We start from the raw sequence: 55704 nt of genomic DNA on the forward strand, positions 1-55704 counted from the left end.
GCCGCCTCGTCAAAGACTATGAGCGATATGCACAGACACTGGCCGGACTGCATGTCGTCGCCTTCGCCTGCCTCATGATGAAACAGGCCGCCGCAATCGCTACAGGTTCATAACAACCTCTAGGCTGCTCTTTTCCCGGAAGACTAGACGCCTGCGGTCTTGCGCGCCCAGGAGATAATCGTCGCGGGAGGTATCGCCCCGCTGTGCCGGCCCAGCTCCCGCCCATGGAAGAACAGGATCAGCGTCGGTATCGACTGAACCGAATAACGATGGGCGATGGTCTGCTCGGCTTCGGTGTCGAGCTTGCCGAGGCGCATCGCCGGCTCCAGCGTTTGCGCAGCTGACGCGAATGCCGGTCCCATCACACGGCAGGGACCGCACCATGTCGCCCAGAAGTCGACCAGCAACGGGATATCGCTCCTGGCGGCATGCGCGTCGAAATTCGCGGCGGTCAGCACGATCGGTTCATGCTTGAAGAGCGGCGATCCGCACTTTCCGCACTTGCCTTCGGTCATGGCGCGTTCGAGCGGAATGCGGTTGCCGGTCGCGCAGACCGGGCACCGAATGATCTTTGCCGCATCCGTCGTCATCTGTCCCTGCCTTTCCAGTTCGTCCCTTTGCCGCCGACCGCCGCTGCACCCTGACACTCAACCCTTGACGGGGTCGATAAGGAATTTCTCGCCGGTCGCCTTGCGTACATAGGCGCTCACGACATCGGGTCGGAGCGCCTCAGCCAGGCCGATGATCCTCGTATAGTGGCTCGCAAAGGTCGTCTGCAGCTCCTCCACGATGCGCTGGCGCAGGCGTGCCGCCACCTCCGGTCCTGCCTTGCGCAGGAAGGGAAAAAGGAGCCAACCGGAAACGCTCCACAGGAACCCTAGGGCAGGCCGATTCAACGTCGTCGCCGCCAGATCGAGCGCGCCATAGATGTAGAGCTGCTTGAACGTCTCTGACCCGTAGCGATTATATTCGGTCATGCTCTCCACGGCGACCCGCTCCATGGCCTGGAGCACCTCGTCTCCAAGGTCCCCGCCGCCGATCGCGTCAAAGGCGATCGTGGCGCCCGTCTCCCGCAGCGCCTGGGCCAGCTCGTCCAGAAACCCCTCTGCCTTGCTGTTCAGAACATGCGTCGCACCAAGACCTCGCAGCAGGTCGACCTGTTCCTGGGACCGCACGATATTGACGAGCGGAATGCCGTCCTTGAGACAGACCTTGAGAAGCATCTGGCCGAGGTTCGACGCCGCGGCGGTGTGGACGATCGCGTGATGTCCATCCCGCTTCATGGTTTCCACGAAGCCGAGCGCCGTCAGCGGATTTACGAACATGGAGGCGCCATTCGCTGCGGTCGCGCCGTCGGGAAGGACCACGACGTCCTTGGCGGCGATCTTGCGGTAGTCGGCAAACATCGCGCCTCCCACCATCCCGACCCGCTTGCCCATGAGGGTGGCCACGTTCCTTCCTGCCGCGACGACAACGCCGGCCCCTTCATTGCCAACCGGCATCGTGATCCCGAGCCTGCCTCCAACTCCTGCTAGCCTCGCGGGAGGAATTTTGCCCGAGAGGGTCGGGTATTCGGCGCTTCCACCGGGGGTCAGGGTCGCGACGTCGGCCGGCCCAAGTAGCAGGAAAAGATCACTGGGATTGATCGGGGTCGCCTCCACCCGGACGACAATCTCGTCATCGCCCGGATCCGCAACGGAGACCTCTCTCACCGCTATTGTGATTGTGCCATCTTCGTCGATGGTTGACCCGATCTCTCGTCCAGTGAGCGACATGGTTCTCTCCAGAGATGCAGTGAGGACGCCGGTGGCCACGTCAATGCTGTGTCCGTCTCGGCTTCGCATGTATGAAATGAACGGCAGCAATAGACGTGCCAATCGGGAAACCGGCCAAATGCTGAGGTCTGCCGGAGGCGAGTGGGGATCGCACCGACAGCTTGTCCGTCCCGGAGCGGACACAATGTCCTACGCCTGTATCGCCGTGGAAAAGGCATCCGTCACTTCGGGCGACGCCATAGCGATGCGAGAGTGCGGTGGCTGACGCGCGCCACGATCCCGAGCGCGAGTGCCACGCCCAGCACGATCGCCACCGCATAAAGCGCGGCATGCCCGATTTCGCGGAAGAGACCGGAGAATGCTTGCCCGAACACATAGCCGATGAGAGTGAATGCGGTCCCCCAAAGAAGCGCAGCACAGGCATTGAGAGGAACGAACGTCCTGACCGGGACGTGGCTGGCCCCGATCGCGATCGGACTGATCATCCTCAGGCCGTAGGCGAAGCGAAAGCCGAATATGAAGGCCCTCGGGTGCCGCTCGAGAAGTGCGGTGGCCCGTTCGAATGTGGGCCGCCGCATAGCCTTCTGCACCCAGGCATAATGCTGGCAATGCCGCCCGAGGAAGAACCAGGCCTGATCAATGATGAAGGAGCCGGCGGAGGCGGCCGCCACGGCTTCCCATAGCGGGATGAGATGGCGATGCGCCAGTATCCCTCCGGCAACGACGGTTGCTTCACCCTCGAGCCCTGCTCCCAGAAGGATGGCGATCACCCCGTAGCGCACGAACAGCAGCTCGATCGACATGCACGTTTCTGCCCTCAAATATTGAAAAAAGCGGCGAAATCCCACGGCGTCTCAGATGCGGATTTCCGTTCCGAGTTCGACAAGGCTCTCCGAAGGGATACCGAACGAAGCCCCCGTCGGGGTCACGTTGCGCTGCATCCAGACGAAGATGGACTCGCGCAGCTTGGCCATGCCGCGCACCTTCTGGTCGGCGATGACCGTCTCGTGCCCGATATAGTAGGTCGCATCCGCCAGATCGGCAGCCGATGCGCAGGTTCTGGCGCAGCGCAGCCCGGCGGGGATATCCGGGCTCTCCATGAAACCGAACCGAAGGATCACGCGCTCGAAGCCGGCGCTCAGCACATGCACTTCGGCGCGATTTTCCGGATCCACCACCGGCACTTCTTCGGTCACCACCGAGACCAGCAGCACGGTGTCCTGCAAGGCCTTGTTGTGCCTAAGGTGCGTCGCGAGCGAGAGCGGAATTCCGCTGCGCACGGCCGAAAGGAACGCTGCGGTGCCGCTGATCCGGATCACCGATTTCGCTTCGAGCGCCGCGATGAATTGGGCCTCCTCGATCCGGCGCTGCGCCCTTGCAATATCGACGAGCTGAACACCCCGGCGCCAGGTCAGCATGAGGAAGGCGATCACGCCCGCGATCGTCAGGGGATACCAGCCACCCTCGAAAAGCTTCACCGCATTGGCGCCGAAGAAGAACAGGTCCACCGCCATGAAGAGACCGTTGACCGCGAGGACCACGAGCAGCGGGAATCCCCATTTGCGCGCGACCAGAGCCGCGAGGAAAGTGGAGATGGCCATCAGACCGGAAACCGCGATGCCATAGGCTCCCGCGAGGGCATCGGACGTCTCGAATATCAGCACGGCCGCAATTGTCGCGGCGGCGAGCAGCCAGTTGACCGTCGGCACGTAGATTTGCCCGCGTTCATCGCGCGTGGTGTGGAAGATCGCCAGCCGCGGCAGAAAGCCGAGCTGGACCGACTGGTGCGTCAGGGAGAACGCGCCCGAGATGATCGCCTGCGAAGCGATAATGGTGGCGACTGTCGCGAAGGCCACCAGGGGATAATGCGCCCAGGACGGGGCGAGGCTGTAGAACGGGCTGGAAGTCGCGCCGGGATCGCTGGCGACGGACGCAGCCTGCCCAAGATAGTTCAGGACCAGCGCGGGAAGCGCGACCACGAACCAGGCGGCCCGGATCGCGCCTCGACCGAAATGGCCCATGTCGGCGTACATTGCCTCGCCGCCCGTCACGGCCAGAAACACCGCGCCCATGACGCCGAAGCTCACCTCGATCGGCGCGCCGATCAAAAACCCGACCGCGTGCGTCGGCAGCACTGCCGTCAATATCGCGGGATGGCGCGCGATCGCGGCTACGCCCAAGACCGCGATCGCGACGAACCAGCAGAGCATGACCGGGCCGAAGATCCTGCCGATGAACCCCGTGCCCTTCGACTGGACAAAGAAGAGCGCGAGCAGGATTACCAGCGTCAGGGGAACGACGGCGTGGCCGAGCATGGGCGCATCGACCTTCAGCCCCTCGACCGCGCTCAGCACCGATATGGCGGGGGTGATCGCGCCGTCTCCATAGAGCAGAGCGGCACCGACGAGGCCCAGCACGAGTAAGGCGGCGCCGCGCCTGTTTGGCGTGCCGGACGTGATGCCGAGGAGCGCCAGCATAGCGACGACGCCCCCTTCCCCCCGATTGTCCGCGCGCAGGATCAGGAGCGCATATTTGATCGAGACGATGACGACGAGCGACCAGATGATGAGCGAGGCGATACCGGCCGCTGCATGAGCGGGGCCAAGACCGGATTTCACGCCGGCGGCGAGCGCGACCTTGAATGCATAAAGCGGGCTGGTCCCGATATCGCCGTAAACAACGCCCAAGGCGGTCAGCGCCAGGAGAGGCAGGGCACGCTTTCCCGACGAACTGCCCGTTACCGGCGGGACCGGGGGACTGACGGTCTCAGGCGAGGCCACCTCCAGGCCCGGCTCAAGGCTTCAGGACGAGGCGAATGACCCCGGCCACGATGCCCAGGGCCAGAACGCTGCCCGCCCAGATCGCAACCATCCAGGCCAATCGCTTGATGAAGGGGGCCTCATCGCCCATCAGTGATAGCCGTGGGTACCGGCCTTGCCTCGGAAGACCCAATAGGCCCAGCCCGTATAGGCGATGATGGTCGGAATGATCACCACCGAGCCCACGAGCATGAAGAGCTGGCTCTGATAGGGCGCGGCCGCATCCCAGATCGTCACCGCGCGCGGCACGGCATAGGGGAAAATGCTGATCCCCAGCCCGATGAAGCCGAGAAGGAAAAGGGCGAGCGCCATGAGGAAAGGCAGACGTTCATATCCGCGTTTCAGACCCCAGAAGAACGCCGCCGAGCAGATAAGCACCAGCAGCGGCACCTGCGCCGTCAGCAGGACGCCCGGCATCGTGAACCAGCGCCGCCAATAGTCATAGGCGAGAAAGGGCGTGGCCAGGCTCACGGCGGCGAGCGCCAGCAGCGTGGCGACACCGAGCGGCAGGGCCAGATGGCGCGCGCGTTGCTGGCTTCGATATTCGGTCCGCCAGATCAGCCATGTCGCGCCGAGCAGCGCATAGCCGATCACGACCGCCACGCCGGTGAGGAGACTGAACGGGCTCAGCCAGTCCAGCCATCCGCCCGCATAAGCGTCATTCTGGACATGAATGCCCTGCAGGATCGCGCCGAGCGTGATTCCCTGCGCAAGCGCGGCGACCACCGACCCGAGCGAAAAGGCCATATCCCAGAAGGGCCGATGCCGCGGATCGCGCCACCGGAACTCGAATGCCACGCCGCGGAACACGAGCCCCAGGAGCATCGCGATCATGAGGGGATAGGTTGCCGGCAGGATGATGGCGTATGCCAGCGGAAAGGCGGCGAACAGCCCTCCCCCGCCCAGCACCAGCCAGGTCTCGTTGCCGTCCCATACCGGCGCGATCGAATTCATGGCCTGGTCGCGCTCCTCTCCGACCGAATAGATCGGAAACAGGATGCCGATGCCGAGATCGAAGCCGTCCATCACCACATAGGCGCAGACCGCGAAGCCGATGATGCCCGCCCAGACGATGGTGAGGTCGATATGCTCCATCGCTATGCTCTCCGCTGAGGGGCAGCGGCGACCCCGGCCGCGGGGGTGATGCCTGCCGCCCGCTGCGGGACCTTTGCCGGCTCAGGCTCGTCCGCGCTTGGCGGCTTTGCCATCATTTTGAGAACATACATCGTGCCCGCACCAAAGGCGCCGAAATAGACGACGATGAAGGCGAGCAGCGAGGCCGCAACCGCAGGGGCAGCCAAGGGAGAGTGCGATTCAGCCGTTCGCAGGAGACCATAGACGGTGAAGGGTTGCCGTCCGACCTCTGTCGTCACCCAGCCCGCGATGACCGCGACGAAACCGGCAGGGCCCATCGCCACGGCCGCCCGATGCAGCCAGGTCCAGTCGTAGAGCTTCTTGCGCACTCTCGCGAGCAGGCTCCACAATCCCAGCCCGAGCATCGCAAAGCCCAGCCCCACCATGATCCGGAAGGACCAGAAAACGATCGGGGTCGGCGGCCATCGGTCCTTCGGATAGTCCTTGAGGCCCGGAAGCGGGGCATTCGGATCATGCTTGAGGATCAGTGAGCCCAGACGCGGTACGGCCAGCTCGTAGTGGACACGCTCATCTTCATTGCTCGGCAGGCCGAACAGGATGAGCGAGGCGCCTTCAGGGCTGGCCTCGTAATGGCCTTCCATGGCCAGCACCTTGACCGGCTGATGCTCGAGCGTGTTGAGACCATGTGCGTCGCCAGCGAAAATCTGGATGGGAGTCACGATCGCCGCCATCCACATCGCCATGGAGAACATGGTCCGTGCGCCCAGATTCTGCCGGTTCTTCAGCAGGTGCCAGGCGCCGACCGCGCCGACCACGAGGGCCGTCGTCAAGTAGGCCGCGATGACCGTGTGGACGAGCCGAAAGGGGAAGCTCGGATTGAAGATGATGTCGAGCCAGGAACCCGCCGGTACAAATTGCCCCTTCGCGTTGATCGCATAGCCCGTCGGCGTCTGCATCCAGCTGTTGACCGAGATGATCCATGTGGCGGAGATCATCGTGCCGAGCGCCACCATGCAAGTCGCGAAGAAATGCAGGCCCTTGCCCACCTTGTTGATGCCGAACAGCATGACGCCGAGGAATCCGGCCTCCAGGAAGAAGGCGGTCAGCACCTCATAGGCCATGAGCGGACCGATGACAGGCCCCGCCTTTGTCGAGAAGACCGACCAGTTGGTGCCGAACTGGTAGGACATGACGACACCGGAGACGACGCCCATGCCGAAAGCGACCGCGAAGATCTTCAGCCAGTAGCGATAGAGATTGGCGTAGACGCCCTTTCCCGTCCTCAGCCACAGGCCCTCGAGCACCATGAGATAGCTCGCCAGTCCGATCGAGAAGGCCGGAAAGATGAAGTGGAAGGAGACCGTGAACGCGAACTGCGCCCGGGCAAGGATCACTGGGTCAAGATCCGCGAACACTCTGCCTCCCCCTGTTTTCGTCTCAGACTATGCGATGGCGGCGCTTTGCTGGCTCACGCCGCCACGACCCGGACCGGGATCGACTTGGCGGCCGGCGTGCCGCTGATGCGATCATAATAGTCGAGCGGTAGAAGCGGATTTAGTTCCGGATAATAGCCCGCGATCGCGCCGCGCGGCATCGGATAGTCGATCACCGTGAGCGCATCGACGCGCCGCTTGATACCGTCGGTGCTGATCGTCTCCAGCGCGACGGTCGCTCGGGGTTCGAGGCCGCGTGCGATACGGTCATCCTCGTTCATGAAGAGGACCATCCGGTCATTGTAGACGCCCCGATAACGGTCGTTGTAGCTGTAGATCGTCGTGTTGAACTGGTCATGCGAGCGGACGGTCGCGAGGCGCAACATGGTCGGATCGTCGATCGGCGTGTTGACGTCGAGACCGGGCAGCACCAGGAAATTGGCCTTGCCCGTGGGCGTGAGCCAGACCAGGCGCCGCGGCGCGACATCGAGATGGAAGCCCTTGGGATCCTTGATCCGCTCCGAGAAATCCGCGTAGATCTCGGGATAGACTGCGGCGATCTTGTCGCGGATCAGGCTGTAGTCGTGAATGTAGGATTCCCAGGGTATCTTGCTCTCGGGAAGCGCGGCCATCGCCATGCGGCAGACGATCTCGACCTCGGGCATGCAATGCTCGCTCGCCGGCGTCAGGACGCCGCGCGACGCGGTCACGTTCGACATGGAGTCCTCGATGGTGACGAACTGTTCGCCGGCCGAGGTCTCGATCCGCTCGGAGCGCGCGACCACGGGCAGGATGAGCGCATCCTTGCCATGGACCAGGTGGCCGCGATTGAGCTTGGTGGCGATGCCGACGGTCAGGTTGAGCTTGCGCATCGCCGAATAGGCGATGTCGGTGTCGGGCACGGCTCGGACGAAATTGCCGCCCATGCCGATGAACACTTTGGCGGTGCCATGCAGCATCGCTTCGACGGACTCGACCGTGTGATGGCCATGCTCGCGCGGCGGCTCGAAACCGAAAACGTCGCGGACCCGGTCGAGATAGACCTGGGTCGGCTTCTCGTCGATGCCGACCGTGCGGTCGCCCTGGACGTTTGAATGGCCGCGAATGGGCGAGATGCCCGCGCCCGGCCTCCCGTAATTGCCCTTGAGCAGGAGGATATTTGCAACCTGCTGGAGGAGCTGGGACCCCAGCTGGTGCTGGGTAAGGCCCATGCCGTAGCAGATGATGGTCGCCTTCGAGCGGATATAGATTTCGGCGCAGCGCCGGATCTGCGCTTCCTCGATGCCGGAATGGGCAACGAGGTCCGCCCAGTCGAGCGTCATCACCTCGTCGCGCACGGCTTCCATGCCGAGCGTATGCTCGGCGAGGAAGGCATGATCGAGGATCTTCTCGCCCTTGGCCTCGCGCTCGAACATGACTTTCATCATGCCCTTCAGCAGCGCCAGATCGCCGCCGATCTTGATATGCACGAACTCGCTGGCGATCGGCGTCGAGCCGAAGGTCGCCATCTGAATCACATCCTGCGGTTCGGTGAACTTGATGAGCGCGCGTTCGGGCATCGGGTTGACTGCGACGATGGGGACGCCGCGCTTACGCGCTTCGACAAGGTTGGTCATCATCCGCGGGGAATTGGTGCCCGTGTTCTGGCCAATGACGAAGATCGCATCCGCATGCTCAAAGTCCTCGAGAATGACGGTGCCCTTGCCCACGCCGATTGCCGGCGGGAGCCCGCGGCTCGTCGGCTCGTGACACATGTTCGAGCAATCGGGGAAGTTGTTGGTGCCGAACTGGCGCACCAGGATAGAATAGAGGAAGGCGGCCTCGTTCGGCGTGCGGCCCGACGTGTAGAACTCGGCTTCGTGCGGGCTGTCGAGCGCTAGTAGATGCTTTCCGATCAGGGCGAAGGCTTCATCCCAGGAGCAGGGCAGATATTTGTCGCTCTTGGCGTCGTAGCGCATGGGCTCGGTGAGGCGGCCCTGCATCTCGAGCCAGTAATCCGACTTCTCCATCAGCTCGGTGACAGTATGCTGGGCGAAGAACTCGCGCGTAACCCGGAACTTGGTCGCCTCATGCGCCAGCGCCTTCGCGCCGTTCTCGCAGAATTCGAGCGTTTTCTTGCAGTCGGCATCGGGAAAGGCACAGCTCGGGCATTTGAAACCGCCCGGCTGATTCATCGCGAGAAGTGCGCGCGATCCCTTCGTGACGACGCTCTGTTCGAGGAGCACCTTGGCGGTCGCAGCGGCCGCGCCCCAACCTCCGGCAGGATGGTCATAGGGCTTGAAGCGAAGATTTTCGTCAGCCATGATGAGCTACGTCCAATAAGTCTGAAAACACCCCTGTAATTAAGCACGACGGGCCCCTGTTTTCCACGGACATTGCGTCCGTCGCCTTTGGACAAAATGTCCGCCCCACCTTGTCAAATCATCTCCAAACGGCTGATTTTGCTTTCTTCATCGATTGGCACGGCGCTTGCTCTTCAGCTTCTGTCGCCGGCTACCTGGGTGGTCCTGGCGATCGACTCGATGAAGGCGTCAATTGGTCTGCTGCTTCGATGATCGGTCAGTCTGGCTAATCGAAACGGACAGTATTTCCCGATGGGAGCAGGTGACCCAAAATATGGAGAGCTCATCTGCCTCCTCTCTACAATCAGGGACACGATGCCACCTCGCGCCGACCCAAACCGTCGGCCGCAACTAGGATAGCGCATGCACGTCACGTTCCTGTTTATCATGCACGAGGGCCTGCCCATGCTTGCCTTCCACGACAGCGTCAGCGACGCCTGGTCGGAGCTTGTGCGGTTCGTCAACGAAAGCTGGCCCAAACGCTTCGGCACGCAGAAGCCGCCCGAAGATGAGGTCAAACGCGCCCGCGCCTATTTCAGGAAAGACGAGCTCTATCTCGTCGCCGACACCGATCTGGCCGATATCGAGCAACATATCGACCGATACAGTTCCGCTGGAAGCACCGACAATCGAGAGAAAGCGCCATGACCGGAGAGAATAAGGGACACGACCAGACCGCCTCATCGCCGGCGGCACCCGACCGCCATGCCGAACCTGGCCAGACGCCCTCGCCTCATGCCGAGGGCCAGGAAGCCGCCGCGTCCGGAGCGGATGCCCCCTCACCGCAGGGCGACAATCCGGTCGCCCAGCAAGAGAGCGAGGTCGCCAGCCTGAAGGACCGGCTCCTGCGCGCGCTCGCGGAGGTCGAGAATGTCAGGCGCCGGGCCGAGCGTGACGTGAGCGACGCGCGGCAATTCGCGATCAGCAATTTCGCGCGGGACATGATTGGCGTCGCCGACAATCTCGAGCGCGCGGTCTCCAGCGTCCCTCAAGGCGCCGCCGACAGCGCGGCCGCCCTGAAGACGCTGGTCGAGGGCGTTGGCCTGACCGAGAAGGAAATGCTACGTTCGCTCGAACGTCACGGGGTCAAGAAGCTAGACCCGGTCGGCGAACGCTTCGATCCCAACTACCACGAGGCCATGTTCGAAGTGCCCGATGCCAAGACGCCCGCCGGCCACGTCACGCAAGTGATCAGTCCCGGCTATGCCATCGGCACCCGCGCGTTGCGGCCCGCCAAGGTAGGGGTGTCGAGCGGCGCCGGACCCTCTGGAGCCTGATGTTCGAATGCCTCTTTCTGGGGGATAGCCTCGCGGTTGGCACCGCTCAGTTCACCAATGCCCGCCTCGCGCGGCCATGCACGGTCGTCGCCACCGAGGGTGCGACGGCCAGGCAGATTGAGGCGTGGCGCAAGCCAGCCCGATCTTTCGGCGTCACGGTAATTGCAATCGGCTCCAACGACATGCCCGACGACGTGCTATCGGCGCGGCTCACACGCATTAGGGCATCCATCACCTCGCGGCGGGTTATCTGGCTTCTGCCCTATTCGCGCCCTCGCTTCTATGTCGTGAGCTCGGTGGCCGCCAGATTTCGGGACGAGACGCTCGATATGCTGCGGTTCCCCTCTCGCGACGGGCTTCATCCGAAGCGATATCAGGACGTGGCGAATAGCCTGTTGCGCTGAACGCGCACCAGGATCGAAAGGCAGACCCTGTCCGCCGGATCGGGGGCCACTGCGGCGACGAGAGACTATTCGTCATCCGGCTTGTCATCCTCCGGGGTTCGTCTGACGCCATAGAGTTCCAGCCGATGGTCGACGAGCCGGAAACCAAGCCGTTCGGCGATCGCGCGCTGAAGCTGCTCAAGTTCGGGGTCCACGAATTCGATGACGCGGCCGTTCTCGACGTCGATGAGATGGTCATGATGAGCGTCGGGCGCCGCCTCGTAGCGAGACCGCCCATCCCCAAACTCATGGCGGTCCAGCACGCCGGCTTCTTCGAACAAGCGAACGGTGCGGTAAACGGTGGCGATGGAAACCGAGGGGTCGATCGCCGCGACCCGCTGATGCAATGTCTCGACGTCGGGATGATCTTCGGCATCGGAAAGCACCCGCGCGACGATCCGGCGCTGCTCGGTGATCCTCAGCCCCTTCTCATGGCACAGAGCCTCTATGTCGATCTTGTGCTTCACCGATCCACCCCTCTTGTCAGGCCACGCCTCCAGCATTCCTTCCCGATTTCCCGAATGGCCTCAGCCTCGATCAGGCGATGGCCGCGTCAGGATATAAGCAGCGCAGGCGGCCATCGCGAGGCCAACAATCAGATCAATCTTGAGGCTCGGCCGAGCGCCCAGCCAGAACAGCGCGTAGCCAAGGGCGATCCCGCTGCAGGCGGCGATCTTAGCCCTGCGGCCGATTGCCCCCTCCGCGCGCCAGGCGCGGAGCGTGGGACCAAAGCGCGGATGGTTGAGGAGCCAGGCTTCAAGGCGGGGCGAGGAACGGGCGAAGCAGCCGGCCGCGAGGATGAGGAAGATGGTGGTGGGCATCAGGGGAAGAAGCGCCCCGATAAAGCCGAGCGCCACGAACACGCAGCCCAAAAGCAGCCAGACCCCCCGCGTCAGATGGTGGCGGCGAGAGCCGCGCTCAGGTCTATCTCCATCACTCATGCGCCGCCTTTCGGCCCATCGGCGGTTCGCCCAAAGCCCTCGATATCATAGTTCCCAAATCCGGTCGCCCAAATTGATAATCGTTCGCAACTGGGTTAGGCGTGCGGGGACGCTTTCGCGCCACAAAGGCTATTCCAAGTGGCGCGCTCGATCATGAAGGAGCCGGGGTGCGGATTTTACTGATATGTCTGCTCGCCTTCACAGGGCTGATGGCGGGCCCCGCCCAGGCGAAATGGCTTGAAGCCCGCTCCCCCAATTTCATCGTCTATAGCGACGGCGGGGAAGACGGCTTGCGGCGATCGGTCCAACAGCTTGAGGACTATGACCATCTCCTGCGGACGCTGACAGGGACGACCGCACCGCCTTCGGCGAACCCGCTCAAGGTCTATCTGGTCAGCTCCAACGAGAAACTGCGCCAGGTGGCGAACGTCCCGCCCGCCGTGCTCGGTTTCTATCAGGCCCGGGTCGGCGGCACCGCGGTCTTCGCGGTTCGCGGCGATCGCCCAGGGCTCGGCGGCGAGGAAGTCCTCTTCCACGAATATGCCCATCATTTCGCGGCGCGCTACTACCCGGCCTATTATCCCGCCTGGTACAGCGAAGGCTTCGCGGAATATGTCATGACCGCGCAGCTCCTCTCCGATCGGGTCGAGATCGGCCGCTACAATCCCGGCCGCGCAATCACCCTGCTTCGCGGCCAGTGGTTCCCGGTGGAGCGTATCTTCGCCGACCGTCTCAGCGGTCTCAGCCGCGAGCAGGTGGCCCAGTTCTATGCCGAGAGCTGGCTCATCGTGCATTATCTGTTCGCCGCGCCGGAGCGCCGTGAGGCGCTGACGCGCTATTTCGCGAGCCTTCACCGCGGGGGCGACGAAGCCGAGGCTTTCAAGATGGCTTTCGGCATCGATCATCAGGGATTCGAGACCGAGCTGAAGCGCTACATGAACGGGCGTATCGCCTACGGCGTGATCGCGCGCCCTGCAGGAGCGGATGTCACGGTTGCGGTGCGGTCACTGTCACCGGCCGCCGACGACCTGCTCCTCCCGCATGCCGCGCTGATGCTGGGGATAGCCGATCCGGCCCTCGAGAGCCGGACGATCGCAACGATACGGACGGCGGCCGCGCGCTATCCCGACGATCTTTATGCGCAGCGCGTGCTCGCCCGCGCCGAGATCAATTCCGGCGACCGGGCCGCAGGGGTTGTGATGATCGATCGCCTCTTGCAGGCCGCGCCCGGCGACGCCGAGCTCCTCTACTTCCGCGGCGTTGCGGACTTCTACAGCGGCCGAAAGGACGCTGCCATCCGTGACGCCCGGTTCGCGGCGGCCCGACCATGGTTTGCCCGGGCGACTGAAGCCGATCCGGCCTATTACACGGCGCTCTATCGTCTCGCACAAACCGCCCCGCCGACCGCTACCGCATCCGATGAGACCCTCGCCGACCTCATGAAGGCGCACGAACTGGCGCCGCTGGTCGGCGACATCGCGATCGATGCAGCGACGGTCTTGATTTCCCGTCACCGCTACAGAGAGGCGGAGGGGGCCTTGCTTCCCATTGCGACCAATCCTCATGGCGGCAATGTGGAGCGCGCCCGCACGCTGCTCGAGCGCGTCCGGGCCGAGCAAGCCGGGACCGGCACAACGCAACCGCCGGCCACCTGACGGGCCGCTCGCGCAAGGCCACGCTTCGATGGACTGCCAAGAGTATATTGCGCCGTCGGTCTATCCGCTCACTTCACCTTCCGGCGCGAAGGAGCGGGTCCGCCACAGGCCGGCGCCGACCAGCATCGCCGCGATGAACGCAAACGGCAGCCCATTGTCGAGCCCGTAGAGCGCTGTGCCGGCGATCGGTCCGACGATGATACCGAGGCCCTGCGCCGCTGCGACCGACCCGGCCGCCGCGCCCTGTTCGTGCGCTTCGACCGCGTTTGCGGCAAGCGCGGAGATCGAAGGATAGACCCAGCCCATGCCGAACGCCGCCACCGCATAGGCGGCCCAGAGGATCGGCGCCTGGGTGGCCAGCATGACGCTGGCAAAACCGATCGCCGAGATTACCGCGCCGATGCGGATGAGCCGCTCGGGCGGCCAACCTAGCTTGCGCAGCACGATCTGTGCGCAAACGAGCGCCACGCCGACGACGGCGAGCGCGATGCCGGCGGCATGGGCGGCATGGGCAGGATCGAGATGCAGGCGATCGAGCGCGAAGAAGCCGACCGTTATCTGCGCGACCGCCACGCTGAACGCGCCGACGAAGGCGACCGCGATCGGCCTGCGCAGCCGCTTGTCGGCAAGGCGCACCGGTTCGCTCTTGGGCGGCGTATGATGTTCGACCTTCGGTAGCACGCGCCAGAGCACAACGAGGGCGATAGCCGGCAGGGCGGCGGTGACGTAGAGCGGCAGGCTGAGGCTGATCGGCCCGACAAGCCCGGCAAAGCCGGGCCCGATGACCATGCCCGCCGCGCTCGAGGCGCCGATCGCGGCCATGGCGCTCGCACGTTTCTCGGGCGGCGTATGATCGGCGACGAGTGCCGCGCTGGTCGCCGGTACCGCGGCGTAGAACACACCGGCAATGCCTCGGCCGAGCACCAGGCCCGCAAAGGCAATGGCCGACGCCATCGCGGTGCGCAGCGCGAGGTCGATGAACAGGGACAACAGGAAATAGCTGACTGCGAAACCCGTGAGCCCCAGGAGGATGATCGGCCGCCGCCCGCGCCGATCGCTGAGGCCGCCCCAGAAGCGCGCCATGATCATCCAGGCGATGCCCGAGGCGGTCATCGCCGCGCCGACCTGCCATGGCTCGAGGCCAAGCACGCGCGCGATGGGCCCCGCGAGCGCCACGAACGACATCATCGCCATCGAGCAGACGAAGGTCTCGAACATCAGCGGCTTCATGCTGAAAACGCCCGATGCTTCCTCCCCCGCTTGTTCGTCGCGCGTCTCTGTCGCAGCTTCGGTCATGCTGTTTCGTCCCGTGACGCGACCGGCGATCGCCCGCCATTCCAGAGCAGCGCCGTCGAGACGGCATAGACGACGAGCCAACCGAGGTTGAACGCGGCGCCGTCGAGCCATGTGTGCGTCGGCTCGGGCAGGATGCGCGCGATCAGCATGCCGATCGCGACCAGCGAGACGGGATTGGCCAGCGCCGCGAACCAGCGTGGCCAGGCGGTACGGCCCAGCGCGATGACGATCCCGAGGAGCAGCAGCGCCAGACCCAGCGTCACGATGGGCATCAGCCAGGCGATGAGCAGGACATGGTAGAAGTGCTGGCCGAGATCGAGCAGCGCGCCATGAGCCGCGGCCGGCGTTTCGAGGATCGTCTTGTAGGCCATGCCGACATAGTAGAAGCCCGCATGGCCGAGCGGCGACCAGGCGTTGCCGGCGACCAGCAGGGCGAAGGTCGGCCAGCGCCACCAGCCCGTCGCCGGACGCAGGCCTTCGAGCAGATGCCAGCAGCCGGCGAGATAGAAGACGATCCCGGCGTCCGCCACCAGCGCGCCGGCAGCAAGCCGCGCCTCGGAGGATGGAAGCATGAGCGCGACACCGTCAAACTGAATGCGATCGGCATAGGTCTTCAGGAGCAGCGGATAATCGTCGGGGCTTGCCCTGGCCCCGATGATCAGGGCGTCGCCGAGCGTCCAGAGGATCGCGCCGATCACGCCCGCGATACCGCAGAGACGAACAAGCCGGAGCCGCTGGATATCCGTCATAGGCTTGTCCTTGCTTCGATGCGCGATCGATCGACGAGACGCATGATTTCCTGGGCGATCAGCTCGGGCTCGCTGAACGGAACCATGTGACCCGAATGGGCGGCGACGACATGGCGCCCATTCGTCGACAGGGCCGCGCGACGCGCGTGCGCGGCATTGGCTTCAGCCCGGATCTTTTGCGACATGCCCATGTCCGCGAGCGCGCCGGAGATGACCGTCACCGGCATGTCGTGGGGTTCGTCGGGCTTCCCGCGCAACACGTTCATCTCGCCGACCATGCCCGTCAGCTCGGCGCCGCGCGTGCGCATGACGCCCATGGTGAATCCTTCCTTGCGGAAATCGGCCTGACTGTCCGGCGGCAGGTGCAGGAGGAAGCCGTTGTAGAGCCGCTCGAGCAGACCGACTCTCGCGAGCGCGACGCTGACATGGTGGGCGAAGCGCTCGAAGCGGCGGAAGGCCTTTGAAAACACCGCCTCGCAGCCCTCATCGGTCGGATCGACCAGCACCAACCCGGCGATCCGCTCGGGGTGTCGCTTCGCGGCTTCCCGGGAGACGAGCGCGCCGCCGCTGGTCGCGACGAGAATGAACGGACCTGACCCAAGCGTATCGAGAAGGTCATCGAAATCATCGACCATGCGGGCGACGGTCCTGGGCTGCGGGTCGGGATCGCTGCGGCCGAGGCCAGCGCGATCATAGGCGACGCTATGGACCCCGTCCGGCAGAGCGGGCTGCACGAGGCCCCAGGACGAGCGCGGCGCCGCCATGCCGGCTTCGAAGATGACCGTCGGCTCGCCTTCCCTGGCCGCTCCCTTCTCCATGAGGAACAGGGAGCGCCCATCCCGGATGTGAACGGTGCGGCCGACGCCTTGGGTATGAGCTGTATCCATGGTCGATGGTCCCGGCCTGTTCCTGGAATCTGCGGCTATCGCGCGGACCACCCTCGCCAGGCGGCGACGATGACGATGAGGGTGAGGCCCAGGGTCACCCACGAGACGAGGTCGTACCAGCCGTCGCCCACGAGCGCGGCCACCAGCCCAATGGCGTTGGCCAGCGCCATGAGGAGCGGCCAGCGGAAGATCTGCCAGCCTGTCTGGCTGTTGCCCTTGCGCGCCGTCATTCGGCCGGCTCCGGGACGGCTTGCGTCTCCGCAACACCCCCCGACTGGAGCTCCGCCAACCGCTTCTCGATCGGCACGCGTCTGCGGCCGAGCCAGAGATAGAGGCCGCTCACCAGCACGACGATCGCCGCGATATCGAGCAATGCCCAGATGATCTTGAGCGGCAGGCCGCCATAGTCGCCGAAGTGCAGCGGGGCCGAGAGGAAGAGCGTCTTCACATACCAGGGCATCTCGCGCACGTCGGTGAGCCGCCCGGTTTCCGCATCGACCATGGCGGGGTTGATCAGCCGCTCGGTCAGCGGCGTGTTGCCCGCGAGCGCGACCATATAGTGGTGTTTGGTGCTGAACTGGCTGCCCGGCCAGGCGACGATGCTCACCTTACCGTCGGGGACTGCGGCCCTGACGGTGGCCACGGCCGCATTCACCGATGTGAGCTTCGTCGGAGGCTTCGCATCCTTGTAGGGCGCCGCCATCTCGGCGAGCTCGTCCATCTGCCAGATCATGGTGATCGGCAGCGTCATCGTGATGATGAAGCCGGTGAGTCCCACGACGCTGACCCAGCCCAGCGTGACGATCCCGATCATGTTGTGCGTGTCGAGCCACTTCACCCTTTTGCTGCGGTCCTTGCGCACCGTGCCGAAAGGCAGCTTGCGCATGAAAGGCGCGTAGACGACCACGCCCGAGACGACTGCGACCAGGAAGACCACGCCGATCAGTCCCAGGAAAAGCTGACCGGGAATGCCCAGCAGCAGTTCCGAATGGAGTTCGAGCAGGAAGGCCATGACGCCTTCGTCGAGCGGCGGCGCGTCCAGGCGTTCGCCGTTACGCGCGTCATACTGGATGATCTCGACCTGATCGTTGGGCGCATCGACCTTCGGACCGACGATCGCATAGATGATCGGCTTCTCGGGATCCCAGGAGAGGAACATCATCGTCCATCCCGGATGCTTCGAGAGCGCCTGCCGGCCGAGCGCATCCAGATTGACCGGCCGCTCCGCGACCTGTCCTGCCATGGCCGGAGCGCGGGTCATCTCGTCGATCTCGTGATGGAAGATCAGCGGCAGCCCGGTGATGCAGAACATCAGCAGGAATGCCGTGCAGACGATGCTGGTCCACTTGTGGACCAGATACCATCGCCGGATGCCCGTCTGCGAAAGCGCCATCGCTCGCGGCCCCCTAGAAGCGCAGCTCGACGCCGGCGCTGATCTTGCGCGGCGGCAGCACCACGGCATAGTCGAACGCCGGAACGCCCGGGACGAGAATCCCGACCTGCGTGGTCTTGAAGCTGTTCAACAGGTTCCGAACGCTGAAGAAGAGGCGCGCCGGCCCGATATTGTAGGCGATACGGCCGTTGACCACCGCATAGGGGCTGATCCGCGCGCCCGGATCGTTCAGCACGTCGGACTCGTAGGAACTCGTATAACGGACGTCCGCGCCCAGCTCGAACTTGCCGTCAGGCGAGACGTTGAACCCTGCCGCGAGGCTGAATGCGGGCGCGCGAGGCAGCTTGTTGCCCTCCGCGCCCGAGGCGGGATAGCGGTTGATCTTGCTGTCCAGCAGGCCGACGTTCGCAAACAGCTCGTTCTTCGGTGATGGGCGCCAGGCAAGCCCCATCTCTGCGCCGTAGGTGGTCACCCGATCCGCGTTGCGGATCTCGACCGACAGCGCCGAGAGGTAATAGGGGAGCTGCATGTCCTTGTAGCGGCTGTAGAAGACGTTGCCGGTGAAGGAGATGTCGTGGCCTAGCCCTGCGCGGACGAACCCCTCGTAGGTCCAGACATATTCGGGCTTGTAGGTGTAGGCGGTGAACGGAAATGCCAGGGTGACGCTGGAGCTGCCGGCATTGTAGCCGCGGCCAGCCGTCACGCCGATCGTCACCTGAGGCGCGACGTCGAGCGATACGGTCGCCTTGGGCAGGAACTCCTTGAAGGTCTTCTGGTAGTTGGTGACGATCGGCCCGGTCGCACCGACACGGTCGCGCTTTTCCTCCTCGTAGCGGGCGCCGAGGATGATCGAGAGCGCGTCGGTAGGCTTGACCGTCACCTCGCCGAACACCGCGGCGGTATCGGTCTTGTCGCGATAGGCGCCGCCGCCGAACAAGTCGTTGCTCTCGTTTTGGCGCGCGCGGAAGACATAGGCCGCGATGAAGCCGGAGAGGCGCTTGTCGGGCGAGGTGTAGCGCAGGAGCGGCTGCGCTACATATTCGGTACCGTCGATCCGCGAGATGCCCTGCGTCGCCGGCGCATAGCGGTCCACGCGGAAGTCGGTCGCGGAGAGGAGAAGCTGCAGACTGAGCGTGTCGCTGAGCTCGAAGGTCGTATCCGAGATGCCGGTGGTGGTCCTCTCGCGGAACACGGGTTGCTGCAGACCGCCATCGAAGGAAATCATGTCTTCGAACGGGCGCTTCACCCAGTTCGACTGCGGTGCCCGGCCATCCTGATAAGAGACCGTCAGCAGCGAGTGGATCGCGCTCGAGGGCGTGAACAGCAGCTTGCCGCGAAAGGTCTTTGTATCGTAGCGACCCGGATTATCGGTGCCAGGATAGGGCGCGAAAGCGACGAAATCCTGGCTCTTCTGCCAGTCGGCGCTCAGGCGGAATGCGAGCACGTCGCTGGCGATCGGGCCGCCGATCGCGCCCGACAACTGCACCTCGTCCCGGTTGCCGACGATAGCGCGCGCCGCGCCGTGCCAGTCGAACGTGGGCTCGGCCGACTTGATCGCGACGACGCCGGCGATGGCGTTGCGGCCGAGCAGCGTGCTCTGCGGACCGCGATAGACCTCGACCTGTTGCACATCCCAGAGGCTGGTGTCGCCGAACGTCGCCTCGTTGGCGCTCAAGGTCCGGCCATCGACCTGGAAACTGAGCCGTGGGCGGGCACCGGCGAAGAAGGCCGTTGCGCCGCCGCCAGGCCCCGTGCCATCGACACCGCGCACGGCGGGAAGGTCGTTGCCCGGCTCGATCGACAGGATGTTCGGAATTCGGTCGAGCAGGTCGTTGGCCGAGTAGACGCCGGACTTGCGCTCGATGTCCTCGCGTGTCGAGACGTCGACGCTCGATGACGTTTCGCGCAGCGTGCGGTTCGCCCTTTCGGCTGTCACGACGATGTCGTCGACACTCCCCGGTGCCTGTTCGGCCTCGGCTGCCCAGGCCGCGCCCGCCTGCAGCAGGGCAAGCATGGCTGAGCCCGTTCCCAGGAGTGTCTTTGTCCGCATTCTCGTTAAGCCCCCATCTTGTGGCGCACGGCGCCGATGGGAGATCAGGCCAGTCTCTGACATTCTTCAGCCTGGGTCAGCACCCAACGAACCGCGCGCCGGTCCATCGCAGCCAGTCACATACTATTTGCGAATGACTTTTATTAGCAACGATGGTGGTGCGCGGCGACCGGGTCGGCTATCGTGAAAGCTCAAAAATCTATCGCAGAAAGTGAGTCGTCTTGGCGATCCGCCCTCCACCAGCCGAGCGCCTGGCAGCCTCCAAAGGCATGCCGGATCGTTCGCGCCTCGTTTCTCGGGGCCGTTGATGGGCTTGCATTCCCCCATCATGGAGGGCGAGTTTTCGATCTCGGATCTGGTGCGAGAGGCTGCCGAACGCTCGATCGCGGTCAATTATCTGACGGACACCTGCCCCGATATCGACCTGCCCTCGATGTCCGGCACGCTGCTTGCCGAGGAAGTGCAGCCGGGCCTGCTGATCTCCGGATTCGATCTCACTTACACGGCCGACCATCAGCTCGATGTCGAGATGGAGCGGTCGGTCGGCTGCGCCGTCCTGCTCGACGGTTGGGGGGCGCCGCTGGAAGTCGCCGGTCACGCGCCGATCGGGCATGAACTCGGCCGCGTCTCGATCGTCGGTTATGGCGAGCCCATGACCTGCATGCGCCCTTGGCGCGCCGGGCAGCGCACGCGGGCATTCGGCATATCGATAAAGCCCGAATTCCTCGATCGCTTCCAGGATGCGGTTGACGATGGTCTCGGTCCCTTGCGCAGTTTCATCGAGCCGGGGCTCCACAGCGCACTCCTTCCCAGGTCGGAGAAGATCCTCGACATCGCGGAGGCCACGCTTCACGAACCCTACGCCGGCGCGCTGCGCGCGCTCCACCGCGAGTCCCAGGCCCTACGCTTCATGGTCGAAGTGGGCTCGATGCTGCGCGCAGAAAATGACCTCATTCGATCGCTCGGCGAGCGTCAGTTCGCCCGCATCTGCCACGCACGAGAAATTCTCGATCGGTCGCTCGTCAGCCCGCCCAAGGTGCTCGATCTCGCCAGGGAGCTGGGGGTCAACGTCACGACGCTTCAGGCCAACTTCAAGGCGGCCTTCGGAACGACCATTTTCGGCTATGTCCGCCAGAGGCGTCTGGAAATGGGCCGATCGCTGATCTTCGACCACAAGCTCGCAATAGCGGAAGCGGGCTATCGTGTCGGCTTCAACAGCGCCGCGGCTTTCACGGCCGCCTATCGACGCCATTTCGGACAGCCTCCCTCGGCCGAGCGACACGATAGCTGAAGGGCATGGCCAGCGCCGTGTCGCACTCGGTCGATCCCCACCAAACTCAAGTGGTCATTCATGTCAGGAACCCATCGTCGAGGCTCGCCCGAGACAGGATGGTAGGGTGCAGGCGCTTTGCAATTCTTTCGGTTCGCCAGAAGACTGGCGGAAGAGCCTTGTTTCCCGCAATTGCCTCGTGGCAAACCTTCCCACTCAGGGATCAAGGATAAGGGCCATGACTGTTCGGCGATCGGTTCTATGCCTGCTGGTGACCGGATTGCTTCTTTCCGAGCCCGCGGCTGCAGCCTGGAAGGCCGGCAATCCAGACGTCGCGTTGGCCGTCAGGGACGATCGAATTGCCGGCGCACTGGCTGCCGTAGACGAAATCGATCGCGCCGCGGTCCGCGACGATCACGCCGCATTCATTGCGCTGCTTGCCGATGACCTGGCGGTCAACAATCCTCAGAACGGCGTCTCCGTGCGCGGGGCAACCGGGCAGCGCAGCGCCGCCGGTCAGATCAGCTACACGCGCTACGATCGGGTCATCGACTATGCCGGATTGAGAGGGGACATGGTGCTCCTGATGGGTGAGGAGATCGTCGTGCCCAAGACTGAGGACGCGGTCTCCGCGCGCGAGACGCACCGCCGCTTTACAGACCTTTGGAAGCTCGTCGACGGGCGTTGGAAACTCACGGCACGGCAAGCCACCATCATCTCGCGCCCCTGATTTGCTCCAATCGAAATGGCTGGCACGTAGCCCTGTCCCAGGAATGTCGCCGACCAGAAGGGAACATTAAGCACTTTATCAGGGAATTTAGCCCGGTCGTTTCTTCTGCTGGCCAGTCAACAGCGACAAGGTGCGCGCGTCGCGATCTCCGCCGAACCAGCGGGCGAGCGCTGCGGAGAAAAGCGGATGCTCGAGCGCCGCTTCGAACAGGGTTAGCGATGAACGCAGTTTCACCGCATCCGTCTCGCCAAAGACCGCCACCGGATCGCTGATCGACAGATCCTGAAGCGCGGTCACGCACTCGCGATAGCGCGCGCCCAGCACCGGATGATCCAGATAGGCCCGAGCTTCGTCGAGCGATCGGATGGCGAAATGTCGCGCGGTCGTACTCTGGCCCAGCCCGGCCAGTTGTGGAAAGATATACCACATCCAATGCGAGCGCTTGGCGCCACGACGAATTTCGGCGAGGGCGCCGGGATAGCCGAGCGTCTGCGCTTCGACAAAACGGTCGAGGGAGGTTTCGTCGGGCATGTCAGAACGTGCTGGCTCGCTGATCGAAGGCGCCTGCTCTCAGGCCTGGCTGGCGCATTCGATGCAAAGCGCCGCCTCAGGTTGAACCTCCAACCGCTTGGGCGCGATGTCATTTCCACAACGAACGCATTCGCCATATGTGCCGTCATCGACACGTGCCAAGGCGGCTTCGGTCGCGGCTATTTCCCTGTCGATGACCACGATCTGGCCACCGAGAGGATCATCATCCTCCAATTCGACGGCTTGTTCGGATAGGTCGGGGCTGAGCGGCTCCAGCAGGGTATCGGCCAGACCCGCCCGCCGAGACTGCAGGTCGGTAAGCTGGGCGGTAAGGCGCGTCTTTGCTGCAGCAACGTCAAGCATCACGATTCCACTCCAAACACTTCCCGGCGGAAGCTCTGAACGCATGTACATAGGTCATCGCGCACGGCGCGACTACCGAAACACTACGAAGGTCCAGAGTCGGTTCAATCGACGCGCCGAACAGGGCGGGCATGACCGGCCAAATCGGCCACTGGAACCACCAGGTGAAACCGATCATGTCGGTTTCCTACAATATCAATTCGTCTCGCCATGGTAACGACTCGTCGCGACCCGAGGGGCACAGAATGAAAGTTCGAAGCCTCCAACTTCGTCAGGGCGGCATCCAAGTGGTGTCGCCCTTTTTTGTCGCCTTCTGCATTCCTCTCCAGGTCGCACATCGCGATCATGGCGCCTGACATCAGTCCGAACCGTCCAGGGGTTCTCCCGTCGGATCTCGTCCCGTCATCATATACCATTGCTCGATTGTGCTCGGAGCTCCGATCAGCCGCTCGAGACCATCGCAGACGCAATAGGCCGCGGCGTGTTCGTCGTGCGCGTCGAGGATCGCCAACGCTCGCTGAAGAAGGCACTTTGCCTCGGCCAACTCATCGGTCAGCACGCGCTCGGTAAAATGCATCATGTCGCACCTCTATTTCCCCTGCCCGCTTCAATCCCATTGATGAGAGGTGAGAGCCGGCAAGCAGCCCGTTCTCGGCTTCCCCGCACTCAACGTCCGTATGGAGTTTGTTGAGCGGGAATCCGTCCCACCCCGGATTCCCGCTCCTCTCGTCGGCAGCTACCCGGGCGCCGGACGAGGATGCCGTATATCTACTCCCCCCTATCCCTTTCTCCAACTTCGGCGGCTTCGCGCAAAATGCCCGCCCAGCATGCGATCAGGAGACCTTGTGGATTGTCGGTCTCCGATGTCGTCGTCGCATAGATGGCCAGAATGTCCGCAAGTTCACGCATCGGAATGATGTTGGCGCGCCCAAGCACCGCGGCGATGACGGCGAATGTGCCTCCCAGCGCCAGTATCGTGGTTCGATCGAGCGACAGGCGGTCCGCGGATTTTGCCCCCTCGCTGTGCTCCTCGGCCGACGCCGGAACCGATGCTGCCGCCACATCATGCGCGCGCTGAAGATGCGCCGCAGCGACATTGAGCCCATATTGATCCAGAATCCGGAGCGCTTCCGCCATTAGTTTGATGGCATGCTCGAGAGCAGGATCCTGTTCTGTCACGCGGTCTGCTCACGGGTATTGAATGGCAGTTCCCTCGTTTGAAGCCCTTGGGCGTGCTCAGCCCACCCGATTTCGACCGCGTTCTTGCCGCCCCGCTTGGCCCGGTACATGATCTGGTCGACCGCGTTCATCAGCGAGGCCGCGTTCTGCGCGTTGTCAGGCCGGATGATCAGGGCACCCATGCTGCAGGTGACGGGATATTCTCCCGCTGCAAGGACGGCCGACACTCTTCCATGCAGTGTTCGCGCGAAGCTCTCCCCAGCCTCGGCCGGTCGGACGCGAAGGAGGAGAACGAACTCATCGCCCCCTATCCGGCCGAACGCATCATCCCGTCGCACGAGTTCTCTCGCGCCGCGGGCGAAGGTGCGAAGGACCGTATCCCCAGCGGCATGCCCGTGCTCGTTGTTGATCGCCTTGAAATCGTCGAGGTCGAGAATGGCGAGCAGCAGGGTCCCTTGGTCCTCGCGCGCCGTGCCGAGTGTCTCCTTAAGGAAGGCCTGAAAAGTTTCGCCATTGAGCGCCCCGGTCATTCGATCCCGCAGGGCGAGGTGACGCTGTCGATCGAAGGAGCGCCGGAAGCTCGCGATCGTGCCAGCGGCGAACAGGTAGGTTGCAACCCGAACGGTCACCCTGACGCCAAGAGCCAGGGGCGAAGAATCCGACAAGGGAAGATGCGGCATGATCGCCGTGACCGCGCAGACCAGCGCGACGAAGTAACCTGCGCGCTCACCCAGCGACCAGCACGCCGCGCAGATCACGGGTATGTAGAGCGGCGCGAGGCCGGCATCCGCGAACCTTCCGTTTGCCCAGGTCAGGAGAGCAGTCGTCGTCACAATGGCAAACCAGGCGCTCTCTCGCGACATGGATTCCAATGCTTGAGCAAGTCGTCCAACCGGCAAATGGCTGTTCACGTACTGTCCCTACTCGTTGCTAATCTTCCAGTTCGATGGTTGATTGGGAGATGCCCAGCCGGCGGCACGTCCCCTGTTCGGAGACGTGCCGGCCCCCGGAACCGGGTGTTGGAAACCTGAGAGTTAGTTCAGGCGCGGACGCCTTTGGGCCGGGTGGCCTTGGACATACGCGTCCGCCACCCGGTCAAGAAGCTTGACCGGCTCTAACTCTAAGAAGGTTTCCACGCCTCCGACCATGTCTCCACGGCTGGGGGCAAACTAGGCGAAATTGCTTAAGAAATGCAAGAAAGCGGCGCGCGCTTGCCATGAAAATCGATCCGTAACGGATTAACCGCGTGGATTTTGCGCATTCCTGGCCCCGCCAATTTCCGGCGCTCCACAGGGCAGCCTTCGCCGGCTCTAGCGAAGATTGAGGATCAGGCGCCTCAAATGGCGAGAGATTGCTGGACCGGCTTTCGTCTGCCGGAGCTGATTTCTTCAACGTCGAAGGTGTGTGCCGGCGGCGTGACCAGAATGTCCATCTCCGGCACTTGGCCGTCGAGCCAGTCCTTCACCTGCCGGCGAAGGATGACCGCTCCGTGCCGGTCCTGATACCGCGAGACTTCAGGATTTGCCGCAACGGTGATGATCCGGAACGCCAGCGGCCATTCGCCCATTGCCGGCTCCCAGACACCAGCGAGATAGAAGAAATTTCCATCATCCAATTTCACGCGGAAGCGTTTCTCCCCCACCGTCATCTGGAATTCGGAGGCTGGCACCAGGCATCGATGCGCCGGAAATGTCTTTCCCTCCGACCGAACGAACCGGAATTCGACGCCGTCGGTGAAGCGGGGGTTGGAACCCCAGCGCGCGTTGATCATCTCAGCCTTGCCCGGGTTGCCCGGTTTATAGCGTATGATCGGCCGCAGGCTGTCGCCCGAGGCATCGGAATCGAACGGTGTCGCGGAGACGTTCATGGTGTAGAACATACAGCGAACGGATTTGAGTCGCAAGACGAAGGAGTCGGACGGATTCCATGTGTAACGATTATCGCCTCGAGGTGGACATCGCCTCTATCATGGAAGATTTCGACGATCTCGAAATCAACATCGAGACGCCCGAAGGCGTGCCCGAGGACAACCTTCGCGCCGACATCAAGATGACCGACATCGCCCCGATCGTGCGCGCTGTCGAGCGGCCACCCGGGAATTACCGCGCGGTCGGCGAACTGGTCGATCGCCGCTGGAGCTGGCCGGGAAAGCAGGGGCCCGTCTATAATTTCAGGACCGAAGGCTTTGGCGGCAAGCCGCCCGACCTCAGCACGAACCGTTGCCTGGTGCTGTGCGACGGCTTCTACGAATTCACAGACCCGGTCGTACCACGTCCCAAGGACAAGCGGCTCGACAAGTGGCTGTTTACGATGAAGGATCACAGGTGGTTTTGCATGGCCGGGATCTGGCGTCACGATCCAAAGGTCGGCGAAGCCTTTACGCTGCTGACGATGGACGCCGGCGACGACATCAAACCCTATCATCATCGACAGATCATCCCGCTTGCCCGCGACCAATGGGCGAATTGGCTCAATCCCGAGGTGCCCGCCGAAGACGTCCTCCACTACCTTCCCGCGGGGGCGCTGACTGTCACCCAGGTCTGGCCCCCTGCAAACGAGCCGGACCAGTCAGCCTTGGCGCTCTGATGATCCCGTCATCGCAAGCCGCTTGACGAACTGGCATGACTCATCGGAACATAAAGGGAACATACGAGTCGATGCTGACACATGCCCGCACAACCATCCGCCCTGCCTCGGCCTCCGGCCGAGATGCTCGCCGCGCTTCGCGCCGAGCTGGCGGCCGCGCGCCAAACGCGCGGGCCGACGCTCGGCTTCGGCCTCGCTGCGATCGACGATCGGCTTGCTGACCATGGTCTCGATGCGGGCGCCCTCCATGAAATTGCCGCCGCCTCGGCAAGCCTGAACGATGACGCAGCGGCGACCCTTTTCGCGGCGGGAATAGCCGCCCGTTTCGCCGACGAGCCCGGCTTCAACGTATTCTGGGCGGTCACAGCGTTCGATCTCTACGCGCCTGGCCTTGAACAGGTCGGCCTGGGCCCGGGAAAGCTCCTCTACGCGCAGGGTCGCAAGGACGTGGACGTCCTCGCCATGGCCGAGGACGCGCTCCGGGACGGTTCGCTCGCCTGCGTGATCGCCGAGGTCAAGGCAGCTGATATGACCGCCACCCGCCGGCTCCAGTTGGCGGCGGCGGACGGCCAGACCCCCCTTCTCCTGTATCGCCGTCACCGGTCGCGCGAGCGCTGTCCGCTCGCAGCACCTTCATCGGCAATGACGCGCTGGCGAATAGGCTGCATCGCGTCCGAACGTCTTCCGTGGCCAGGAATCGGGAGGCCGCGCTGGCGGGTCGACCTGGTTCGGCAAAGGAACGGCGACCCATTCTCACTCGAACTGGAGGCGTGCGATGCAAAGGGTCGCCTCGCTCTTCCTGCCGCAATTGGCGATCGAACGGCTACGCCGGGGCGAACGCCAGCGCAGGAACGAGCGGTCAGTCACGCCGCCTGAAGCCACCCACACAGCCGCGTCACGCTTGTCGGGGCCGATCGACGACGATCCCGGGGCTTGCTCGGTACCGCGTGGCGGTGGCTGGCGTCCTGGCGCGCGTTGGGCTCGAGCCGGTGAAAGCGCGGGAGATCTCGCCCGTCGACCGGCGCAGTCCGATATCGACGCTTTGCCGGCGCATCAGCGGCCGACGATGCGCGAGATGGGCCGGCGCAGCGAGCCTGCCGGGCATCCATTCAAGACCCTGCGGTCGGACGACGGGCATGGCGGCGCTCTTGCCGCGGCGCCGACCTGGGCGATGCTGTGGGGAACGCCGACCGTGCTGGTCCTGCGCTATGGGCAGAAGGATGTCATCAGCGCGGCCTGTCCGCGCGCGCTCGAACTTGGCCTGCTGCCCGGAATGGCAGCGGCGCATGCGCGCGCGCTGGTCGCCGGCCTCGACGTGCGCGAGGCTGAACCGGACGCGGACAGCGTTTTCCTCGATCGGCTCGCACTCCACGCAGCGCGGCAATGGACACCGTCGGCCAGCGTCTCCGGGCCCGACGGTCTCTGGTTCGATCTCACCGGCACCACGCATCTGTTCGGCGGCGAAGAGCGATTCTGTCGCCGCTTGCTCGCATTTCTGAAACGCCTCGGGTTCACCGCCCGCATCGCCGTCGCCGGCACTCCGGGTGCAGCGCACGCGCTGGCGCGGTTCGGCCAAAATGCCGTCACGCTTATCGGAAGCGGCGAGGAGGCCCAGGCGATCGCGGAGCTCCCGCTCGCCGCCCTCCGCCTCGCACCCGAAGCCCTGGTCGCCGCAGCCCGGTTCGGCCTGGAGAGGGTCGCGGACCTCTATCCTATGCCGCGCGGCCCGCTGGCGCGCCGACTTGGCCTGAAGACCGTCGAACGGCTCGACCAGGCACGCGGGCTTGCGGGAGAGCCGCTCATTCCCGTCGTGCCGACCGAAGCGCCGAGCGTAAGCCGCCGGCTGCTCGAACCGATCGGCACGCCCGAAAGCATAGCTCAAGTGATCGGCGATCTCGTCGACGATCTCGTGCTCCTGCTGCGTAAGCGCGGGCTGGGTGCCCGCAATGTTCTGCTCTCTGCCGATCGCGTCGATGGCGAGGTGCAGCGTCTCGCAGTTGGGGCTTCGCGCGCTACGCGGGACGATCGGCACCTGAAGCGCATGTTCGGCCTCAAGATGGCCATGCTCGATCCGGGGCTCGGCATCGAGGCGATGCACCTTGCCGTTCCCTTGTCCGAGCCGCTCGGAGCACAGGAGGCGGGCGCACTGCTCGAAACCTCAAGGAAAGCGCGGGACCTCGCGCCGCTGGTCGACCAGCTCGCCACCCGTGCGGGCGCCTCGGCCCTATTTCGCATGTCGTCTCTGGAAAGCGACGTGCCCGAACGTGCGATCCGGCGCGTGCCACCTCTGGCCACGCCGAAAGGCTGGCCGGCCTGGAAACGTCCGGCGCGGTTGCTGAAACGCCCCGAACAGCTTTCCAACGTGGTCGCGCTGCTCCCCGATCATCCACCCCGGCGCTTCACCTGGCGGCGGCAGAGCTACAGCGTCGTCGCCGGCGACGGTCCTGAACGCATCCATGGCGAATGGTGGCGATCGCCGAAGGAGATGTGGGCTGTGCGCGACTATTTCCGCGTCGAGGCGGAAGGGGGCGCGCGCTTCTGGCTGTTTCGCCGCGGCGACGGGGTGGAAGCGCCGACCGGCGATCTCACCTGGTACATGCACGGTCTGTTTGGGTGAGAGCGCTCAGCTGATGGCGACCCCCATCCCGACCTACGTGGAACTTCAGGTCACGAGCCACTTCTCGTTCCTGCGCGGCGCATCATCGCCCGAAGAGCTGTTTGCGGCCGCGGCGGTGCTCGGCCACCGAGCGATGGGGCTGGCGGACTGGGGCACGGTCGCGGGCGTTGTGCGCGGATGGGATGGGCAGAAGGCGACCAATGTCCGGATGATCCCTGGCGCACGGGTTCTGCTTGCCGATGGCCGGGCATTTCTCCTCTATCCCCGCACACGGTCTGCCTGGTCGCGCCTGACACGGCTGCTTTCCCTAGGCAAGGCGCGCGGCGGCAAGGGCAAGTGTATCCTGGAATGGGCCGACGTCACCGCCCATGCCGACGACATGATCGGCATCCTCCTGCCTGACATGCCGGGCGACATCACACGCGATCATCTTCGGGACCTGCACGGGGTTTTCGGCGATCGGGGGTTTTGCGCTCTCTCGCTGCGCCGCCGGCCCGACGACGCCGAGCGCTTGCACCGGCTCGAGGCCCTGGCGCGTGCCACTGGCGTGCGCAGCGTCGCCACCGGCGATGTCCTCTATCACAGCCCGGCCCGGCGACCGCTCCAGGATCTGGTGAGCGCCATCCGCGAGAAATGTACGATCGACGAGCTCGGGTTCAGGCGGGAACGGTTCATGGACCGCAATCTCAAGTCACCGGAGGAGATGGAACGCCGCTTCGCTGCCTTTCCCGACGCGATCCAGGCCAGCGCCGACATCGCAGCGCAGTGCAGCTTCGATCTCGGCGAGATCCAATACCAGTATCCTTACGAGCAGGTGATCGAGGGCCGGACGGCGCAGGAGGCGCTCGCGTGCCTGACCGAGCAAGCCGCAGCAGCCAAGTTCCCCGCCGGCGTCCCCAAACGCTACCGCGATCAGATCGACCACGAACTGGGCCTGATCGGGCAGCTCGGCTACGCGCCCTATTTCCTGACAGTCAATTCGATCGTCGCCGAAAGCCGGCGACTCGGTATCTTGTGCCAGGGGCGCGGATCAGCGGCTAACAGCTGCGTCTGCTATCTGCTGGGCGTCACCTCGATCGACCCGATCCAGCACGAGCTGCTCTTCGAGCGGTTCGTCTCGGGCGAGCGGCGCGAGCCGCCAGACATCGATGTCGATTTCGAGCATGAGCGGCGAGAGGAGATCATTCAATGGATCTACGATACCTATGGCCGCGACCGCTCGGCCCTGACGGCTGTCGTTACCCGCTACCGCACCCGCGGCGCCGTCGCCGAGGTCGGTAAGGCACTGGGGCTCCCGCGTGACCTGACCAAGATGCTGACCGGCCTGGTGTGGGGCTGGTCGATGGACGGCATTCCGCGCGAACAGATCGAGAGCCTCAACCTCAACGCCGAGGATCATCGCCTCAAGCTCACCCTCGAGCTGGCGCGGGAGCTGATCGGCACGCCGCGGCATCTGTCGCAGCATCCCGGCGGGTTCGTGCTGACCCAGGACCGGCTCGATGATCTCGTGCCGATCGAGCCCGCCCGCATGGAAGATCGCCAGATTATCGAATGGGATAAAGACGATATCGACGCGCTCAAATTCATGAAGGTCGATGTCCTGGGGCTCGGCATGCTTGGCTGTATGAACCGCGCCTTCAATCTCCTCGAGCAGGACAAAGGCATCAAGGTCACAATGGCCGACCTGCAGGACGATGATCCCGACGTCTACAAGATGATCCAGCGCGCAGACACCCTCGGCGTGTTTCAAATCGAGAGCCGGGCGCAGATGTCGATGCTGCCGCGGATGAAGCCCAAGGAATTCTACGATCTCGTGATCGAAGTCGCGATCGTGCGTCCCGGCCCGATCCAGGGCGACATGGTGCATCCCTATCTTCGCCGCCGCGAGGGCAAGGAGAAGCCCGAATATCCCCGACCCGAATTGCGCGCCGTGCTCGAGAAGACCCTAGGCGTCCCGCTGTTCCAGGAGCAGGCCATGAAAGTGGCGATCGTCGGCGCCGGCTTCACTCCGCAAGAAGCCGACCAGCTACGCCGGGCAATGGCGACCTTCAAACTCACCGGCGGCGTCTCGCACTTCTATGACAAGCTCGTCGGTGGAATGGTCGCGCGCGGTTATCCCAAGGACTTCGCGGAACGGACGTTCAAGCAAATCGAGGGCTTCGGCTCCTACGGCTTCCCCGAGAGCCACGCCGCGTCCTTCGCGAAGATCGCCTACGCGTCGTGCTGGATGAAATATCATCATCCGGACGTCTTCTGCGCCGCCTTGCTCAACGCCCAGCCCATGGGTTTCTATGCGCCGGCGCAAATCGTCCGCGACGCCAGGGCGCACGGTGTCGAGGTCCGGCCAGTCTCGATCAATCACAGCCATTGGGACTGCACCCTCGAGAAGACGAACGGGCGCTATATGGCTGTCCGTCTCGGTTTCCGCCAAGCGCGCGGCCTAGCCAACATCCACGGTGCAGCGATCGTGGCAGCACGGGGACCGGCCCCCTATGACAGCGTCGAGGAGGTGTGGCGGCGCGCGGGCGTCCCCCGCGCTGCAATCGAGAAACTTGCCGAAGCCGATGCCTTCCAATGCATCGCGGAGGACCGCCGCCAGGGTCTGTGGAAGGTCAAGGGATTGGGCGATGCGCCGCTTCCGCTGTTCGCCGCCGCCGACGCCCGGGAAGGAGGATTCTCGCCCGAAGGAACCGAACCAGCGGTGTCTCTCTCCCGGATGACCGCGGGCCGCGAAGTGGTGGAGGATTATCGGTCCCTGCAGCTCTCGCTGCGCGGTCATCCCATGCAGTTCCTGCGCAGCCAGCTCGGCGACATGCGCATCGCCAAATGTGCGGACCTTCCCAGCATTCCAGCCGGCCGCAATGTCGAGGTCGCCGGCGTCATCCTCGTCCGACAAAAGCCGGGATCTGCGAAAGGCGTGCTGTTCATCACGATCGAGGATGAGACCGGCGTTGCGCAGGGTATCCTCTGGCCCGACCGTTTCGAGATCTACCGCCGGCAAGTGATGTCCGCGTCGATGATCGCGATGCGCGGCCGCCTGCAGAAGGAAGGCGAGGTCATCCACATCATCTGTGACCGGATCATCGATCATGACGCGATGCTGCGTTCGATCGGCCGCATGGACTTCTCGGTGGCGCCTGGGCGGGGTGACGGAGCATCGCATGGTGGCGGCCCCGACCCACGCGATCCAGCCTTTCCGCGTGGCCGCACGCTCACCTCGCCGCCCTTTGGGTCAATCCAGGAGCAAGAAGAATTAGTGCGCATCCGCAGCCATGACTTCCACTGATGCGGTCTCACGTCACACCGGGACCATTGAACGCGCGCTCAATGTCCTGCGGGAAGCAACCGCCGTTAAAGCGAAGGTCCAGACGCGGGGCGTCGCGCTCGCGCTCTGGGTGCTGCGGGACACCTGCCCTGACGACTGGCTGGTCGCCTTCTGGGAAGCCGCCGGTTCCGATCACGAGATTGGACGCAGTCAGGGTCTCCATGCCGCTTACAACGGCATCGTCCGACAGGTGCGGACCAGCGCCGGCGCAAAGCGGAAGAAAGGCCGGGCCGGCGGATGAGCCACCCCATGTGGACGCGCAGGATCGCGCCCGCAGAAGCATCGCGCTCGCCGGCCGCATTTGGTAGCCTGCCAGGAAGGGCCAGAGACATAGCGGATGCCATCAAAACCGGCGCTGGGGAGCGCTTGGGGCTGCCACGAGTTTCTGAGACAGCGGCTGACAAGAGGAGATCATCATGCCGGCGAAATCGAAGGCACAGCAAAGAGCAGCGGGCGCGGCCCTTGCCGCGAAGCGCGGAGATCAACCCAAGTCGAAACTGCGCGGCGCTTCCAAGGAAATGGAAGAGTCGATGAGCGAAAGGCAGCTCGAGGAGTTCGCCAGCACGGACCGCAAGGGCCTACCCGACAAGAAGGGTTGAGCCGGGCAAGGCGGCAACTGATCATTCGAGAAAGCCATGGCCGATCCGATCCGCATCGCTGCCTCCATCCTTTCAGCGGATTTTGCGCGGCTCGGAGAGGAAGTCCGTGCGGTCGATGCGGCGGGTGCCGACTGGATCCATATCGATGTGATGGACGGCCATTTCGTGCCAAACCTGTCGATCGGACCTGCGGTCGTCGCTGCAATTCGCCCATACACGCGCAAACCCTTCGACGTTCACCTCATGATCGCGCCGGTCGAACCCTTCCTGGCCAAGTTCGCGGAAGCCGGAGCGGATTCGATTACCGTGCACCTGGAAGCCGGACCGCATGTGCATCGCGCCGTGCAGATCATCCAGCAATTGGGCAAGCGCGCCGGCGTATCGCTCAATCCGGCCACCCCGCCTGACGCGCTCGACTATCTTCTCGACATGGTGGACCTGGTACTGGTGATGAGCGTCAATCCCGGCTTCGGAGGACAGCCGTTTATCGATTCTCAGCTCCGGAAGATCGACATCATAAGGGGCAAGCTCGAGCGAACCGGACGCAAGATCGATCTGGAAGTCGATGGAGGCATTGATCCCTCGACCGCGCCACGCGTGATCGCGGCCGGCGCCGACGTCGTGGTAGCAGGAACGGCCGTCTTCAAAGGCGGTCCAGCAGACTACGCCAAAAACATCGAGGCTCTGCGCCAGCAGGGCGCAAAGACGATCGAGCGCCTCCCAAATTAATCAGTTTTCTTCACCTCAAAACAAGCGCCCATCCATTAGGCTCGATCTGGAGACCCAGTCAGGGGTCAAGCAGACGTAGCTGGCAAAAATGATCGAAAACCAGAAATTCCGACCCGCGCAGGTCATTGGTCCCCTTGGCGAACCCCTCACGCTTGAGACGCTTCCGCCGCCGACGACAACCCGTTGGGTCATCCGCCGCAAAGGTGAGGTCGTGGCAGCCGTCAATGGCGGGCTCCTGACGATCGACGAAGCCTGCGATCGCTATCAACTGACCCTCGAGGAATTCGCCTCCTGGCAAAGGGCTGTTGACCGATCAGGTCTGCCCGGTCTGCGCGTCACCCGGGTTCAGCACTATAGAAGTCTCTACGAACGTCAGCAGCGTTTCTGAGTGATCGATCTGCCGACCAATCATGAAATGTCGAAGTGCGGGCTGCATTTCGACGATAAAATAGCGAGCAATAGGGACAGTTTATCCCTTGGCGCGCGACAAACTGTCCATGGCATTTGCCCATCCCCGAGCCTATCCTGCAGTCAGACGACGTCTCTCCTTCGAGGGGCGGGTCCACTGTTGGATTGCGAGGAGTTCAGATGCCTCTGGATTACAACCCGATCATGGCTCGCGAAATAAGCGAGGTTGCTCGTCTTGCAGCAGATCGAGCGATCGCAGATCAATGCGACATCACGGACGCCGTGCGGACGGAGCTCGATGCCCGCGACTATGAACCTTTTTCCGACATCGATGATGCGGATCGCGACGAGCTCGTGGAAGCCATCGTCACGGAGGCGCGGGAGCGCTTGAGCCCGGCAGGAAGGCGCGATGAGGAAGATGAAGCCTATATCAGGGCGTCTCGCCCGGATGCTTCCACCGCATGATCGTCACGTCACGAACGAGTGCCTCGGGGCCGCGACATTGCGCCTTTCCCCCGACAATTCGCCACCGAAACCGCCACTCATCCCGATCGATAGGAGTGATCCACGATGGCCAGCCAGCCTCCCGAATTGCCGGACGACTTCCCCGAAGATGTTCCCCCGGACGATCCCAGTCCGGCCGAGCCGGATAGTCCGGACGAATTTCCGGATGATGACCCCGAATTCGACGAGCCGGAAGACACGGTAGCTGATCTAACGGCATGAAGTATCGCGGCCGACCAATCACTTCGAACCCGATCGCAAGTTAACGTCGGCCAGTGACTTATTTCTGGCCCTAACTCATTCGACAGTTGGGCTTGAAACGCTGCCGAGCACCACATAGGCTCGGTATTCGAGAGGTGGGCTCGCAGGCGGTACTAGCCTTGTGGGTTTCTATACTATTGAGGGGTTTACAGAAAATGCGTAAAACTTCCATCGCCATCACGGCGGCGTCTGCCGCACTGTTGCTGCTTGGGGCCTGCTCGCAAAAGACCGACGACAAGGTCGACGCGGCTGCCACCTCCGCCGAAAACGACGCCAAGGCGGTCGCCTCCGATGCGGGTAATCACCTCGACAACATGGGTGCGGCAGCCAGCGATGCCGCTAGCGATACCGCTGCGGCCGCTCGGAACGCCGCGCACGATGTCAAGACGACGGCGGAAGACGCAGCGGCAGGCGCCAAGGCGGATGCCCGCCGTGCCGCAAGCGATATCCGATCCGAGGTGGACAAGCACACCGGCGACGGGAAGGCCAACTGATCCTCCCAACATCATGAACCAGGCGCGCCGGTCGGCACCGGCGCGCCCAATGCCACCGACCGTCAATCCGGGTGCGGTTGGCATGATGCTTGCTGACCATGAAACTCGAACGGGGTCACATCGATGCCGGCAAACCAGTATAAAGCGAGCTTGGTCCTGATGTCCGCACCCGAAGGTTTCCAACAATCGATCCTGAGGGGCCTGAAGCGACACTGTCCAAATTGCGACGGCAAGCACCTGTTCGAGGGCTACCTGAAGGTCCAAAAAATCTGCCCCGATTGCGGTTCAGACAATGGCCGCTTCCGCGTCGATGACGTAGCGTCCTATTTCACGATACTTTTGGTCGGGCACATAGTGATCGCGCCTTCCCTCGCAATTCCTGCGCTCTGGATGCTTCCGCTTTGGGGCTCATTTCTGCTGATGCTGATTGTTGTCCTGGTCGCAACGCTCGGCGCCCTTCCCTTCATCAAAGGCGCCGTGATCGGCGCGCTCTTTGCCGCCGACCAGAAGAAAACCCGGTCCTGACGGCGGCATTCCTGATCGGCTGGGTGGACAGGATGTCCTCCAACCTCGGACACCTTGTCACCGACGAGCTCTCTTCCGGACCTTGAACGACCGGTTCGTTGCACCGCCGCGAACGCAAAGGGCGCATCCGGGCTAGCCTCCTGCCCTGGCCAAGCCCGGCAGGAGCGCGGTCAATCCTGCCACGATCATCTCCACCGAGATCGCCAGCAAGATCATCCCCATCAGGCGCGTGGTGATGACACGCATCGTCTCGCTCAACATCTTGCCGATCTGCGCTGCGAAGAACAGGACCAGGAACAGCAGGAGGAGCATCAGGCCGACGATTCCCGCGATCATCGCGAGGTCGACGCTTCCCTTGCTGTGGCCGGCGTAGATGATGATGGTTGCTATGGTTCCCGGTCCAACCACCATGGGAAAGGTCATCGGATAGAAGGCGAGCCCCGAAAGCTCGTTCATCTGGGCCTGCTCCTGGGTGCTGCCTTGATGGGCCGCAATCCCGGCTCCGTTCAGCATGGACCAGGCGATATGACCGAGAACGGCACCGCCCGCCAACCGGAACTGATCGATGGTGATGCCGAAGAAGCCGATGATGGCATTCCCGGCGACCAGGATCACGCCGCACATGATCAACGAATAGACCGTGATCTTGAGAGCCAGCGCCCGCTGGTCGGCCTGCGAGAACCCTGCGGTCAGCGCCAGGAAGATAGGAAGATTCACGAAGGGATTCATGATTGCGAAGAACGCGCCTAGCGCCTTCATGAGATCTGCTTCGCTCATGCCTACCCCCGATTGAATTGAGACAGCGAGCGGATCAGGCCCCGACGAGGCCCGATCCGTAGATCGCGTTACTTGCTTGGCCCGTCAGAAACTCCGCCACCTTCGAATAGGGCATAGCACCGTAGCTGATCCGGGCCACCTCGATCACGGTCAGCTCATGCAGCGATGGCGTGCCGTCCATGACGAGCACGTTGACTGGAATCGGCGATTGCTGGACGACCTGAGAGATCAGAGCCGGATCCTTGAGACCCGGAACGAAGAACCCCGAAGCGCCTGCTGTGGCATAGGCCTTCGCACGATCGATCGCCTCCTTGACCGCTGCACCGCCCTCGCCGGTTGGTCCGAGGAACAGGTCGGTCCGCGCGTTGATGAATGCCGGCACGCCTCGCTTGTCGGCCACAGCGCGGATGGCGCGGATCCGCGCCGCCTGCTCATCGATTGTGTAGAGGCCATCGGACTTGACGACCTGATCCTCGAAATTGACGCCGACCACCCCTGTGTCGAGCACCTGGCCGAAATTGGCAGCGAGCGCGCTGTTGTCGCTGCCGGCGAAGCCTCCTTCAAAATCGACCGAAACGGGGCGGTCGATTGCCGCCGCTATGCGTGAAATGATGCGTAGAAACAGGTCGAAGGGGACTTGCTCGCCATCCTCGTACCCCTGCGAACCGGCAAGCGCCCTGCTGCTGGTAGCGATCGCGTGAGAACCCGCCTCCGCCACGGCCTTCGCGCTCCCCGCGTCCCAGACGTTGTAAAGGATGAGCGGCGCGCCCTTCTTGTGCAAGCTGGCGAACTGAACTGCTTTCTCGTTCTGGTTCATCGGACGCTCTCCGGTTGAATCTGGCAATCTCGCGGACAGTTCACCAAACGGCCTCGCGTCGAGCTCGACCATCCTTAGACCCCGCGGCGCACCCTTTGCGCGAAGCAACCTGCATGCCAACAGCAGCGCGAGAGGTTCTGGGTGGTTCTTGCGACAAAACGACAAGGCGCACGACATTTTGTCCAAACACCACAGACAAATTGTCCTAATTGCTTAGGGTCATGAGCTAATATCGAAGGTATCGACTAAGCTTGAAGCCGCAAACGTCTCTACTAAACGCTCGCTCGGCGCAAAATCGTCGTGGCTTTTACGTTGTTCGCCATACTCTATGCTCCGATGATCGCAATTTCTGCCTGATCTGGCACGTTCATGCTAAGTTGGCTTGGTCGGCGCGGAGTCGCCGACCTTGCGTGAAAGGTCCTGCGATGCCCGATCCAAAACCCGGCACACCTCTCAAGGTAGAGCCCGACATCCCTGAAGACGCTGGCCACCGTCCGTGGTTCGGCCCCAATGGCGAAGTGCATGGAAGTGGGGCCGGCGCCGGGGGCGGCAACCCTGGCGAGGATTATGACCAGGACCCGCAGGGCGGCGACGGCACAGTCGACTTCGAAAGCGAATAGCGCGGTTTCAGAGCACAAGCCGAGGCGGGCCCCCGCGAGACAGCCTCATTGCGGATTCAGGCGAGCTTCTCCGACTCATTCGGTCGGGAGACTGGCATCCGCCTTGGCCGGTTTGATTTTGATCGTGGTCGGCTCTGCGCCGGCCAGTGCCGAAGCGCACCGCATGCACGGGTCATCGCCACGCTCATCGTTCATTCGCGTCGTCTGGCATCAAGTACGGGAAAACTCGGCCGAAATATGCTAGCCTGGTCTCTGCCACATCGAGCCGCTGACCTGAACAGACGAGATTATATGGTGAGTACCCTGGCCCCTTATAGCGTGCATGAACCGCACCACTGCGCGCCGCACTTCTCTTCTCCACCGCTGTACGCGCATTCCACCAGATACGGTGGGATCTCGTCATGACCGGCGCCCGCGTGGAACTCCCGATGGACTACAGCCCGTCCTCGGAGGAAGAGTTTATGAACCCGCTGCAGCTTGAATACTTCCGGCAACGCTTGCTCACGTGGAAAAAACAGATTCTCAATGAATCGGAAGCAACGCTGAACGTCTTGCAGATCGAGCCCCTGCGAGAGCCGGACCTCAACGATCGCGCCTCGAACGAAGCAGGTTGGTCGATCGAACTGCGAGCGCGCGATCGCCAGCGCAAGCTCATTGCCAAGATCGATGCCGCTTTGCGCAGGATCGACGACGGCGAATATGGCTATTGCGAGGTCACCGGCGAGCCGATCTCGCTTCGGCGGCTTGACGCCCGCCCGATCGCGACGATGACGATCGAGGCCCAGGAGCGCCATGAGCGTCAGGAAAGGCTCTCAAGCGACGGGTGAGCGGCAAAGCCCTCGTCGACACCCGACGCTGCGACCCTCCTGGCTACAGGCCCTGCCCGCCCTTCGGCCGATATGCGCTCAAATGGCCAGATGGTCGAGGATGGGGCAGTCCGGCCGCGCGTCGCCATGGCAGGTCTCCGCCAGTTCCAGTAGGGTCGCCCGCATGGCTTCCAGCATCGCCGCCTTCCGGCCGAGTTCGTCGGCTCGGGCCATTGCCAGCGCCTTCACCTCGCTGCTCGATCGCTCCCGATCCGCCCAAAGATGGAGCAGAGCGCGGATTTCCTCGATCGGGAAACCTAGATCGCGGGCATTGGCGATGAATTTGAGGCGGTGGACGTCGGCATCCGAATAGTCGCGATACTTGCCGCGGCGGACCGGCGGCGGGATCAGCCCGATCGCCTCATAGTGGCGGATCATGCGCTGCGAGACCCCGCTCGCCCTCGACGCTCCCCCGATATTCACAGCGGCACCCGATTGAGCCGCAGCGCGTTGGTGACGACGCTCACGGAGGATAGCGCCATCGCCGCCGCCGCGATCATCGGCGAGAGCAACACGCCGAACAGCGGGTAGAGCGCTCCGGCCGCGACCGGCACGCCCAGTGCGTTGTAGAAAAATGCGAAGAACAGGTTCTGGCGGATATTGGCCATCGTCGCCTGACTGAGACGGCGCGCCCGGACGATGCCGGTGAGATCACCCCTCAGCAGCGTAATCCCCGCGCTTTCGATCGCCACATCGGTGCCCGAACCCATGGCGATCCCGACATCGGCGGCAGCCAGCGCCGGCGCATCGTTCACCCCATCGCCTGCCATGGCGACGATGCGTCCTTCGCGCTTCAGCCGCGCCACCACTGCGCTCTTCTGATCGGGCAGCACGTCGGCCTCGACCTTCTCGATACCGAGGCTCCGCGCGACCGCCAGCGCCGTGGTGCGATTGTCGCCGGTCAGCATGACCACTTCGATGCCCTCATCCCCCAGCGCCGCAAGCGCCTCGGCTGTCGTCGCCTTCACCCGGTCTGCGATCGCGATCACGCCCGCGGCCCGATTGTCTATGGCAACATAAATGGCTGTCGCGCCATCCCCGCGCAGGTGGTCCGCTTCCGCCTCGAGATGGGCGGTCTCGATAGTCGCCTCGTTGAGGAAGACGGCATTGCCGAGCAGGATCCGTTTGCCCTCGACCGTTCCGGTCGCGCCTTTCCCGATCGGGGAGTCGAAATCGGCAACCGGCGGGATGCTCACGTCTCGTTCGTCCGCCTCCGCGACAATCGCCAAGGCGAGCGGATGCTCCGACGCGCGTTCGACTGCAGCTGCCAATCGGAGCAACTCGTCTTTCTCGTGGCCTTCGGTCGCGATGATGCGGGTGACGGCTGGTCGGCCCTCCGTCAGCGTTCCCGTCTTGTCGACCACGAGCGTGTCGATCTTCTCCATCAGCTCGAGGGCTTCGGCATTCTTGATGAGCACGCCTTGCCCCGCTCCGCGTCCGATGCCGACCATGATCGACATCGGGGTGGCCAGGCCCAGTGCGCAGGGGCAGGCGATGATCAGTACCGCGACAGCGGCGACCAGTCCGTGGGCGAGCCGTGGCTCGGGACCCCAGATGCCCCAGGCGACGAAGGCGAACACGGCAACGGCCAGCACCGCGGGCACGAACCAGCCCGCCACCTGATCGGCCATGCGCTGAATCGGAGCGCGCGAGCGCTGCGCGTCGGCGACCATCTGCACGATCCGGGCGAGCATCGTGTCGTGCCCGACCTTCTCGGCGCGAATGACGAGCGCGCCGGTCTGGTTGAGCGTGCCGCCGATGACATGATCGCCCACGGCCTTCGTGACCGGCATCGATTCCCCGGTCACCATCGCCTCGTCGAGCGAGGAACGCCCGTCCTCCACCGCACCATCGACCGGCACTTTCTCACCCGGACGCACGCGCAGTCGGTCGCCCACGACGATCGCCTCGATCGCCACTTCCTCCTCGCTGCCGTCGGGCAAGATGCGCCTGGCCGTACGTGGCGCGAGGCCAAGCAGCGCCTTGATCGCGCCGGACGTCCGCTCGCGCGCGCGCAGTTCCAGCATCTGGCCGAGCAGCACCAGCACCGTGATAACGGCGGCCGCCTCGAAATAGACCGCGACCGTGCCGTCTGCGGCATGAAACGCGGAAGGGAACAGTCCGGGCGCCATGGCCGCGATCACACTGTAGGCCCAGGCGACGCCGGTCCCCATGGCGATCAGCGTGAACATGTTGAGGTTGCGCGAACGGAGCGATGCCCAGCCGCGGGCGAAGAACGGGGCGCCAGCCCAGAGCACGACGGGAGTAGCCAGCACCAGTTGCACCCAGACGGATATCCGCATCGGCACTAGATGATGCAGGGCCGGGAACAGGTGAGACCCCATCTCGAGAATGAAGACCGGCAAGGCCAGGACGAGCGCGATCCAGAAGCGCCGGGTCATGTCGGTCAGTTCCGCGCTGGGTCCACTGGTCATTTCCGCGACCGCAGGCTCCAGCGCCATCCCGCAGATCGGACAGGCACCGGGATGATCCTGGCGTATCTCGGGATGCATCGGGCAGGTCCAGACCGAGCCGGCCGGCGCCTGGGCTGTCTCCCCGCCCTGAGGTTCGAGATAGCGTGCAGGATCGGCAAGGAACCGCGTGCGGCAGCCACCACTGCAGAAATGATAGGTCTGGCCCGCCTCATCGACGTGATGCGCGGTGGCGGCCGGATCGACCCGCATGCCGCACACCGGATCGAGCACGAGATCTGCCTTCTCTTCCCGCTTCTCATGCGCAGACGCGTGGCAGCATGCATGTGCCTGCGCATGAGGGGCGTTGTGGTTTGGTTCGGACATGGATCAGCCTCCTGCTGTCCATGAGATAGGGTCTGACATGATGTGAGGGTCAAGCCCTGGTGAACAAAGGGCTCCCACCCGCGCTACGCCGAGACCAGGACATGCCCGGCCTCGGCCATTTGAGTACGACCGGCCCGAAAGAAGTTTCGTCATCTCCCTTCAGAGCAAGGTTCCGCGCAGGATCAGCAGGGCGACGCTGAAATAGATGACGAGCCCGGTGACATCGACCAGCGTCGCCACGAAGGGCGCGGAGGCACTGGCTGGATCGAAGCCAAGCCGCTTCAGGAGAAACGGGAGCATCGAGCCGGCGAGCGAGCCGAAAGTGACGATGCCGATCAGCCCGACACCCACGGTGAGGGCGATGAGCTGCCAGTGCGGGCCATAGTCGAAGATCCCGAACTGCTGCCAGGCGGTGATGCGCAGCAGACCGATCGCGCCGAGACTGGCCCCAAGCGCGATACCGACAGGCACCTCGCGAAGTGCCACCCGCCACCAGTCGCGCAACCGAATCTGCCCGAGGGCAAGCGCACGGATCAGGAGCGAGGTCGCCTGCGATCCCGAATTGCCCCCCGAGCTCATGATCAAAGGGATGAACAGGGTCAGCACCACCGCCTTCGCCAGCTCATCCTCGAAATGCTGCATCGCGCTTGCCGTCAGCATCTCGCCGATGAAGAGCGCGCAGAGCCATCCTACCCGCTTGCGGTACATGGCCGCGAAGCCCGTCGTCAGATAGGGTTCGGTCGCGCCTTCGACGCCGCCGAACTTCTGCACGTCCTCGCTGCCTTCCGCGAGAATGGCATCGATGACGTCGTCGACCGTGACGATCCCGAGAACCTGCCCCTTCGCGTTGACCACGGGCACCGAGAGCAGGTCGTGGATCGAGATCAGCCGAGCGACATCTTCCCGGTCCATATCGGCATGGACCGTGATCGGCTCCCGCTCGGGTGCCAGATCGAGGATAGCATCACCGGCCTCGCCAGTGATGAGCTGGCGAAGCGTCACGACGCGCACCAATGCGCGGGTTTCGGGATCGAGCACGTGGATCGCGTAGACGGTCTCTCGGCTGCGCTCGACCTCGCGGATATGGCGCAGCGTCTCGCCGACCGTGTAGCCAGCGGGCACCGCGACGAATTCGGTCGACATCAGCGAGCCGGCCGTGCCCTCGGGATAGGCGAGCAGCCGCTTCAGCGGCCAGGCGCTGTCGAAATCGACGTGCCGCAGAAGCTGCGAGCGATCTTCGCCATCGAGTTCGCGCAGAACGTCGGCAGCGCGATCGTCGGCCATGCCTTTCAGGATCTCGCCGATACGGCCCGCGGGCTGGCCCTGCAGGAGCGCGCCGGCGCGGCTGAGTTCGGGTCGATCGAAGGTGTCGATCGCGCGCTCGAGGGGCAGGTGGGCAAGGACCGCTGCCGCGGTATCCGCATCTTCTTCGTTGAGCCGGGTCACGATGTCGGCGGCGTGGGCGTCGAACAGATCGACGAACAGCGCCAGATCGACCGCGCCGGGCGCGGTGCGGGTATTTTCCATAATCTCACCTCTCGATCCGCCGTCACGGCGGATCGCGGGCGAGCTAACCCATCCGGGTCAGGCCAGCGTCAGCCGTGACGGCAAGGACAATCGACTACTGTCGCTTGGCATGGGGTTGGGTTTCCTTGTTGAGCACCGGCGGACGATGCCGGAGGTGCGGACGGGGACATGATCCGATTGGTCGGCCGGGTCAAGCATCCTATTCAGTGCCTGTCGCGGAGCACCAGTCACCTCACGGTGACGCCCTCAATGGCTTCGGGCTTGCGCCGGTTGATAACTTCAGGTGAATTTGTTGCTCGAGGGCGGATCGCTGGCGGGATAGCTCTCGTCACTGGCCTCATCGGTCGCGTCCCACTCCGGCATATCGCTCGCCATGGCCTCGGGCCCGGCGTTGCGAACCTCGACTGGGCCGGGCGTCGCCTCTCCCGGAGCGAATGCCGCTGGTGTGGGTTGCCCCGTTCGGGTGACGAAACGGTAGAGGCCGTATGCGATCGCCGATATGCCGGCGAGCCGGAAGATGAAGCGCATGAGTTGCCCTTTTGGTTTGGCTTTACCATCCTAACGCCAAGCTTGGCCTTTGGTTCGCGGATCACGTTCTGCACCAAAACTCACCGCGTTGCGATCGCCATTGCGCTTGCCGCAGCCCTCATTGGTTTGGCACTATTGGATAATGTCGCTGTTCTGTTTCTTTGGAAGGCACAGGCCTTCGCTCACGTCGATTGGAAGAGGTAAGCGCGGCGGCGAATATTCTGCGCTGTGCGAACGCTGCGGGATCCCGCTGGAGCGATCCCATAAGGGAAAATGGCTGCCCGTCGGTCCACTATACGACATCGGCAACCGACCCGGACGGTGATGGTGGCTCAAGCGCGGCCTATTCCGCGCTGAACCGCTTCGCGAGACGCGCGCTTGCCCCGCTCTTGGCCGCCAGTTTCGCGCCGTAGCGCATCACGGTCTTGGGATCGCGCCAGCGGTACGCCTGCATGATCGCCGGCAGGCTCTCTCCGGCCGCAAAATTGTCCTGGGCCACGCCCACCCGGATCGAATGGCTCGACACGGCCGCGACCCAGCGTTCGAGCTCGGCCTCGCTCATCGGGCCTAGCAGCTTCCTGTCGAACGCCTGGCGGATCAACCGCTTGTAGATCAGCGTGATCGTGCCGGGGTTGAGCGCCTCCTCCCCAACCCCGCGGATCGAGCCGTCGAACCAGGTCTCGACGCGCCGGAACAGGGCCCCGCGTACGATTCCGGCCTTGTCGCACCATTTGGCGATCGCGCGCATGGTCGCGGGCGAGAGATAGGCAAGAGCCCCCTGCCCTTCCTGATCGGTCTTGCTGCGGCCGATCTCGACCACCCCTGCCCCGTCGACGTCAGGCCCGTCGATATGCTCGATCCGCATTGCCGCGAGCTCGGAGCGCCGGCAGCCGGTATCATAGTTGACCAGCAGCAGCGCGCGGTCGCGCGCGCCCAGGAGATCGCGGCGCGTGGCCTTGAGGAGGATAGCCAGGCTCACGCCGCTCGCCGGCGCGTCGAGGTCGCTGACATCGCCCTTGTAGCGGATGCCCCGCGCCTGGGTCTGGCGCGTGCCGAGAAGCTTGCGCGCCGCCTTGTGCTCGAGCCGCACCAGCGGCGCAGCCGTAGGATCGCCCAGCCCCGCCATGCGATAGGCCCAACCGATGTTGACCAGATAGCGCGCGATCGTTGCGGCTGCCCGCTGCGGCGTCGCTCTCGCCGCGTCGTCATTGTCCTGGCCGGACAGCGCGCGGATATAGGCGGCGACGGTCCCAGCGGTCGCCTCCCCTGCCCGCACCCGTGCCCGCCGACACCACGCATCCCAGAGCTTCATGTCGGAGAGGAACGCGCGGATCGTGTTGGGCGACCACGCGCGCGCCGCGGCCGCGATGATCTGCGGATCGATCGCAGCCTTGTCGATCGCCAGCGCGCGGACCTCGCCCACGACGTCGTCGGCGCCGGCGGGCGCCGTGCTTTGCCTGCGTGTCAGGGCCGTTTTCGCCATGGCCACGAGCGATAGCCGCGATTCGGCTTAAATGATAGGGTCGCGATAATCTTCCATTATCACGACTTGGTATACCAGCGAATTTGACTGAGATGGTCTCTCGGTTAAAAGACGGCGTGGACGTGTCTCTTTCCAACAGCCGTTACGGCCCCGCCTACAGCGCGAAAATGGTCTCCGCGATCGCCTCCTGCACGGCGGCCATTGCGCGTCTGGATGCCCGGTTTTGCGTGAGTTTGGTGGCTGGGGCCTGGGCACGCCGCGCCGCCTGGAGCGGCTATACCCGCGCGCTCCAACTGCAATCGGCCGAGATCGACGAAATAGACGTATTTTCGTGGGGCTGCGGGCTGCAAATCCCCGGCCGGCCGCTGCGGTCGACCAACCTCGACCTGTTCGATCGCTTTCCCGCCTGGGACGCGGCACTTCGCGATCCCGACCCCCTCGCCTGGCGCGACGCGCTCCCGACAGCGATCGGCGAGATCGAGATCGCCGCGGACCATCCGCCGCTCATCCGCGCGCTCGACCGGGTCCGCCAGCATGCGCGTCTCGACGGCACCGCCCTGCCCTGGCTCTCGCTTCCCTTTGCCCTGCGCGACAAGGGGCTGGTGACCACTCCCCTGCCCTGCCTCGCGGGCGGCGTGAAGGCATTCAGGCTGAAGCGGACCGTCGGAGACGAGGACTGGTATGCGGCGATGCGGAGTCTTGAGGCAAGCGCCACCGCAAACCTCGCCCGGTTGCACGAACTGGAGAAGCTTCATCGCGAGGCCCAGCGCGCGATCGTCGCGGAATATCGACCCGGCAATCTCCCGGCGCTCGCGGCCCTCCTCCATCACCGCCCACTGCTCTCGCCTCAGTCGCTGGCGGAGCTGCTGGGCATGAGCGTTGCCGGCGCGAGCAAACTCCTGGCCCGTGGCGTCGACTGCGGTCTGCTTGTGGAGATCACCCAGCGGCGGACCTGGCGCGTGTTCCTGAGCACGGACCTTGCCGTCGAGTTTGGTTTTGCTGCGCCCAAGCGTGGACGGCCGCGCAAGGAGGTCCCTCCCCCGCCAGCGACCCGCGCATTGGTGGACGTGTTCGAGGCGTTCGATCGAGAGATGGCGAATATCGACGAACTTCTGCGACGCAGCGCGGGTGCAGTTTAGAGGATTGGCCGCGCCCCCGTTCATCCTATCCCTGTTCGGGCCAATGCTGGTCCAGTAGCGTTTTCAGAGCGGCATCGACCTCTGCTCGCGTACCGCCCCCCTTGCAGAGTAGAGTGAGGCTGACGCCTTTCCGATCCGTCCGGTCGATGCGGACAATTGGCGTCCCAGTCTCCGTTCGAATGACGCTTGCCTCCAATCCTGTCTTCTTGGGGGCAGCTTTAGGCTTTGCAATCGGCGCTTCGGTCGAAGCCACCAGCGCTCGAAGGACATCCGGGACTGTTGCAGGCGCCTCCGCATTCCCTTCGCGGCGAAGCTGAGCGATGCGTGCGGCCTCCGCCAGGACCAGCGCGCGCTTCTCTTGGGGCTTCAGGATCGGCTTCAGCGTTCCAACATGCGATATCTTGAGCTCGAACGGATCCGCGAAGGCACCAAGCAATTCCTCGGGGAACCGTGCGAGGTCCAGATAGCGGCTAAGCCAAGCCTCGGACTGGTTGAGGCGCGTGGCCATGTTCTTCTGCTTGCCGTCGTAATAGAGGTCGAGGGCGCGCAGATAGTCGCGTGCGCGTTCGACATCGCTGAGGTCCTCGCGTGCACGGTTCTCGAGATCGGATATCCGAAACGCCTGCTCGTCGGTGAGACTGCGAATCTCCACGAGGTATCGTATGTCCGGATAATTGTTGGCGCGGAGCCAAGCCACAGTCCAATGCCGCCGCGCACCGCATATCACTTCAAAGTCGTAGTCAGGGTCGCCGCTTAAGCGACGCACGATAGCCGGCACCTCCTGCTTACCTTGCGCGATGATGCTCTCGATGAGATCGTTACACCGGTCCCGGTTCAATGCCGCATAGTCACGGTTATGTCGCTCCCAGATGCGGCAGCGCGCCGGATCGACGAGTTGCTGCGGATTGTCGACGACCGAGCCCGATGCAAGATCGGCAAGCCGGCTGCTGCGTCCGCTAAGCACCCCCGCGCCAAGGCGAGACCCACGTTCGGCCGACTTGTCGGGTGCCTCGACACCCGCAGCAAGGTCAGCGATGAAGCCGAGGTTTTTCGAGCTCATTGGCCCCTCCCCCAAAAAATTGCAGGGCTGCAATTTTCAAAGTTCATGCGAGGCCCTCCTTCCGCAAGCGCCCGAGATGGCTTGGCCAAGTGCGCCGGATATCCACCTCAATCTCGCCGCAAACGCCGTCGAGATAGGTGAGGCAGCGATCCCGCACCTGCTTACTCGTCATCGGGCCATCAAGCTCATAGACCGTCATCAATCGAGCGGTGGCGTTGTCGATCTCCGCCGAATCCTTGAGCGGTGTTCTGATCATCGCGTTCCCGTAGAGCTGGCGCATCAGATCGAGCAGGCCTTTCTGCATCGATTTATTCTCGTCGACCCTTGAGGCCACGAACCGAAGAAACGAGAGCTGCGGCGCCAGATCATAGGATTTGAGATCTTCGATCGTCTCGTCAAGCATGGCGAGAAACGCCGCCGTCGATGAAAAATCCATCACAGTCGGCGGGACCGGCACAACCAGCGCGTTGGCGGCACGAAGGACGGAGAGCGAGATCGCGCCAAGTGCCGGCGGCGGATCAAGCACGACGACATCGTAGAGGTCGCTGACCGATGCGATACCCTGGGCCAATCGGTTCAAGAGCGTGCCCTGCCCTCGCGCCATTCGAGCGGCCAGTTCATATTCGGATTGGAACAGCCGGAGGTTCGCAGGCACGAGGTCGAGACCGTCAAAATGGGTCTTCTTGATCGCATAATCGAGCGTCTCACGCTCTCCTTCGCGGAGATAAGGATAGAGTGTTTCATCCTCGGTGAGGTCGAGATCGGGGACATAGCCAAACAGCGTGGTCGCCGAACCCTGGCTGTCACAATCTATGAGGAGAACTCGATAGCCCCTTATCGCGAGATACTGCGCGAGATGCACCGAAACCGTGGACTTGCCCACGCCGCCTTTGAAGTTCTGGATAGCAACGATGGAACAAGGATCGGACGCTTCGCGCCACGGCCGTGTGCCAAATGTCCCGCGCATGTCATTGAGCTGAGCGAGCGTGTAGCCTGTCCGCCGATTATTCTCCCCTCTTGGCGGGGCGACCAATCGCCCGTCCGCCTCGGCGTCGCGGATCGCCGCCGTTGTCCGCCCTACCAGTTCAGCCGCCTTCCCGATCGGAAAGGTCGGCTCGCGACGTTCACCGGCGCGGGCTGAACGTGCACTACTTCGCAGGCGCTCCAACACCGAGGACGATCGGCTCGCCAGAGCGGCGACGTCGAGCTTTTCCTCGTCACGAACTTGGTCCACAGCCGACGCCATTGATCCACCCTTTTTGAAATTCAATGGGTAGATGCTCGACTTTCGCTTTTTCGTCAATCTAAAGTCGATATTCGCAAGTTGAGGGAGGGATGCCTGACTTGCAAAAGCCCGATGTGCAGATAGCCCCATTTCACTGCGTAACGCCAAGGCGAGCGGCGCTCTATCCTGTCCGATTGGGGGCGTATTTTAGAAAATTGCAGGGCTGCAATTTTTGATCAGGGCCGTCCCCGGCGCGCAAAATAAGCCTCACAAAACCCTTTCCATGATCGTTCGAGCTTAGTCCCGCTCAAACGAAGGAGGCGATCACCCATTTCCTTTCGATAGGCTTCCGCGATCAGATCTACGTCCCATCCCCCACCGGAGGCTTTACCAACCGCGTAGAATTCCTCCGCTCCGTATTTCACTGAACCCGAAGGAAACACCGCGAACTTCGCCCGAACCTCGCGATCCGGAGCCGCCAGCTTCTCCGCGACGTTCGAAACGAGCGCCCGAATGTCGACCTGTGGGAGCGCGTCGGCTGCATCGACACTCACGCTCTCAACGGTACCGTCCCTGCGCGGCTGACGTCCCGCCGAGTGACGGGCAAGCTCATCAACCGTCTCTATCTGCGCGGGCGCGTCTTTCGGTGCGAAACGGAATTCGAGTTCGGCGACCGCCCTGCCCCGCCTGATCTCTACCCATTCGACCGTAAAGTGCGCGAGCTGATCGATTTCGCTCTTCGCCACGAGCAACACCTTACGGCGCAACTGAGCAAAGTCGGCATACTTGTCGGGATCGATGCCGAGCGCTGCACGCAGCCCCACCATATCTACTTTCCAAACAGGCTGCCGCCGATGGAGGCGCAGAGCGCCCTCCTCATACAGCTTCAAGGAATAGGCCGAACGGAATCCGAGAACTGCCTGCCTGTTCATAACGGCATAAGTCTGCGATTCCTGGATCAGCCTTCGCGCGTCGGGCGTGAATTGCCATTCGATCCAGCCTGTCTCCTTATCCCCATCCTCAACCTCCTCCCAAGAGGCCTGGATCAGGCTGAAACGCTTAGTGGCCCTCTTGCCTCGCCATGACTTATCGTCTTCAGCGAAGAGCGTCCGATGGAGCTCCTCCAGCATATCCACAATGCGCTCGTTGCCCTTGTGTCCCCGACGGATGTCCGCCTTGCGCATACGATGCGGGATGTCGCGCCAAGCGTCACCCCCGGCGGTCAGGATCATCAATGCGAGGAGACGAGAGGCCGTCAGACTCAAAGACTGACCCCTAACGAAGCGCACTTCGACTAGCTTACCCGGCTTTGCGAATTCGTCGCCGCCCTTGCGCGCGAGTGTCGCCGCAACCTTCATCGAGCGAACGGAAGAGACTCCCTCTTCATCTGTCGCTACAATCGGATCTGCCGATTCCCCCATTTCGAACACCTCGGCAGCGTTATCTGCCTGTCCTGACCTTGATCGTCAAGTCAGGACAGGATTGGCCGACCCATGCTTCCAAGTGCGCCCCCAATCGGACAGGATAGAATCCGCGCCCGACTCGGCGATCATGTCAGGATTCACCGCGAGTCGCGCGCAGCGGCATCAAGGCACGAAAAACCGCGTCAAAACCACGTTGATGGAGATCGAAAAGCCCAAACAGGCGCCGGCCCCCAAGAGGACAGGGTTACCCCAGACGGACAGGATACATCCCCCACGGAGACAGGATAACGCCCCCAACTGGACAGGCATATGCCCCCACGAGGACAGGAATACCCCTTATTTCCTTCACATTATCAAGGCCTTGCAGGCCCTGAATCATAGAATCATTAGAATCTAAGAATCACCCCGCCGCTTACGCGCCGGGCGTTTATCAAAAGATGATTCTTGGAAGAACAACGCCCCGAACCGATTCGCCAAACCACATGAGAAGAAGGGGAGGGGGGCCGAGATTGTGAAAGGAGCCGATCATGGCCCTCACAGCCGAACGACCTTCGCAGCAACTCATCGATCTTGTTGGCACACTTGGCGGCACATGGCACGGCAGAACAGCAATGTGCCTTTGCCCCGCGCATTCCGACAGCACACCAAGCCTATCGATCCGCCAGGGTGACCGCGGCATTCTGGTGACCTGCTTCGCCGGATGCGATCGGGAAGACGTCCTGCGTGAACTCCGACGCGTGCCCATCCGCGACCATTTCAGCTATACCGATGCTCCTGCCGTCTCATCCGGCAATGCGAGCCGACTGTGGGATGACGCCCTTTCCCTCGAAGGCACGCTGGCAGAACGCTATCTGGCTTCGCGCTATCTCGCGCCGATCAACGACGACCTGCGCTTCCATCCCCGCTGTCCGTACCGGCCCAAACCCTGGACAAGCTTCCACCCGGCTCTTCTGGTGGCGGTGCGGGAAGGGCAGCGCCTCACAGCCGTCCAGAGAATATTCCTCGATCCCATGACCGCGCGCTATCGCATGAAGCTTATGCTCGGTCGGCCAGCGGCGGGCGCCTGGCAAGGGGGAGGGCGGGGCGCCACGGTCCTTGCTCTCGCCGAAGGCTTCGAGACCGCGCGCGCCTTCACCATTCTCAATGCGCTGCCATGCTGGGCAAGTCTCGGAGCGCGGCGACTGCATCAGATCCGCCTGCCGGAGACGGTGCAAACGCTCATCCTTGCCCAGGATAATGACGCGGAAGGCCTCCGCGCCGCCGATCAGGCCGAGCTGCTCTACGCTCGCCCAGGCCTCACGATCGAACGAATGCCGCCCCCGCGCGGCTTCAAGGATTGGGCCAAGGTCCTCGAGAAACGCATGGCTGCCTGAGAGGAACGCCGCCCGTCCAACCTCGCGGAGCGAGGAATCTTTCAACGAACGCCGATTTCAGGCATGATTGCCACCATGAAGGCCTTTGTACTGACAGGTTATGGAGGACCGGAAGCGACGGTACTTCGCGAGATTCCGCGTCCCGAACCCGGACCGGGCGAGATCCTGGTCCGTGTGCATGCGGCCGGCCTCAATCCCGTCGACTTCAAGACGCGCGAGGGAAAGCTCAAGACTGTCCTGCGCTATTCCTTGCCGATCACAATGGGCAACGAGCTTGCCGGCGTCGTCGAAGCGTCCCACTCCGCCGGCTCGCAGTTCGCTCCGGGTGACCGAATTTTCGCGCGAATGCCCAAGGAAGCCATGGGGGCGTTTGCCGACTATGCAATCGTCCCGGAAAACCTCGTGGCGAGGATGCCGGCGGCACTTGATTTCGATGCGGCCGCAGGCGTGCCACTCGCCAGCCTCACAGCGCTTCAGGCCCTTCGCGACGAATTGCAGCTCAAGCCGGGAAGCCGCGTCTTCATCTCCGGTGGAGCCGGGGGCGTTGGCACATTCGCCATTCAGATCGCCAAATGGCTCGGCGCCGAAGTCACGACCACGGCTTCGCCGCGGGGAAGGGAACTGGTCGAGCGCCTCGGCGCCGATGTCGTGATCGACTACACGACGCAGCGCTTCGAGGATCATGTGCGCGACATGGATGGTGTCTTCGACCTGATCGGCGGCGACACCCTCATGAAATCGTTTCAGGTCGTGAAGCCTGGCGGCAAGGTCGTGTCGATCGCCGGGACACCCGAGCCCCAGACGGCGAGAAAGGACCTCCACCGGGGATTGCTGCTCACCGCGCTATTCTGGGCGGCCAGCTACAAGCTGCGCGCGGAGGCAAGAAAGCACGGCGTCACCTACCGATTTTTGTTCATGCACCCGAGCGGCCCTGAGCTCACCCAGCTCGCTGGCCTCGTTGAACAGAAGAAACTCGAGCCGGTGATCGACCGCGTTTTTCCCTTTGCCGACATAGCCGACGCATTCTCGCATCTCGAGTCCGGGCACGCGAAGGGCAAGATCGTGGTGCAGATGCCGGCCTGACGGGCGCCGATAGCATCCCGGCCTTCGGCACTGGCCATGCCAGCGCAATAAGAAGGGGAGGGGGATCGGAGGACTGATGCTGCCGATGGGGCAGCCAGTCCGGAGACCCCACCATGTCCGATCTCTTCGATACCGCCACCGCGGCCGAACGCCGCGCGGCCACGCTTCTCCTCAACCGTCTCCGGTCAAGCGACCCAATCACCCGGGCGAACCTCAATGCTGCCATGGTCGAGGGATATGGCGGGACCGACGCCGATGGCTTCTGGACCCAGCGTGACAGCTTCGAGATCCTCGAACACGCGCTCGCGCACCATCTCCAGTTCGGACCCTATCCCCTCCGCTCGCTCGATGACGTAGGCGCCGCCTGCGATCTCCTGGACCGGCTGCCCACCCAGACCGTTCGCAGCGAGGATCAGATCGAATGGCAGCAATTCTCGACGCCCGTCGATCTTGCGGCGATCGCCGTCCTTCTCGCCAACATCCAGAGCGATGACATCATTCTCGAACCCAGCGCGGGCAACGGCCTTCTCGTAGCGCACTGCCGCGATTTCGCAGCGCTGCAACTCAACGAATACGCGCCGGCCCGCCGTGCCCGGCTCGCCGACGTATTCCCAGATGCCGTCGTCACCGGTCATGACGGCGCGACGATCAACTCGACCCTCGCAGCCGCGCCGCGGCCGAGCCTGATCCTCATGAACCCGCCATTCTCCCGCTCGGTCGGGCTTGGCGCCGACGCACATGCCGCCGTCCGTCATCTCCAGGCAGCGCTACGCCGCCTCCAGACTGGCGGCAGGCTCGTTGCGATCATGCCCGACTGGTTTGGCCCCAACGCACGGATGCGCGATCTCTTCGAGACGACCTTGCGCGATGTCAGCGTCCAGACTTCGGTGCGGCTCGAAAAATGCTATCTCAAACACGGCACCTCGATCGCCGTCAGGCTCTTCGTCATCGACAAGGTGCCGGGCAAGACCATTCCCGCGACAATCCAACGCAGCTCGATCCGCGACCTCATCGGCGCACTTACGATCCACGACCGTGCGGTTCTCGGCGCACCCTTGGCCCCAGCTCCGAAGCGGTCGAGTAGCCCTTCGCTCTTCCGCGCCATGAAGAGCAATCGCGCGCAGCCGCGTCCGTATCACGCGCCGGTCCGCAACAATGTCCTGCCGGTCCAATACACGCCGCTCGATACGCCGGCGCCGCTGCTCGACCAGGTCGGCGTCTATCTTCCCTATCGCCCGAGCCGGATCACCTTCGAGGCCGCCGGCGAACATCCGACCGCGCTGGTCGAGTCGGTCGCGATGGGCTCAATCGCGGGGCCGATCCCTGCTTATGTGCCAAACCTGCCCGAGCGCACCGTCTCCGAGCGCCTGCTGTCGGCCTCGCAGCTCGAGACTGTCGTCTATGCCGGTCACGCCTGGGACCAGTTCCTGCCCGGCAAGTTCAGGCCTGCCAAGGAAGGCGTCGGTCTGGAGGAAGCGCCGGACGGCCGCGCCTATCGCATGGGCTACTTCCTCGGCGACGGCACGGGCGCGGGGAAGGGGCGGCAGGTCGCGGCCTGCATTCTCGACAGCTGGCTTGCCGGCCGCCGGCGCAACATCTGGATTTCCAAGAACGAGGCGCTCCTCGAAGATGCGCGACGCGACTGGACTGCGCTTGGCGGCCTCGCCGCCGACATCCAGCCACTCGCCAACTGGAAGATCGATCAGGCGATCCCGCTCGAGCAGGGCGTGCTCTTCGTCACCTATCCGACCCTTCGTTCCGCGCGCGGCGATCATAGCCGCCTCCAGCAGATCATCGGCTGGGCCGGCGAGGACTTCGAAGGCGTCATCGGCTTCGACGAGGCGCACGAGATGGGCGGCGTCGCCGGCGGCGAGGGCGCCCTGGGCAAGAAAGAGGGGTCGCAGCAGGGCATTTCCGGCGTGCTGCTGCAGAACCACCTGCCCGGCGCCCGCGTCCTCTATGCCTCGGCCACGGGCGCGTCCGACGTCAACAACCTCGCCTATGCCGTGCGATTGGGGCTCTGGGGCCCGGAAACGGCCTTCAGCAACCGTGAGCAGTTCATTGCGGGCATCCGGAAGGGCGGCATCGCGGCGATGGAACTGGTGGCCCGGGACATGAAGGCGCTCGGCCTTTACACCGCGAGGGCGCTCAGCTTCGCCGGCGTCGAATATGAGATCCTGCGCCACGAGCTGACCAGAGAGCAGATCGCGGTCTACGATGCCTATGCCGACGCCTGGGGCATCATCCACCGCAACATGGAGCGCGCGCTCGAACTGACGGCGGTGGTCGACGGGCTCGAGAATGCGACCCTCAACAGCGGTGCCAAGGCATCGGCGCGCTCACGCTTCGAATCGACGAAGCAGCGCTTCTTCGGCCAGCTCCTCCTCTCCATGAAGCTACCGACCGTCATCGCGGCCGCCAAGGCTCATCTCGCCGCCGGGCAATCGGTCGTTCTTCAGCTTGTCACCACCGCGGAATCGATCCTCGATCGGCGCTTGGGCGATCTCTCGCCCGACGAGCGCGCGAACCTGGAAATTGACCTGAGCCCGCGTGAGTACGTGTAATGTTGAGCTCAACATTAGACGTATTCTTTGCAGTCGCAGTTTATGTCGAGCGTGGCGGCAGGAGGCGCAGGTTTCCTTCGGTTTTCCATGATTTCACTCCAGATAATTACGGTTCCCTCGACCTCAACAAGTCGAAGGAACCAA

General features: G+C 63.6%; 57 protein-coding genes and 1 pseudogene. 25 read left to right on the forward strand and 33 right to left on the reverse strand.

Annotated elements, in window-relative coordinates; all coding sequences use genetic code 11:
• Window positions 1-113: pseudogene (locus GQO94_RS21105) on the forward strand (IS5/IS1182 family transposase); the annotation flags it as partial.
• Between the two features lie 30 nt (window positions 114-143).
• Here GQO94_RS21105 and trxC read toward each other — a convergent pair.
• From trxC to GQO94_RS17835, 8 genes are all read right to left on the reverse strand, one after another.
• Window positions 144-590, reverse strand: coding sequence for a thioredoxin TrxC (trxC, locus tag GQO94_RS17800; RefSeq protein ID WP_156842756.1), 447 nt, complete (start codon window positions 588-590; stop codon window positions 144-146).
• Between the two features lie 57 nt (window positions 591-647).
• Window positions 648-1775 (reverse strand): zinc-binding dehydrogenase, encoded by a 1128-nt coding sequence (locus GQO94_RS17805; RefSeq protein WP_156842803.1) that lies wholly within the window; start codon window positions 1773-1775, stop codon window positions 648-650.
• 221 nt (window positions 1776-1996) lie between these two features.
• The gene (locus GQO94_RS17810) at window positions 1997-2578 is read right to left on the reverse strand and encodes a DedA family protein (RefSeq protein ID WP_156842757.1); all 582 of its coding nucleotides are present in this window, start codon (window positions 2576-2578) and stop codon (window positions 1997-1999) included.
• A gap of 51 nt (window positions 2579-2629) precedes the next feature.
• The gene (locus tag GQO94_RS17815; RefSeq protein WP_408636668.1) at window positions 2630-4486 is read right to left on the reverse strand and encodes a potassium transporter Kup; all 1857 of its coding nucleotides are present in this window, start codon (window positions 4484-4486) and stop codon (window positions 2630-2632) included.
• An 82-nt stretch (window positions 4487-4568) separates the two neighbouring features.
• Window positions 4569-4685, reverse strand: a complete 117-nt coding sequence (locus GQO94_RS17820; RefSeq protein ID WP_156842758.1) for a DUF2474 domain-containing protein — start codon at window positions 4683-4685, stop codon at window positions 4569-4571.
• Entirely contained in the window at window positions 4685-5689 is a 1005-nt protein-coding gene (gene cydB, locus GQO94_RS17825; protein WP_156842759.1) for a cytochrome d ubiquinol oxidase subunit II, read from the reverse strand. The genes GQO94_RS17820 and cydB overlap by 1 nt, the downstream gene beginning before the upstream one ends.
• A 2-nt stretch (window positions 5690-5691) precedes the next feature.
• On the reverse strand, window positions 5692-7104 hold the full coding sequence (locus GQO94_RS17830; RefSeq protein WP_156842760.1) for a cytochrome ubiquinol oxidase subunit I: 1413 nt from the start codon (window positions 7102-7104) through the stop codon (window positions 5692-5694).
• A gap of 53 nt (window positions 7105-7157) precedes the next feature.
• Window positions 7158-9425 (reverse strand): FdhF/YdeP family oxidoreductase, encoded by a 2268-nt coding sequence (locus GQO94_RS17835; RefSeq protein WP_156842761.1) that lies wholly within the window; start codon window positions 9423-9425, stop codon window positions 7158-7160.
• 402 nt (window positions 9426-9827) lie between these two features.
• On the opposite strand from GQO94_RS17835, the gene GQO94_RS17840 reads away from it, so the two are divergent.
• The 3 genes from GQO94_RS17840 to GQO94_RS17850 are packed head-to-tail and all read left to right on the forward strand — an operon-like array spanning window position 9828 to window position 11145.
• Window positions 9828-10112 (forward strand): hypothetical protein, encoded by a 285-nt coding sequence (locus tag GQO94_RS17840; protein WP_156842762.1) that lies wholly within the window; start codon window positions 9828-9830, stop codon window positions 10110-10112.
• The gene (gene grpE, locus GQO94_RS17845; RefSeq protein ID WP_156842763.1) at window positions 10109-10741 is read left to right on the forward strand and encodes a nucleotide exchange factor GrpE; all 633 of its coding nucleotides are present in this window, start codon (window positions 10109-10111) and stop codon (window positions 10739-10741) included. The genes GQO94_RS17840 and grpE overlap by 4 nt, the downstream gene beginning before the upstream one ends.
• Complete coding sequence (locus GQO94_RS17850; RefSeq protein WP_156842764.1) at window positions 10741-11145, forward strand: hypothetical protein; 405 nt, start codon at window positions 10741-10743, stop codon at window positions 11143-11145. The genes grpE and GQO94_RS17850 overlap by 1 nt, the downstream gene beginning before the upstream one ends.
• A gap of 65 nt (window positions 11146-11210) precedes the next feature.
• Here the strand turns inward: GQO94_RS17850 and GQO94_RS17855 are convergent, their stop codons facing one another.
• Together GQO94_RS17855 and GQO94_RS17860 are read right to left on the reverse strand one after the other, a co-directional pair.
• On the reverse strand, window positions 11211-11651 hold the full coding sequence (locus tag GQO94_RS17855) for a Fur family transcriptional regulator (protein ID WP_156842765.1): 441 nt from the start codon (window positions 11649-11651) through the stop codon (window positions 11211-11213).
• A 60-nt stretch (window positions 11652-11711) separates the two neighbouring features.
• Window positions 11712-12125, reverse strand: coding sequence for a YbaN family protein (locus GQO94_RS17860; protein WP_156842766.1), 414 nt, complete (start codon window positions 12123-12125; stop codon window positions 11712-11714).
• Between the two features lie 167 nt (window positions 12126-12292).
• On the opposite strand from GQO94_RS17860, the gene GQO94_RS17865 reads away from it, so the two are divergent.
• Window positions 12293-13780, forward strand: coding sequence for a tetratricopeptide repeat protein (locus GQO94_RS17865; RefSeq protein ID WP_156842767.1), 1488 nt, complete (start codon window positions 12293-12295; stop codon window positions 13778-13780).
• 60 nt (window positions 13781-13840) lie between these two features.
• On the opposite strand, the gene GQO94_RS17870 is transcribed toward GQO94_RS17865, so the two are convergent.
• The 6 genes from GQO94_RS17870 to GQO94_RS17895 are packed head-to-tail and all read right to left on the reverse strand — an operon-like array spanning window position 13841 to window position 20119.
• A complete protein-coding gene (locus GQO94_RS17870; protein WP_156842768.1) occupies window positions 13841-15076 on the reverse strand; it encodes an MFS transporter in 1236 nt (411 codons plus the stop codon).
• Complete coding sequence (locus GQO94_RS17875) at window positions 15073-15825, reverse strand: DUF6796 family protein (protein WP_156842769.1); 753 nt, start codon at window positions 15823-15825, stop codon at window positions 15073-15075. Before GQO94_RS17875 ends, GQO94_RS17870 begins: the two co-directional genes overlap by 4 nt.
• On the reverse strand, window positions 15822-16712 hold the full coding sequence (locus tag GQO94_RS17880; protein WP_156842770.1) for an alpha/beta fold hydrolase: 891 nt from the start codon (window positions 16710-16712) through the stop codon (window positions 15822-15824). Before GQO94_RS17880 ends, GQO94_RS17875 begins: the two co-directional genes overlap by 4 nt.
• A gap of 35 nt (window positions 16713-16747) precedes the next feature.
• The gene (locus GQO94_RS17885; RefSeq protein ID WP_156842771.1) at window positions 16748-16942 is read right to left on the reverse strand and encodes a thiamine pyrophosphate-dependent enzyme; all 195 of its coding nucleotides are present in this window, start codon (window positions 16940-16942) and stop codon (window positions 16748-16750) included.
• Window positions 16939-18105, reverse strand: coding sequence for a PepSY-associated TM helix domain-containing protein (locus GQO94_RS17890; protein ID WP_156842772.1), 1167 nt, complete (start codon window positions 18103-18105; stop codon window positions 16939-16941). Before GQO94_RS17890 ends, GQO94_RS17885 begins: the two co-directional genes overlap by 4 nt.
• A 13-nt stretch (window positions 18106-18118) precedes the next feature.
• Window positions 18119-20119 carry a TonB-dependent receptor gene (locus GQO94_RS17895; RefSeq protein WP_198046025.1) on the reverse strand — a complete coding sequence of 667 codons (2001 nt, stop codon included), beginning with the start codon at window positions 20117-20119 and terminating at the stop codon, window positions 18119-18121.
• 343 nt (window positions 20120-20462) lie between these two features.
• Between GQO94_RS17895 and GQO94_RS17900 the strand changes: the two genes are divergently transcribed.
• Together GQO94_RS17900 and GQO94_RS17905 are read left to right on the forward strand one after the other, a co-directional pair.
• A complete protein-coding gene (locus tag GQO94_RS17900; protein WP_156842774.1) occupies window positions 20463-21446 on the forward strand; it encodes a helix-turn-helix transcriptional regulator in 984 nt (327 codons plus the stop codon).
• Between the two features lie 217 nt (window positions 21447-21663).
• Window positions 21664-22155: a nuclear transport factor 2 family protein gene (locus tag GQO94_RS17905; RefSeq protein WP_156842775.1), complete on the forward strand. Its 492-nt coding sequence runs from the start codon at window positions 21664-21666 to the stop codon at window positions 22153-22155.
• 87 nt (window positions 22156-22242) lie between these two features.
• Here the strand turns inward: GQO94_RS17905 and GQO94_RS17910 are convergent, their stop codons facing one another.
• From GQO94_RS17910 to GQO94_RS17940, 7 genes are all read right to left on the reverse strand, one after another.
• Window positions 22243-22686 carry a DUF1810 domain-containing protein gene (locus GQO94_RS17910; RefSeq protein WP_156842776.1) on the reverse strand — a complete coding sequence of 148 codons (444 nt, stop codon included), beginning with the start codon at window positions 22684-22686 and terminating at the stop codon, window positions 22243-22245.
• A gap of 39 nt (window positions 22687-22725) precedes the next feature.
• On the reverse strand, window positions 22726-23049 hold the full coding sequence (locus GQO94_RS17915; protein ID WP_156842805.1) for a TraR/DksA family transcriptional regulator: 324 nt from the start codon (window positions 23047-23049) through the stop codon (window positions 22726-22728).
• Complete coding sequence (locus tag GQO94_RS17920; RefSeq protein WP_156842777.1) at window positions 23042-23227, reverse strand: hypothetical protein; 186 nt, start codon at window positions 23225-23227, stop codon at window positions 23042-23044. Before GQO94_RS17920 ends, GQO94_RS17915 begins: the two co-directional genes overlap by 8 nt.
• A 180-nt stretch (window positions 23228-23407) precedes the next feature.
• Window positions 23408-23629 (reverse strand): hypothetical protein, encoded by a 222-nt coding sequence (locus GQO94_RS17925; protein WP_156842778.1) that lies wholly within the window; start codon window positions 23627-23629, stop codon window positions 23408-23410.
• Between the two features lie 188 nt (window positions 23630-23817).
• On the reverse strand, window positions 23818-24228 hold the full coding sequence (locus GQO94_RS17930) for a hypothetical protein (protein WP_156842779.1): 411 nt from the start codon (window positions 24226-24228) through the stop codon (window positions 23818-23820).
• Complete coding sequence (locus tag GQO94_RS21285; protein ID WP_156842780.1) at window positions 24225-25139, reverse strand: GGDEF domain-containing protein; 915 nt, start codon at window positions 25137-25139, stop codon at window positions 24225-24227. The genes GQO94_RS17930 and GQO94_RS21285 overlap by 4 nt, the downstream gene beginning before the upstream one ends.
• Window positions 25140-25564: 425 nt before the next feature.
• Entirely contained in the window at window positions 25565-26107 is a 543-nt protein-coding gene (locus tag GQO94_RS17940) for an SOS response-associated peptidase family protein (RefSeq protein ID WP_232333007.1), read from the reverse strand.
• A gap of 47 nt (window positions 26108-26154) precedes the next feature.
• Between GQO94_RS17940 and GQO94_RS17945 the strand changes: the two genes are divergently transcribed.
• From GQO94_RS17945 to GQO94_RS18000, 12 genes are all read left to right on the forward strand, one after another.
• Window positions 26155-26814: an SOS response-associated peptidase family protein gene (locus GQO94_RS17945; RefSeq protein ID WP_156842781.1), complete on the forward strand. Its 660-nt coding sequence runs from the start codon at window positions 26155-26157 to the stop codon at window positions 26812-26814.
• A gap of 81 nt (window positions 26815-26895) precedes the next feature.
• On the forward strand, window positions 26896-27690 hold the full coding sequence (locus GQO94_RS17950; protein ID WP_232333008.1) for an ImuA family protein: 795 nt from the start codon (window positions 26896-26898) through the stop codon (window positions 27688-27690).
• On the forward strand, window positions 27590-29431 hold the full coding sequence (locus tag GQO94_RS17955) for a Y-family DNA polymerase (RefSeq protein WP_156842782.1): 1842 nt from the start codon (window positions 27590-27592) through the stop codon (window positions 29429-29431). The genes GQO94_RS17950 and GQO94_RS17955 overlap by 101 nt, the downstream gene beginning before the upstream one ends.
• 25 nt (window positions 29432-29456) lie before the next feature.
• Window positions 29457-32717, forward strand: coding sequence for an error-prone DNA polymerase (locus GQO94_RS17960; RefSeq protein ID WP_156842808.1), 3261 nt, complete (start codon window positions 29457-29459; stop codon window positions 32715-32717).
• Window positions 32704-32997 (forward strand): hypothetical protein, encoded by a 294-nt coding sequence (locus tag GQO94_RS17965; RefSeq protein WP_156842783.1) that lies wholly within the window; start codon window positions 32704-32706, stop codon window positions 32995-32997. The genes GQO94_RS17960 and GQO94_RS17965 overlap by 14 nt, the downstream gene beginning before the upstream one ends.
• Window positions 32998-33172: 175 nt before the next feature.
• A complete protein-coding gene (locus GQO94_RS17970) occupies window positions 33173-33355 on the forward strand; it encodes a DUF3008 family protein (protein WP_156842784.1) in 183 nt (60 codons plus the stop codon).
• Between the two features lie 36 nt (window positions 33356-33391).
• On the forward strand, window positions 33392-34084 hold the full coding sequence (rpe, locus tag GQO94_RS17975) for a ribulose-phosphate 3-epimerase (protein WP_156842785.1): 693 nt from the start codon (window positions 33392-33394) through the stop codon (window positions 34082-34084).
• An 88-nt stretch (window positions 34085-34172) separates the two neighbouring features.
• A complete protein-coding gene (sciP, locus tag GQO94_RS17980; protein WP_156842786.1) occupies window positions 34173-34472 on the forward strand; it encodes a CtrA inhibitor SciP in 300 nt (99 codons plus the stop codon).
• A 200-nt stretch (window positions 34473-34672) separates the two neighbouring features.
• Window positions 34673-34957: a hypothetical protein gene (locus tag GQO94_RS17985; protein WP_156842787.1), complete on the forward strand. Its 285-nt coding sequence runs from the start codon at window positions 34673-34675 to the stop codon at window positions 34955-34957.
• A gap of 105 nt (window positions 34958-35062) precedes the next feature.
• Window positions 35063-35218, forward strand: coding sequence for a hypothetical protein (locus GQO94_RS17990; RefSeq protein WP_156842788.1), 156 nt, complete (start codon window positions 35063-35065; stop codon window positions 35216-35218).
• A gap of 194 nt (window positions 35219-35412) precedes the next feature.
• Window positions 35413-35751, forward strand: a complete 339-nt coding sequence (locus GQO94_RS17995; RefSeq protein ID WP_156842789.1) for a hypothetical protein — start codon at window positions 35413-35415, stop codon at window positions 35749-35751.
• Window positions 35752-35910: 159 nt separating this feature from the next.
• Window positions 35911-36276: a DUF983 domain-containing protein gene (locus tag GQO94_RS18000; protein WP_198046026.1), complete on the forward strand. Its 366-nt coding sequence runs from the start codon at window positions 35911-35913 to the stop codon at window positions 36274-36276.
• A 132-nt stretch (window positions 36277-36408) separates the two neighbouring features.
• On the opposite strand, the gene GQO94_RS18005 is transcribed toward GQO94_RS18000, so the two are convergent.
• Together GQO94_RS18005 and GQO94_RS18010 are read right to left on the reverse strand one after the other, a co-directional pair.
• Window positions 36409-37053 carry a MarC family protein gene (locus GQO94_RS18005; RefSeq protein ID WP_156842791.1) on the reverse strand — a complete coding sequence of 215 codons (645 nt, stop codon included), beginning with the start codon at window positions 37051-37053 and terminating at the stop codon, window positions 36409-36411.
• 34 nt (window positions 37054-37087) lie between these two features.
• Window positions 37088-37870 (reverse strand): isocitrate lyase/PEP mutase family protein, encoded by a 783-nt coding sequence (locus GQO94_RS18010; protein WP_156842792.1) that lies wholly within the window; start codon window positions 37868-37870, stop codon window positions 37088-37090.
• Between the two features lie 425 nt (window positions 37871-38295).
• On the opposite strand from GQO94_RS18010, the gene GQO94_RS18015 reads away from it, so the two are divergent.
• On the forward strand, window positions 38296-38490 hold the full coding sequence (locus GQO94_RS18015) for a hypothetical protein (protein WP_156842793.1): 195 nt from the start codon (window positions 38296-38298) through the stop codon (window positions 38488-38490).
• A 401-nt stretch (window positions 38491-38891) separates the two neighbouring features.
• Window positions 38892-39317, forward strand: coding sequence for an RNA polymerase-binding protein DksA (dksA, locus tag GQO94_RS18020; RefSeq protein WP_156842794.1), 426 nt, complete (start codon window positions 38892-38894; stop codon window positions 39315-39317).
• A 78-nt stretch (window positions 39318-39395) separates the two neighbouring features.
• Here the strand turns inward: dksA and cueR are convergent, their stop codons facing one another.
• The 5 genes from cueR to GQO94_RS18045 form a co-directional block, all read right to left on the reverse strand.
• Window positions 39396-39779: a Cu(I)-responsive transcriptional regulator gene (gene cueR / locus GQO94_RS18025; protein WP_156842795.1), complete on the reverse strand. Its 384-nt coding sequence runs from the start codon at window positions 39777-39779 to the stop codon at window positions 39396-39398.
• Window positions 39776-42154, reverse strand: a complete 2379-nt coding sequence (locus tag GQO94_RS18030; protein WP_156842796.1) for a heavy metal translocating P-type ATPase — start codon at window positions 42152-42154, stop codon at window positions 39776-39778. The genes cueR and GQO94_RS18030 overlap by 4 nt, the downstream gene beginning before the upstream one ends.
• 159 nt (window positions 42155-42313) lie before the next feature.
• Window positions 42314-43681: a magnesium transporter gene (mgtE, locus tag GQO94_RS18035; RefSeq protein ID WP_156842797.1), complete on the reverse strand. Its 1368-nt coding sequence runs from the start codon at window positions 43679-43681 to the stop codon at window positions 42314-42316.
• A gap of 279 nt (window positions 43682-43960) precedes the next feature.
• Window positions 43961-44209 (reverse strand): hypothetical protein, encoded by a 249-nt coding sequence (locus tag GQO94_RS18040; protein ID WP_156842798.1) that lies wholly within the window; start codon window positions 44207-44209, stop codon window positions 43961-43963.
• Between the two features lie 343 nt (window positions 44210-44552).
• Window positions 44553-45692, reverse strand: coding sequence for a tyrosine-type recombinase/integrase (locus GQO94_RS18045; RefSeq protein ID WP_156842799.1), 1140 nt, complete (start codon window positions 45690-45692; stop codon window positions 44553-44555).
• Window positions 45693-45814: 122 nt separating this feature from the next.
• Here GQO94_RS18045 and GQO94_RS18050 point away from each other — a divergent pair, with 122 nt between their 5' ends.
• On the forward strand, window positions 45815-46831 hold the full coding sequence (locus GQO94_RS18050; RefSeq protein ID WP_332310853.1) for a hypothetical protein: 1017 nt from the start codon (window positions 45815-45817) through the stop codon (window positions 46829-46831).
• Window positions 46832-46856: 25 nt separating this feature from the next.
• On the opposite strand, the gene GQO94_RS18055 is transcribed toward GQO94_RS18050, so the two are convergent.
• The 3 genes from GQO94_RS18055 to GQO94_RS18065 all read right to left on the reverse strand — a co-directional run bounded on the left by GQO94_RS18055 (window position 46857) and on the right by GQO94_RS18065 (window position 50474).
• Window positions 46857-47891, reverse strand: coding sequence for a ParB/RepB/Spo0J family partition protein (locus tag GQO94_RS18055; protein WP_156842810.1), 1035 nt, complete (start codon window positions 47889-47891; stop codon window positions 46857-46859).
• A gap of 43 nt (window positions 47892-47934) precedes the next feature.
• Complete coding sequence (locus GQO94_RS18060) at window positions 47935-49137, reverse strand: AAA family ATPase (protein WP_156842811.1); 1203 nt, start codon at window positions 49135-49137, stop codon at window positions 47935-47937.
• A 215-nt stretch (window positions 49138-49352) separates the two neighbouring features.
• On the reverse strand, window positions 49353-50474 hold the full coding sequence (locus GQO94_RS18065; protein ID WP_156842812.1) for a replication initiation protein: 1122 nt from the start codon (window positions 50472-50474) through the stop codon (window positions 49353-49355).
• Between the two features lie 593 nt (window positions 50475-51067).
• Here GQO94_RS18065 and GQO94_RS18070 point away from each other — a divergent pair.
• From GQO94_RS18070 to GQO94_RS18080, 3 genes are all read left to right on the forward strand, one after another.
• Window positions 51068-51913, forward strand: a complete 846-nt coding sequence (locus GQO94_RS18070; RefSeq protein ID WP_156842800.1) for a DUF7146 domain-containing protein — start codon at window positions 51068-51070, stop codon at window positions 51911-51913.
• A gap of 75 nt (window positions 51914-51988) precedes the next feature.
• On the forward strand, window positions 51989-52996 hold the full coding sequence (locus GQO94_RS18075; RefSeq protein WP_156842801.1) for an NADP-dependent oxidoreductase: 1008 nt from the start codon (window positions 51989-51991) through the stop codon (window positions 52994-52996).
• A gap of 113 nt (window positions 52997-53109) precedes the next feature.
• Window positions 53110-55560: a strawberry notch-like NTP hydrolase domain-containing protein gene (locus GQO94_RS18080; protein ID WP_156842802.1), complete on the forward strand. Its 2451-nt coding sequence runs from the start codon at window positions 53110-53112 to the stop codon at window positions 55558-55560.
• Window positions 55561-55704: the final 144 nt, after the last annotated feature.

The sequence above is a fragment of the Novosphingobium aquimarinum genome (assembly GCF_009746585.1).
Lineage (GTDB): Bacteria > Pseudomonadota > Alphaproteobacteria > Sphingomonadales > Sphingomonadaceae > Novosphingobium > Novosphingobium aquimarinum.

Excerpts from the sequence above, each read along its gene's own strand:
- trxC (WP_156842756.1), bottom strand. The coding sequence starts at position 590 with ATGACGACGGATGCGGCAAAGATCATTCGGTGCCCGGTCTGCGCGACC.
- GQO94_RS17805 (WP_156842803.1), bottom strand. The coding sequence starts at position 1,775 with ATGTCGCTCACTGGACGAGAGATCGGGTCAACCATCGACGAAGATGGC.
- GQO94_RS17810 (WP_156842757.1), bottom strand. The coding sequence starts at position 2,578 with ATGTCGATCGAGCTGCTGTTCGTGCGCTACGGGGTGATCGCCATCCTT.
- GQO94_RS17820 (WP_156842758.1), bottom strand. The coding sequence starts at position 4,685 with ATGGGCGATGAGGCCCCCTTCATCAAGCGATTGGCCTGGATGGTTGCG.
- cydB (WP_156842759.1), bottom strand. The coding sequence starts at position 5,689 with ATGGAGCATATCGACCTCACCATCGTCTGGGCGGGCATCATCGGCTTC.
- GQO94_RS17835 (WP_156842761.1), bottom strand. The coding sequence starts at position 9,425 with ATGGCTGACGAAAATCTTCGCTTCAAGCCCTATGACCATCCTGCCGGA.
- GQO94_RS17840 (WP_156842762.1), top strand. The coding sequence starts at position 9,828 with ATGCACGTCACGTTCCTGTTTATCATGCACGAGGGCCTGCCCATGCTT.
- grpE (WP_156842763.1), top strand. The coding sequence starts at position 10,109 with ATGACCGGAGAGAATAAGGGACACGACCAGACCGCCTCATCGCCGGCG.
- GQO94_RS17850 (WP_156842764.1), top strand. The coding sequence starts at position 10,741 with ATGTTCGAATGCCTCTTTCTGGGGGATAGCCTCGCGGTTGGCACCGCT.
- GQO94_RS17860 (WP_156842766.1), bottom strand. The coding sequence starts at position 12,125 with ATGAGTGATGGAGATAGACCTGAGCGCGGCTCTCGCCGCCACCATCTG.
- GQO94_RS17870 (WP_156842768.1), bottom strand. The coding sequence starts at position 15,076 with ATGACCGAAGCTGCGACAGAGACGCGCGACGAACAAGCGGGGGAGGAA.
- GQO94_RS17875 (WP_156842769.1), bottom strand. The coding sequence starts at position 15,825 with ATGACGGATATCCAGCGGCTCCGGCTTGTTCGTCTCTGCGGTATCGCG.
- GQO94_RS17880 (WP_156842770.1), bottom strand. The coding sequence starts at position 16,712 with ATGGATACAGCTCATACCCAAGGCGTCGGCCGCACCGTTCACATCCGG.
- GQO94_RS17885 (WP_156842771.1), bottom strand. The coding sequence starts at position 16,942 with ATGACGGCGCGCAAGGGCAACAGCCAGACAGGCTGGCAGATCTTCCGC.
- GQO94_RS17890 (WP_156842772.1), bottom strand. The coding sequence starts at position 18,105 with ATGGCGCTTTCGCAGACGGGCATCCGGCGATGGTATCTGGTCCACAAG.
- GQO94_RS17895 (WP_198046025.1), bottom strand. The coding sequence starts at position 20,119 with ATGCTTGCCCTGCTGCAGGCGGGCGCGGCCTGGGCAGCCGAGGCCGAA.
- GQO94_RS17900 (WP_156842774.1), top strand. The coding sequence starts at position 20,463 with ATGGGCTTGCATTCCCCCATCATGGAGGGCGAGTTTTCGATCTCGGAT.
- GQO94_RS17905 (WP_156842775.1), top strand. The coding sequence starts at position 21,664 with ATGACTGTTCGGCGATCGGTTCTATGCCTGCTGGTGACCGGATTGCTT.
- GQO94_RS17910 (WP_156842776.1), bottom strand. The coding sequence starts at position 22,686 with ATGCCCGACGAAACCTCCCTCGACCGTTTTGTCGAAGCGCAGACGCTC.
- GQO94_RS17915 (WP_156842805.1), bottom strand. The coding sequence starts at position 23,049 with ATGCTTGACGTTGCTGCAGCAAAGACGCGCCTTACCGCCCAGCTTACC.
- GQO94_RS17920 (WP_156842777.1), bottom strand. The coding sequence starts at position 23,227 with ATGATCGGTTTCACCTGGTGGTTCCAGTGGCCGATTTGGCCGGTCATG.
- GQO94_RS17925 (WP_156842778.1), bottom strand. The coding sequence starts at position 23,629 with ATGATGCATTTTACCGAGCGCGTGCTGACCGATGAGTTGGCCGAGGCA.
- GQO94_RS17940 (WP_232333007.1), bottom strand. The coding sequence starts at position 26,107 with ATGTTCTACACCATGAACGTCTCCGCGACACCGTTCGATTCCGATGCC.
- GQO94_RS17945 (WP_156842781.1), top strand. The coding sequence starts at position 26,155 with ATGTGTAACGATTATCGCCTCGAGGTGGACATCGCCTCTATCATGGAA.
- GQO94_RS17950 (WP_232333008.1), top strand. The coding sequence starts at position 26,896 with ATGCCCGCACAACCATCCGCCCTGCCTCGGCCTCCGGCCGAGATGCTC.
- GQO94_RS17955 (WP_156842782.1), top strand. The coding sequence starts at position 27,590 with ATGCAAAGGGTCGCCTCGCTCTTCCTGCCGCAATTGGCGATCGAACGG.
- GQO94_RS17965 (WP_156842783.1), top strand. The coding sequence starts at position 32,704 with ATGACTTCCACTGATGCGGTCTCACGTCACACCGGGACCATTGAACGC.
- GQO94_RS17970 (WP_156842784.1), top strand. The coding sequence starts at position 33,173 with ATGCCGGCGAAATCGAAGGCACAGCAAAGAGCAGCGGGCGCGGCCCTT.
- rpe (WP_156842785.1), top strand. The coding sequence starts at position 33,392 with ATGGCCGATCCGATCCGCATCGCTGCCTCCATCCTTTCAGCGGATTTT.
- sciP (WP_156842786.1), top strand. The coding sequence starts at position 34,173 with ATGATCGAAAACCAGAAATTCCGACCCGCGCAGGTCATTGGTCCCCTT.
- GQO94_RS17985 (WP_156842787.1), top strand. The coding sequence starts at position 34,673 with ATGCCTCTGGATTACAACCCGATCATGGCTCGCGAAATAAGCGAGGTT.
- GQO94_RS17990 (WP_156842788.1), top strand. The coding sequence starts at position 35,063 with ATGGCCAGCCAGCCTCCCGAATTGCCGGACGACTTCCCCGAAGATGTT.
- GQO94_RS17995 (WP_156842789.1), top strand. The coding sequence starts at position 35,413 with ATGCGTAAAACTTCCATCGCCATCACGGCGGCGTCTGCCGCACTGTTG.
- GQO94_RS18000 (WP_198046026.1), top strand. The coding sequence starts at position 35,911 with ATGTCCGCACCCGAAGGTTTCCAACAATCGATCCTGAGGGGCCTGAAG.
- GQO94_RS18005 (WP_156842791.1), bottom strand. The coding sequence starts at position 37,053 with ATGAGCGAAGCAGATCTCATGAAGGCGCTAGGCGCGTTCTTCGCAATC.
- GQO94_RS18010 (WP_156842792.1), bottom strand. The coding sequence starts at position 37,870 with ATGAACCAGAACGAGAAAGCAGTTCAGTTCGCCAGCTTGCACAAGAAG.
- GQO94_RS18015 (WP_156842793.1), top strand. The coding sequence starts at position 38,296 with ATGCCCGATCCAAAACCCGGCACACCTCTCAAGGTAGAGCCCGACATC.
- dksA (WP_156842794.1), top strand. The coding sequence starts at position 38,892 with ATGACCGGCGCCCGCGTGGAACTCCCGATGGACTACAGCCCGTCCTCG.
- GQO94_RS18030 (WP_156842796.1), bottom strand. The coding sequence starts at position 42,154 with ATGTCCGAACCAAACCACAACGCCCCTCATGCGCAGGCACATGCATGC.
- mgtE (WP_156842797.1), bottom strand. The coding sequence starts at position 43,681 with ATGGAAAATACCCGCACCGCGCCCGGCGCGGTCGATCTGGCGCTGTTC.
- GQO94_RS18040 (WP_156842798.1), bottom strand. The coding sequence starts at position 44,209 with ATGCGCTTCATCTTCCGGCTCGCCGGCATATCGGCGATCGCATACGGC.
- GQO94_RS18045 (WP_156842799.1), bottom strand. The coding sequence starts at position 45,692 with ATGGCGAAAACGGCCCTGACACGCAGGCAAAGCACGGCGCCCGCCGGC.
- GQO94_RS18055 (WP_156842810.1), bottom strand. The coding sequence starts at position 47,891 with ATGAGCTCGAAAAACCTCGGCTTCATCGCTGACCTTGCTGCGGGTGTC.
- GQO94_RS18060 (WP_156842811.1), bottom strand. The coding sequence starts at position 49,137 with ATGGCGTCGGCTGTGGACCAAGTTCGTGACGAGGAAAAGCTCGACGTC.
- GQO94_RS18065 (WP_156842812.1), bottom strand. The coding sequence starts at position 50,474 with ATGAAGGTTGCGGCGACACTCGCGCGCAAGGGCGGCGACGAATTCGCA.
- GQO94_RS18070 (WP_156842800.1), top strand. The coding sequence starts at position 51,068 with ATGGCCCTCACAGCCGAACGACCTTCGCAGCAACTCATCGATCTTGTT.
- GQO94_RS18075 (WP_156842801.1), top strand. The coding sequence starts at position 51,989 with ATGAAGGCCTTTGTACTGACAGGTTATGGAGGACCGGAAGCGACGGTA.
- GQO94_RS18080 (WP_156842802.1), top strand. The coding sequence starts at position 53,110 with ATGTCCGATCTCTTCGATACCGCCACCGCGGCCGAACGCCGCGCGGCC.